The sequence below is a fragment of the Pseudomonas sp. LS_2 genome (genome assembly GCF_042709235.1).
Classification (GTDB): domain Bacteria; phylum Pseudomonadota; class Gammaproteobacteria; order Pseudomonadales; family Pseudomonadaceae; genus Aquipseudomonas.
In genome coordinates this window covers 1-46,969 of record NZ_JAVAYC010000033.1, presented here as the reverse complement: position 1 = coordinate 46,969, position 46,969 = coordinate 1, and the positions used below count along the sequence as shown (strand labels likewise).

The window sequence follows — 46,969 nt, the reverse complement described above, 5'->3', positions numbered from 1 at the left end:
CGCATCGGTCGTCAGGTGCAGCGATTCATTTCTGGAACCGGGGACCTATCTCCCACAATTCGAGTCGGAACACTAGAATAGAGCCCACATTACCCATTCAGACCTTCTGCCATGCCCAACCCCGCGGAACCCGAAGTGCTGGCTGACCTGCCGCTGGAGCAACTCGTGGCCTGCCATGAGTGCGACCTGCTGATGCGCAAGCCCACGCTTGAACAAGGCGAGAAAGCCATATGCCCACGCTGTGGCTACGAGCTTTATGCCCATCGTCACAATGTGGTCAATCGCAGCCTCGCTTTGGTGTTGACCGCGTTGCTGCTCTACATCCCTGCCAACTTTCTGCCGATCATGCAGTTGCATCTGTTGGGCCAAACTTCTGACGACACGGTCTGGAGTGGCGTCCTCGGTCTATACAACTCAGGCATGAGTGGCATCGCCGTGGTGGTGTTCCTGTGCAGCATGGCCATTCCTTTGCTCAAGCTGCTGTGCCAGCTTGCTGTGCTGTTGAGTATTCGCCTGGATGTAGGCCGCAGCTATGGCCTGTTGATCTATCGCATCTACCATCACTTGAAAGAGTGGGGAATGCTCGAGGTGTATTTCATGGGCGTGCTGGTCGCCATCGTCAAGCTCGTCGACTTGGCACAACTGACCCTTGGCATCGGCCTGGTCTGCTTCGTCAGCCTGTTGCTCGTGCAGGTTTGGCTGGAGATAGTGATGTCGCCGCACCAGGTCTGGGTGGCGCTTTCCGGGGAGGATACCCATGCGGGCGATTGATGCAGGCATCGTGGTCTGCAATGAATGCCACGAGCTCAACCGCCATGAGGCAGGCAGCGACTCGCAGGCCTGCACCCGCTGCGGCGCGACGGTGCACGCACGTCGCCCCAACAGCATCGCGCGCACCTGGGCGTTGCTGCTGGCTTCAATGGTGCTCTACATACCCGCGAACCTGCTGCCGATCATGACGGTGAGCTCCCTGGGCCAGGGCAGCCCCGACACCATCATGTCTGGCGTCATTACCTTGATAAAGCTTGGCATGTTGCCCATCGCTGCGGTGGTGTTCATCGCCAGTATCCTGGTGCCGACTTTCAAACTGGTAGGCATAGGCCTGTTGTTGTACTCGGTGCAGTGCCACCAGCCGCTGTCTGCGCGCCAGCGCATCCTGATGTATCGCTTCATCGAATTCATCGGCCGTTGGTCCATGCTCGATATCTTCGTCATTGCCATTCTTGTGGCCGTGGTGAATTTCGGTCGTATTGCCAGCGTCGAAGCCAATCTGGGCGCCGTCGCCTTCGCCTCCGTGGTGATTCTGACGATGCTCGCCGCCTTAACTTTCGATCCCCGACTGATCTGGGATAACACGGAGTCGGATGACGACCATGAGTGACCTGCCTACGGCTAGAACCCGTCCAGCTTCGAACTGGTCGGCGATATGGATCCTGCCGCTGATCGCCCTTGTGATCGGCGGTTGGCTGGGTTGGCAGGCCTACCGGGACTCCGGCGTGGAAATCGAGGTGCGCTTCACTACCGGTGAGGGCATCGTCGCCAACAAGACCGAGGTCATCTACAAGGGGATGTCGGTCGGCAAGGTGACCAAGCTGGTGCTCGACGCTGAGGGCAGCAAGACCGGGGTGATCGCCACCATCGAGATGAACAAGGCCGCCGAGCCGCACATGAACACCGGTACACGCTTCTGGCTGGTGAAGCCGAGTGTCAGCCTGGCCGGTATCTCTGGCCTGGAAACCCTGGTATCGGGCAACTACATTGCCGTGGACCCAGGCCAGGGCGAGTCGACGCGCCGCTTCACGGCGTTGTCCGAAGCGCCTCCGCTGTCCGACGACGAGCCGGGCCTGCATCTGACCCTCAAGGCCGAGCGCCTTGGCTCGCTCAATCGTGACAGCCCGGTGTTCTACAAGCAGATCCAGGTAGGCCGGGTGAAGAGCTACCGGCTTTCCGATGACCAGGGCACTGTAGAGGTCAAGGTGTTCATCGCGCCGGCCTACGCCAACCTGGTGCGCAAGCACACGCGTTTCTGGAATGCCAGCGGCATCAGCATCGACGCCGATTTGTCCGGTGTGAAGGTGCGCAGCGAGTCGCTTTCCAGCATTGTCGCCGGCGGCATCGCGTTCGCCACGCCCGAGCACCGCAAGGACAGCCCGCCCACCGACCCGAGCCTGCCGTTCCGTCTCTATGAGGACTTCGACGCCGCCCAGGCGGGCATTCGCATCAAGGTTCGCCTGAGCGACTACGAAGGCCTGCAGGCGGGGCGCACGCCCGTGATGTACAAGGGTATCCAGATCGGCTCGATGAAGACCTTGAAGATCGAGGATGACCTGAGCAATGCCACGGCCGAGCTCACCCTCGACCCGCTGGCCGAGGAGTACCTGGTCGAGGGTACGCAGTTCTGGGTGGTCAAGCCGTCCATCTCTCTGGCGGGTATCACTGGGCTCGAGGCGCTGGTGAAAGGCAACTACATCGCCATTCGCCCGGGTGAGAAGGGCGCCAGGCCTCAGCGTGAGTTCGAGGCGCGGCCCAAGGCACCGCCGCTCGACCTCAAGGCGCCGGGCCTGCACCTGGTGTTGTTCGCCGATACGCTGGGTTCCCTGGAGGTCGGCAGCCCGGTGATGTACCGCCAGGTGAAGGTCGGCAGCGTGCAGAGCTACCAGTTCGCACGCAACAGCAAGCGTATCTTGATAGGGGTGCACATCGAGAAGGAGTACGCCAATCTGGTCAACGGTTCCACGCGGTTCTGGAATGCCAGCGGCGTGACGCTCACAGGCGGCTTGTCAGGTATCAGGGTCAAGAGTGAGTCGCTGCAAACGCTGCTGGCGGGCGGTATCGCCTTCGATACGCCGCAGCCAAACGTTCCGCTCAAGCGCCGTATCCCGCGTTTCCGCCTGCTGGAGAACGAAGAGGCGGCCAATCGTGCAGGCACCCTGATCACCATTCGTGTCGATCGTGCCGATGGGCTCAAGGCGGGTACGCCAATCCGCTTCCGCGGACTGGACGTGGGCAGTGTCGAGAGCATCGGCCTCACCAATGACCTGCAGGCGGTGTTGCTGCGTGCACGCATTACCGATGCGGTCGATCGCATCGCGCGCGTGGGCACTCAGTTCTGGGTGGTCAAGCCGGCATTCGGCCTGGTGCGCACCGAGAACCTCGATACCTTGATTGGCGGCCAGTACCTGGAAGTGATGCCGGCGCTCAAGAGCAAGGGCCCGCAGCACGACTTCATCGCCCTGCCGGAAGCGCCTGAGGTCACGGGCAAGGAAATAGGCCTGCCACTGACCCTGAGTGCGCCGCGTCGCGGTTCGCTCAAGCCAGGCGTGCCGGTCACCTACCGTGAGGTGACGGTGGGCAAGGTTACAGGCTTCGAGCTGGGGCAGAATGCTGATCGGGTGCTGATCCACATCCTTATCGAGCCACGTTATGCGGCGCTGGTGCGCGGTGGCAGCCGGTTCTGGAACAGCAGTGGCTTCGGCTTCGACTGGGGCTTGCTCAAGGGGGCGACGGTGCGTACCGAGTCGCTTGAAACCCTGATCGAAGGCGGCATTGCCTTCGCTACGCCAGATGGCGAGAAGATGGGTAACCCGGCACGCCCGCAGCAGACCTTCGCCTTGTTCGACAAGGCCGAGGAGGAGTGGCTGCAGTGGGCGCCGAAGATCCAGGTAGGGCAGCCGACGACGGTAGAGTAATCCGTTGCGGGGCGTCCTTGCCGAGGGTTCGGCAAGGACGCTAGCGCAGGTAATGAAGCGTTTTGGCAAATTGCAGGCAATAAAAAACCGACCCTAGGGTCGGTTTTTCAACAAGCGCGTCACTTAGGCAGCTGCAGCTTCTTTCAGTGCCTTGATGTGGCCATTCAGACGGCCTTTGTGGCGAGCTGCCTTGTTCTTGTGGATGATGCCCTTGTCGGCCATGCGGTCGATTACAGGCACAGCCAGGGTGTAGGCGGCTTGCGCTTTTTCGGCGTCTTTAGCGTCGATGGCCTTAACTACGTTCTTGATGTAGGTACGGACCATGGAACGCAGGCTGGCGTTGTGGCTGCGACGCTTCTCAGCCTGTTTTGCACGTTTCTTGGCGGAAGGTGTGTTGGCCACCGTCGAGCTCCTCGAAAGACTTTTGGGTAAATAGCAAACAAATAAGGCCGCGAATCATGCCGATGAGTCGGGAGGATGTCAAGGCCAGTTGCAGGGTTCCGCCGAGTGGCATGCCAACGCGGAAGGAATGATTCCTTTCTGCGCGGCGACCTGTAAACTCGGGAGTTTTGGCTTGCCCTGCAAAGAAGCGGGATTATCGCACACTCGGGCGCCATCTGGCAGCGCTCTTCAGTCCAAGGCGTGAAAAACTTTCGATGAACCTGCTCAAATCCTTGGCTGCGGTCAGCTCCATCACCATGATTTCCCGCGTGCTGGGCTTCGTGCGCGACACTATCCTGGCGCGGGTATTCGGTGCCGGCGTTGCTACCGACGCCTTCTTCATTGCTTTCAAACTCCCCAACCTGCTACGTCGGATCTTTGCCGAGGGTGCCTTTTCACAGGCCTTCGTGCCGATTCTCGCCGAGTACAAGACCCAGCAAGGCGAAGAGGCCACCCGAACTTTCATCGCCTATATAAGTGGTTTGCTGACCCTGGTACTGGCCGTGGTCACGGCGCTGGGCATCCTCGCCGCGCCCTGGATCGTATGGGTGACCGCGCCCGGCTTTGCCGCCAATGCCGAGAAGTACGAACTGACCACAGCCCTGTTGCGGGTCACCTTCCCTTATATACTGCTGATCTCGCTGTCATCGCTGGTCGGTGCCATCCTCAATACCTGGAACCGCTTCTCGGTGCCGGCCTTCACGCCGACCCTGCTCAACGTCGCGATGATCGCCTTCGCGCTGCTGCTGACACCGTATTTCGACCCACCGATCATGGCCCTGGCCTGGGGCGTGCTGGCCGGCGGCCTGGCGCAGTTGCTCTACCAACTACCGGCATTGAAGAAAATCGGCATGCTCGTGCTGCCGCGCCTGAACCTGCGCGACACCGGCGTGTGGCGCGTGCTGAAGCAGATGCTGCCGGCGATTCTCGGGGTGTCGGTGAGCCAGATCTCGCTGATCATCAACACCATCTTCGCCTCGTTTCTGGTGGCCGGCTCGGTGTCGTGGATGTACTACGCCGACCGCCTGATGGAACTGCCCTCCGGCGTGCTGGGCGTGGCCCTGGGCACCATACTGCTGCCGACCCTGGCCAAGACCTACGCCAACAAGGACCGGGAAGAGTATTCGCGGATCCTCGACTGGGGCCTGCGCTTGTGCTTCCTGCTGGTGCTGCCATGCACCCTGGCCCTGGCGATTCTCGCAGAGCCCTTGACCGTGGCGCTGTTCCAGTACGGCAAGTTCAGTGCCTTCGACGCGGCCATGACCCAGCAGGCGCTGGTCGCCTATTCCGTAGGCCTGCTGGCGATCATCCTGGTCAAGGTGCTGGCTCCTGGGTTCTATGCCCAGCAGAACATTCGCACACCGGTGAAGATCGCCATCTTCACCCTGGTGTGCACCCAAGGTTTCAACCTGGCCCTGGTCGGCCCGCTCAAGCACGCCGGCCTGGCCCTGGCGATCAGCCTGGGCGCCTGCCTGAATGCCGGGTTGCTGTACTGGAAGCTGCGTAGCCAGAAGCTGTTCCAGCCTCAGCCAGGCTGGCCGAAGTTCCTCGCCAAGCTGGTGCTGGCGGTGCTGCTGATGTCGCTGGTACTGCTGGTGGGCATGCATTACCTGCCAGCCTGGGAACTGGGCAACATGCTCGAGCGCTTCCTGCGCCTGGGGGCGTTGATCCTGGCGGGCGTGCTGACCTATTTCGGTTGCCTGTACCTGTGCGGCTTCCGCCCGCGGGATTTTGCCCGCAAAGCCCTGCACTGAGCAGGGCAACCGGCCAGGCGTCGGTTTTTCACTTTCCACACCCGACAACGGCGCTGCTGCCTGTCGCCAGCGCCCGGGTGTGGTTATAATCGGCCACTTTATGAGCAAGAAGCGCGTTATGCAGCTGGTTCGAGGTCTTCACAACCTGCGCCCCGACCACCGGGGCTGTGTCGCCACCATTGGCAACTTCGACGGGGTTCACCGGGGCCACCAGGCGATCCTGGGGCGTCTGCGCGAGCGCGGCCAGGCCTTGGGCCTGCCCACCTGTGTGGTGGTCTTCGAACCACAGCCGCGCGAATACTTCGCCCCCGATACCGCGCCAGCCCGCCTGGCACGGCTGCGCGACAAGGTCGAACTGCTGGCCGACGAAGGCATCGACCGGGTGCTGTGCCTGGCCTTCAACCAGCGCCTGAGTACGCTCAGTGCCGAAGCCTTCGTCAAGGCGGTACTGGTCGACGGTCTGGGCGTTCGCCACCTCGAGGTAGGGGATGACTTTCGCTTCGGCTGCGACCGCGCCGGTGACTTCGATTTCCTGGTCGAAGCCGGCAAGCGCTATGGTTTTACCCTGGAGGCCGCCAATACCGTGATCCAGGATGGCCTGCGGGTCAGCAGCACCGAAGTGCGCAGCGCGCTGGCCAACGCGGATTTCGAGCTCGCCGAGCACCTGCTGGGCCGCCCCTACACCATTACCGGGCGGGTATTGCATGGCCAGAAGCTGGCTCGCCAGCTCGGCACGCCCACCGCCAACATCCAGCTCAAGCGTCGCCGCGTGCCGCTGTCCGGGGTCTACCTGACCAGCGCCGAGATCGACGGCCAGCGCTGGCCGGGCGTCGCCAATATCGGGGTACGTCCCACCGTTGCTGGTGACGGGCGTCCCCACCTGGAAATTCATCTCCTGGATTATGCCGGCGACCTCTATGGCCGGCGCCTGACGGTGGAGTTCCACCACAAGCTGCGCGAGGAGCAGCGTTTCGCCTCCCTGGAGGCGCTGAAGTCGGCGATCGACGCGGACATCGCCGCCGCACGTGCCCACTGGCACGCTCAACCGCTAACGAAGAGCCTGAAATGACCGACTACAAAGCCACGCTAAACCTTCCGGACACCGCCTTCCCGATGAAGGCCGGCCTGCCTCAGCGCGAACCGCAGATCCTGCAGCGCTGGGACAGCATTGGCCTGTACCAGAAGCTGCGCGAAATTGGCAAGGACCGTCCGAAGTTCGTCCTGCACGACGGCCCGCCCTATGCCAACGGCAAGATCCACATCGGTCATGCGCTGAACAAGATCCTCAAGGACATGATCGTCCGCTCCAAGACCCTGTCCGGTTTCGATGCCCCTTACGTGCCCGGCTGGGACTGCCACGGCCTGCCGATCGAGCACAAGGTCGAAGTCACCCACGGCAAGAACCTCACCGCCGACCGCACCCGTGAGCTGTGCCGCGAATACGCCGCCGAGCAGATCGAAGGGCAGAAGACCGAGTTCATCCGCCTGGGCGTGCTGGGTGACTGGAGCAACCCCTACAAGACCATGAACTTCGCCAACGAGGCCGGCGAGATCCGCGCCCTGGCCGAAATGGTCAAGCAAGGCTTCGTGTTCAAGGGCCTCAAGCCTGTGAACTGGTGCTTCGACTGTGGCTCGGCGCTGGCCGAGGCCGAAGTCGAGTACGCCGACAAGAAATCCCAGACCATCGACGTGGCCTTCCCGGTCGCCGATGCCGACAAACTGGCTGCCGCCTTCGGCCTGGCCTCGCTGGCCAAGCCCGCCGCCATCGTCATCTGGACCACCACTCCTTGGACGATCCCCGCCAACCAGGCGCTGAACATCCATCCGGAGTTCAAGTACGCCCTGGTCGATACCGGCGAGCGTTTGCTGGTGCTGGCTGAAGAGCTGGTCGAGGCGTGCCTGAAGCGTTATGCGCTGGAAGGCTCGATCATCGCCACCGCCCCCGGTTCGGCACTGGAGCTGGTCAACTTCCGTCACCCGTTCTACGACCGCCTGTCACCGATCTACCTGGCCGACTACGTCGAGCTGGGCGCCGGTACCGGTGTGGTGCACTCCGCGCCGGCCTATGGTGAGGACGACTTCGTCACCTGCAAACGCTATGGCATGGTCAACGACGACATCCTCACCCCGGTGCAGAGCAACGGCGTGTACGTGCCGTCCCTGGAATTCTTCGGCGGGCAGTTCATCTGGAAGGCCAACCCGGCCATCGTCGAGAAGCTGCAGGAAGTCGGTGCGCTGATGCACACCGAAACCATCAGCCACAGCTACATGCACTGCTGGCGCCACAAGACCCCGCTGATCTACCGCGCCACCGCCCAGTGGTTCGTCGGTATGGACAAGCAGCCGAACAGCGGTGAGCCACTGCGCGAGCGCGCCCTCAAGGCCATCGAAGACACCAAGTTCGTGCCGTCCTGGGGCCAGGCCCGCCTGCATTCGATGATCGCCAACCGCCCTGACTGGTGCATCTCGCGCCAGCGCAACTGGGGTGTGCCGATTCCCTTCTTCCTTGATAAACAGACCGGCGAGCTGCACCCACGCACCGTCGAATTGATGGAAGAAGTGGCCAAGCGCGTCGAGCAGGAGGGCATCGAGGCCTGGTTCAAGCTCGACGCCGCCGAGCTGCTGGGGGACGAGGCCGCCCAGTACGACAAGATCGCCGATACCCTGGACGTGTGGTTCGACTCCGGCACCACCCACTGGCACGTGCTGCGCGGCTCCCACGAGATCGGCCACGCCACCGGCCCGCGCGCCGACCTTTACCTGGAAGGTTCCGACCAGCACCGTGGCTGGTTCCATTCTTCCCTGCTGACCGGTTGCGCCATCGACGGCCACGCGCCGTACCGCGAGTTGCTGACCCACGGCTTCACCGTGGACGAGAGCGGCCGCAAGATGTCCAAGTCGCTGGGCAACACCATCGAGCCGCAGAAGGTCAACGACACCCTGGGTGCCGACATTCTGCGCCTGTGGGTCTCGGCCACCGACTACTCCGGCGAAATGGCGGTTTCCGAGCAGATCCTGCAACGCAGCGCCGACGCCTACCGGCGTATCCGCAACACCGCGCGCTTCCTGCTTTCCAACCTGTCGGGCTTCGACCCGGCCCGCGACCTGCTGCCAGCCGAAGACATGCTGGCGCTGGACCGCTGGGCGGTCGATCGCACCCTGTTGCTGCAGCGCGAGCTGGAAGAGCACTACGGCGAATACCGTTTCTGGAACGTCTACTCCAAAGTGCACAACTTCTGCGTCCAGGAGTTGGGCGGCTTCTACCTCGACATCATCAAGGACCGCCAGTACACCACCGGCGCCAACAGTGTCGCCCGCCGTTCCTGCCAGACTGCGCTGTACCACATCAGCGAGGCGCTGGTGCGCTGGATCGCGCCGATCCTGGCCTTCACCGCCGATGAAATCTGGCAATACCTGCCGGGCGAGCGCAACGAATCGGTCATGCTCAATACCTGGTACCAGGGCCTGTCCGAGCTGCCGGCCGATGCCGAGCTGGACCGCGCCTACTGGGACCGCGTGATGGCGGTCAAGGCAGCAGTCAACAAGGAACTGGAGAACCAGCGCGTGGCCAAGGCCATCGGTGGCAACCTGCAGGCCGAAGTGACCCTGTTCGCCGAAGAGGGCCTGAGTGCCGACCTGGCCAAGCTCGGCGACGAGCTGCGCTTCGTGCTGATCACTTCCGCTGCCAGCGTGGTGCCGTTCGTCCAGGCGCCAAGCGACGCGGTGACAACCGAAGTCGAAGGGCTCAAGCTGAAGGTCGTCAAGTCCGGCCACGCCAAGTGCGGCCGTTGCTGGCACTTCCGCGCCGATGTCGGCAGCCACCCGGAACATCCGGAAATCTGCGGCCGTTGCGTCGACAACATGAGCGGCAATGGTGAGGTGCGCCACTATGCCTAACCCTGTAGCGGGGCGTTTCGGGCGTCTTGCCTGGCTCTGGCTTAGCCTGGTGGTACTGGTCATCGACCAGGCCACCAAAGTGTATTTCGACAGCTCGCTGAGCATGTACCAGCAGATCGTGGTCATCCCTGACTACTTCAGCTGGACCCTGGCCTACAACACGGGTGCGGCGTTCAGCTTTCTGGCCGACAGCTCCGGCTGGCAGCGCTGGCTGTTCGCCGTGATCGCCGTGGTGGTCAGCGCCGTGCTGGTGATCTGGCTCAAGCGCCTGGGGCGCAACGAGACCTGGCTGGCGATCGCCCTGGCCCTGGTGCTGGGCGGCGCGCTGGGCAACCTGTACGACCGTGTCGTGCTGGGCCACGTGGTCGACTTCATCCTGGTGCACTGGCGCAACACCCATTACTTCCCGGCCTTCAACGTGGCCGACAGCGCCATCACCGTTGGTGCGGTGATGCTGGCGCTGGATATGTTCAAGAGCAAGAAATCCGAGGAGCCGGTCCATGACTGACACCCGTATCGGGCAGAACACCGAAGTGACCCTGCACTTCGCCCTGCACCTGGAAAATGGCGACACCGTCGACAGCACCTTCGACAAGTCCCCGGCCACCTTCAAGGTCGGCGACGGCAACCTGCTGCCGGGCTTCGAGAATGCCCTGTTCGGCTTCAAGGCCGGCGACAAGCGCACCGTGGTGGTGGCCCCGGAGAACGCCTTCGGCCAACCGAACCCACAGAACGTGCAGGTGATGCCGCGCGGTCAGTTCGACGGCATGGAGCTGTCCGAAGGCCTGCTGGTGATCTTCAACGACGCCGCCAACACCGAGTTGCCGGGCGTTGTTAAAGCCTTCGACGACAGCCAGGTGACCATCGACTTCAATCACCCATTGGCCGGCAAGACCCTGAACTTCGAGGTGGAGATCCTCGAAGTCAAGGGCCTGTGAGCCTGGAGCCGAGCATGCAAATCAAACTCGCCAACCCCCGCGGCTTCTGTGCAGGGGTGGACCGGGCGATCGAGATCGTCAACCGTGCCCTGGAAGTCTTCGGGCCGCCGATCTACGTGCGTCACGAAGTGGTGCACAACAAATTCGTGGTCGAAGACCTGCGCAACCGTGGCGCGATCTTCGTCGAGGAACTGGACCAAGTGCCGGACGACGTCATCGTCATCTTCAGTGCCCATGGGGTTTCCCAGGCCGTGCGCCAGGAAGCGGCCGGCCGTGGTCTGAAGGTGTTCGATGCGACCTGCCCACTGGTGACAAAGGTGCATATCGAAGTGGCCAAGTACAGCCGCGACGGACGTGAATGCATCCTCATCGGCCATGCCGGGCACCCAGAGGTCGAGGGCACCATGGGCCAGTACGACACCACTAACGGCGGCGCCATCTACCTCGTCGAAGACGAGGAGGATGTGGCCACCTTGCAGGTGCGCGACCCGGATCACCTGGCCTTCGTCACCCAGACCACCCTGTCGATGGACGACACCAGCCGGGTCATCGATGCCTTGCGTGCGCGCTTTCCTAACATCGGCGGCCCGCGCAAGGACGATATCTGCTACGCCACCCAGAACCGCCAGGATGCGGTCAAGCAGCTGGCCGACGAGTCGGACGTAGTGCTGGTGGTCGGCAGCCCGAACAGCTCCAACTCCAACCGCCTGCGCGAGCTGGCCGAGCGCATGGGCACGCCGGCCTACCTGATCGACGGCGCCGAAGACCTGCAACAAGGCTGGTTCGAAGGTGTCGGCCGCATCGGTATCACCGCCGGGGCGTCGGCGCCCGAAGTGCTGGTACGTGGCGTGATCGACCAGCTCAAGGCCTGGGGTGCCAGCGGCGCCGAAGAGCTCGATGGCCGTGAGGAGAACATTACCTTCTCCATGCCCAAGGAGCTGCGGGTTCGTTCGCTGATCTGATCAGCCGGCCCTGCAACCTGGCGGTGCCACCGCCTCCGTACGCAGGCTGACCCTGCCGCTGGGCGCCAGTGCCACCTGATGGTGGCTGGCGCCTTTGTTTTTCGGGCAAACCTGCCAGGCCCCGCCGAAGAACGCTCCATTCCCCCGCCGCGGTACGCCCAACCCGCTGAACGTCACCTGGGTCATGTTGGCAACGATATGCACTGGCCGTAGCTGGCGGCGCTCGCGCAATACGTGCCCGTCATGAGCCCGCTGCATACGCCAACCTCGTCCCCAGTCGTCCTCCAGTGGCCGTACCAGTACCTCATGGTTTTGCAGCATGGCGTGGCTGCGTGCGCTGCGTAGCGTCTGCGCCAGGTCACGGGCCGTGGCGGCCTGGTGTAGGTCGGCGGTGAAAGTGGCGTAGGCGGGAGCGCCCAGTTGAAGCAGGACTCCTATCAGCGCCAGCGTGGTCATGATTTGTAGCAGTGTTGCGCCCTGTTGCCGCATCGTGCATTCCTCCCTGGAAGTGCTTCTCTAATAGCTTCGTAGTCGATGGGCACGAGGTCCAGTCGACCAAACGAGTCGTACCCCCAGGAAAATTCGCAGGAGGCGAAACCATGAAAACCAGGGAGCGAGGCATGACCTTGTTGGAGGTGCTGCTGGCGATGGTGGTACTGGCGCTGGGCGTATTGGCCAGCGGCGCAGTGCAACTGCGCGCCTTGCAGGCGAGCGAGGCGTCCCGCCGCGATACCCAGGTCGTGCAGGCCGCGCAGGCCGTACTCGAGCGTATACGCGCCGAGGGCAGGGTGGATGAGCACGTCCTCGGCGAATGGCGACGGCGCCTAACCGCGCTGTTGGGCAATTCGGCCGAAGGGCGGGTCACGTCGCAAGGCGACGTCCTGGTTCTGGAAGCACGCTGGCGAGCGCATCACGACGCTGCCTGGCAGGCCATCGTCTTGCAGGGCAGGGGGGCGCTATGAGTCGTCGGCAGCAAGGGTTTGGGCTGTTGGAGGCGCTGCTGGCGTTGGCCATTGGGCTGATGCTGCTGGCGACGGCCGGGCAGGTGCTGGTGTCCAGCCAGCAGAGCTGGCACTTGCAGGGCGCCGCCGCGCGGATGCAGGAGGATGCCCGGCTCGCACTGCAACGCCTGGTTCAGGACATCCGTATGACCGGCATGTTCGGCTGCCTGGCGACACGCACCCTCGATTTCCCCAGCGAGGCCGCCGCCCAGGCCTTCGCCACGCCTTTGCAGATCACCCGCGACGCCGACGGCCAGTTGGCCAGCCTTCGGCTGCTGGCAGGCGAGTTGCCTGGCGCGACCGGCGCGCCCGACTGGACCGTGCTCAGCGATTGCCGCACCTGGGCCAAGGTGATAGTGGGTGGGCATCCAGCCAATGGCGACAGCCTGGCCTTCCCTTTGCGCCAGCAACACTACCGGGTGCACGACGGCAGCCTGATGCTACGCAGCGGTGGCCTGAATGCCAGGCTGATCGACGACGTGAAAGGCCTTTGGATAACCCAGGTGCAGGCAGGCGAGAGCGAGCGCCTTGACCTGCGTCTGCATCTGTTCGAGCCCACGCAGCAGCTTGAACAGCAGTACGAACTGAGCGTAGCGCTGCGTAACCGCTTGCCCGCGCCATGAAGCGCCAGCGTGGAATGGTGTTGCTGCTGGCGTTGGTGTTGAGCCTGCTGCTGGGGCTACTGGTCGCCTCCGGCATGCGCGAAGCGTTGCTGCTGTGGTGGACCAGTGGCGACCAGCTGCGCGCTGCGCAGGCGCTGGAAGACGCCGAGGCAAGTCTGCTGGAGGGCGCCGAGCGTTTGCGCCAGGCACCACCAGAGCCTTGCCAGGCATGCCTGCCACCCGATGCCCCGCACGATATTCATCGGCCTGGGCCTTCCTGGCAGCAGGCTACGCGCGGCTTCTTCCTGGTGCAGAACCTTGGGCAAAGCACCTTGGCGGCCCATGTGCCGGCAGGCCAGCGGGTGACGTTGTTCCGGGTTACCGCTGTCAGCCAGCAGGTGCGTGCGCGCCATGTGCTGGAAGCTGTCTACGTTTTGGATGAGGGCTCGCCGGAATCGCTTCAGCGCATTCTCTGGCGCCAGCGCCTGAGGGAATATTGACATGCAGCAAGGCCTTAGCCTTATCGAGTTGTTGATTGTCGTGGCGGTGACCGGCATTCTGGCGTGCATTGCCTACCCCAGTTACAGCGACCAGCTTCGGCGTGCCGCGCGCAGCGAAGTGGTCGGGCTGCTGCACGATGCGGCGCAACGCCTGGAGCGCCATCATGCGCGCGTCGGCCAATATGCCGACAGCGATCAGCTGGTAACGGCCCTGCCCAGTGGTAATCGCTACTACAACCTGCGAGCCCGGCGTGACGGCGACGGCTATCAGTTGCTGGCTACGCGCCTGCCGGGCGGCCTGATGGCGCATGACCGGTGCGGCGAGTACTCGCTCGATCAGGCTGGTGTACGTGGCAACCCCGGAGCGAGTGGCGATGCCGGTACTTGCTGGGGCGGTTGAATGCATGGGGCGACGAGGCCAAAGGTTTCTTCAAGGTGTTGGATCGACAGATGAGCAAGCAAGTAGTGGTGGTCGGCGGCGGGGTGATCGGCCTGCTGACGGCGTTCAACCTGGCGGCGAAGGTCGACCGGGTAGTTGTGTGCGACCAGGGCGAGCTGGGGCGAGAGTCGTCCTGGGCCGGGGGCGGCATCGTCTCGCCGCTGTACCCGTGGCGCTACAGCCCGGCGGTAACGGCGCTGGCGCACTGGTCCCAGGACTTCTACCCCCAGCTGGGCGAGCGCCTGTTCGCCACTACCGGCGTCGACCCCGAGGTCTACACCACAGGCCTTTACTGGCTGGACCTGGACGACGAAGCGGATGCGCTCGCCTGGGCACGGCGCGAGCGGCGCCCGCTCAGCGCCGTGGATATATCGGCAGCCTACGATGCGGTACCGGTGCTTGGCCCTGGCTACCAGCGCGCCATCTATATGGCGGGCGTGGCCAACGTGCGCAACCCGCGGTTGGTGAAGGCGTTGAAGGCCGCACTGCTGGCGCTGCCCAATGTCAGCTTGCGTGAGCATTGCCGCATTGATGGCTTCCAGCAGGTATCGGGCCGTGTCACTGGCGTGGTTACCCAGGAGGGCGTGCTCGAGGCTGAAGCTGTAGTGCTCTGCGCCGGTGCCTGGAGTGGTGACCTGCTGCATACCCTCGGCCTGGTACTGCCGGTCGAGCCGGTGAAGGGGCAGATGATCCTGTTCAAATGCAAGCAGGACTTCCTGCCGAGCATGGTGCTGGCCAAGGGGCGCTATGCCATTCCTCGGCGCGATGGGCACATCCTGGTGGGCAGCACGCTGGAACATGCAGGCTACGACAAGACGCCTACCGTCGATGCGCTGGAAAGCCTCAAGGCGTCGGCGATCGAGCTGTTGCCGGCGTTGGCCGAGGCAAGCCCGGTGGCACACTGGGCCGGGCTGCGGCCAGGTTCTCCCGAAGGCATTCCCTATATCGGCCCGGTGCCAGGCCATGAGGGACTGTGGCTGAACTGCGGTCATTACCGCAATGGGTTGGTGCTGGCGCCTGCGTCGTGCCAGTTGTTCGCCGACCTGCTCACTGGCGCTGAGCCGATCATCGACCCTGCGCCCTACGCGCCTGCCGGGCGCCTGGGCTGAACCACTGCAGCCCTGGCGCTAATGGTCATGTCCGGTTGCGCTTATTTGCGCTCCGGCCCCTGCTCCAGGTGCGCCTGGCTGCAATACCACTCGCTGCCCAACTGCAAAGCCCGGTCGTTGGGCAGGTGCACGCCACAATGGGCGCAGCGCACCATCTTCAGCGGGTCGTCCAGCTTGGGCTCGGGGCGGGATGCCTGGCTGATCTTGAATTTGCGCCACAGCCAGAATGCGGCGGCGATCAGGGCGATCCAGAAGAGTAGGCGAACCATGGTGTCCAGCTTGTCGAGAAAGGAAGGCCACAGTCTAGGACGCGGCCATGAAAAAAGGGAGGCCTGGCCTCCCTTTCTCTTGTAGCGCGCGTTATCAGTCGAACATGCCGAAGGTCAGGTAGCTGAACCAGGAGCGGTCCTGTTCCACGTCTTTCGGGCCTTCCGGTACGATCGGGTCGCCGTTTTCGTCCTTGGGCAGCAGGTCCGGCGACATTTCGTCACGTGCATCGCGGAACTGGCGGACCACGTCCTGGTTGGCACGGGTCTCACCCGGTGGCAGCGGGGTGTCGGTCTCGATCAGGCCCAGGGTGGCCTTGGACAGCCACGAACGCCCGTCGCTCTCGCTCTGCTTGGGCACGAACTGGCCATCGACCAGGCTCGGGTGGTCCGGGTAGTTGAGCTTGAGGGTTTCCAGGCTGGTGGCGGCCAGGTCGTCCAGGTGCATTTTCTGGTAGGCCTCGGTCATCACCGCCAGGCCGTCGCCGACCGAAGGGGTTTCCTGGAAGTTTTCCACCACGTAGCGGCCACGGTTGGCGGCGGCTACATAGGCTTCGCGGGTCATGTAGTAGTCGGCCACATGGATTTCGTAGGAGGCCAGCAGGTTGCGCAGGTAGATCATGCGCTGCTTGGCGTCCGGCGAGTAGCGGCTGTTGGGGAAGCGGCTGGTGAGCTGGGCGAACTCGTTGTAGGAGTCGCGCGCCGCACCCGGGTCACGCTTGGTCATGTCCAGCGGCAGGAAACGCGCCACCAGGCCGCGGTCCTGGTCGAACGAGGTCAGGCCCTTGAGGTAGTAGGCGTAGTCGACGTTCGGGTGCTGCGGGTGCAGGCGGATGAAGCGTTCGGCGGCCGACTTGGCGGCCTCCGGCTCGGAGTTCTTGTAGTTGGCGTAGATCAGCTCGAGCTGGGCCTGGTCGGCGTAGCGGCCGAACGGGTAGCGCGACTCCAGGGCCTTGAGCTTGTTCACGGCACTGGTGTAGCTGGAGTTGTCCAGGTCGGCCTGCGCCTGCTGGTACAACTCGGCCTCGCTGAGGTTCTCGTCGATGACTTCCTTGTTAGAGGAACAGGCAGCGGTGAGCCCGAGGATGGCGATCAGCAGCAGGTGTTTCACTTGCATGGCGGCTTGCGTCCCTTTGACGGCCGCTGTCTTGGGCGGTGCCGTCCTGTTATGATGAGCGCCCCCGGCCAACCCCGGGGCAAAAGAAGCCGTATTTAACCACAAGCGAGCAGCCGAAACCAAAGGCTGTACGCCCGTCGATTCGAGCATGTCCGAGATCATTCAACTTAGCGCAGAGGTCCCGTCCGAACTGGGCGGCCAACGCCTCGACCAAGTCGCCGCCCAATTGTTCGCCGAGTACTCGCGTTCGCGCCTGTCCTCGTGGATCAAAGATGGCCGACTGACGGTCGATGGCGCGGTGCTGCGACCGCGCGACACCGTCCACAGCGGCTCCATCCTGGCCCTCGAGGCCGAGCAGGAGGCCCAGGGCGAATGGGTGGCCCAGGACATCGAACTGGACATCGTCTACGAGGACGACCAGATCCTGGTGATCAACAAGCCCGCCGGGCTTGTGGTCCACCCGGCAGCTGGCCACCCCGATGGCACCTTGCTCAATGCCCTGCTGCACCATGTGCCGGACATCGTCAACGTGCCGCGCGCCGGTATCGTGCACCGCCTGGACAAGGACACCACCGGCCTGATGGTGGTGGCCAAGACCTTGCAGGCGCAAACCAACCTCGTCGACCAACTGCAAAAGCGTTCGGTCAGTCGTATCTACGAATGCATCGTGGTCGGCGTGGTGATTGCAGGTGGCAAGATCGACGCGCCCATCGGCCGTCACGGCGGTGAGCGCCAGCGCATGGCGGTGACCGAGGGCGGCAAGCCTGCGGTCAGCCACTACCGCGTGCTCAAGCGCTTCCGTTCGCACACCCATGTGCGGGTGAAGTTGGAAACCGGCCGTACCCACCAGATCCGCGTGCACATGGCCCACGTCGGCTTTCCGTTGGTCGGCGACCAGACCTACGGCGTGCGTTTCCGCATTCCGCCAGCGGCCAGCGTGGCCATGGTCGAGGCGGTGAAGAACTTCCCGCGCCAGGCCCTGCACGCGCGCTTCCTGGCGTTGGACCATCCGACCACCGGCGAGCGCATGGAATGGGCATCGCCGTTGCCGGACGACTTCGTCTGGCTGCTGTCGTTGCTCAACCAGGACCGTGAGAGCTTTATCGGATGAGCGGCCTGGCGCCGTCGCTGATCGTTCCCGACTGGCCCGCTCCAGCCGCGGTCCGCGCCTGCGTCACGACCCGCGAGGGCGGCGTCAGCCTGCCGCCCTATGCCACCCTCAACCTTGGCGACCATGTCGGTGACGACGCGGCCGCCGTTGCCGAGAATCGCCGTCGCCTGAGCGACATCTTCGGGATCCGCCCGGCCTGGCTGAAGCAGGTGCACGGGCTGGACGTGGCCGATGCCGACCCGTCGCAGGTCGCCGAGGCCGACGCTAGCTGGACCGACCAGCCAGGCATCGCCTGCACCGTGATGACCGCCGACTGCCTGCCCGTGCTGTTCTGCGACCGCGCCGGTACCCGCGTGGCGGCGGCCCATGCCGGCTGGCGTGGCCTGGCGGGCGGCGTGCTGGAAGCCACCCTCGAGCGCCTGGCGCTGGCGCCTGAGGACGTGCTGGTCTGGCTCGGCCCGGCCATCGGCCCGCAGGCCTTCGAAGTCGGTCTGGAGGTGCGCGAGGCGTTCACCGCCCAGCACCCCGAGGCCGCTGCGGCCTTCGTGCCCGGCGAGCGTCCGGGCAAGCTGATGGCCGACATCTATACGCTGGCGCGCATCCGCCTGGCCGCCCGTGGCATCACCGCAATCTATGGTGGTGGTTTCTGCACGGTCAGCGACCCACGCTTCTTCTCCTACCGTCGCACCCCGCAGGGTGGGCGCTTCGCTTCGCTGGTCTGGCTGGCTCCTTTGGCCTGACTCGATTTTTCGTGGTAGTGGCCTTGTGTCGCTCCCACAGTGATCGCACCCGCCAGGCGATAGCGCTTTCCAACATGACCCCCGTCAACCCCGCTACGCTTGAATCTTGCAGAATCAGCCATATCTATTGCTCATCTCTGGCAGGTTCTTCATTTCAGGTGCTGTCCATCGCCCCGCCTGCCTTTTAAAGGAAGGTATCCCATGCGAATAGACCGATTGACCAGCAAGCTGCAACTGGCGTTATCCGATTCTCAATCCTTGGCGGTGGGCATGGACCACCCGGCCATCGAGCCCCTGCACCTGTTGCAGGCGCTTATCGACCAGCAGGGCGGTTCGATCAAACCGCTGCTGATGCAGGTCGGTTTCGACGTCAACAGCCTGCGCAAGGCATTGACCAAGGAACTCGACCAACTGCCAAAAATCCAGAACCCCACCGGCGACGTGAACATGTCGCAGGACCTTGCGCGCCTGCTCAACCAGGCCGACCGACTGGCCCAGCAGAAGGGCGACCAGTTCATTTCCAGCGAGCTGGTGCTGCTCGCTGCCATGGACGAGAACAGCAAGGTCGGCAAGTTGCTGCTCGGCCAGGGCGTGAGCAAGAAGGCCCTGGAAAATGCCATCAACAACCTGCGTGGCGGCGCGGCGGTGAATGATGCCAACGCCGAAGAGTCGCGTCAGGCCCTGGACAAGTACACCGTCGACCTCACCAAGCGTGCCGAGGAAGGCAAGCTCGACCCGGTGATCGGCCGCGACGACGAGATTCGCCGCACCGTGCAGGTGCTGCAACGGCGTACCAAGAACAACCCGGTGCTGATCGGCGAGCCCGGCGTCGGCAAGACCGCCATCGCTGAGGGGCTGGCCCAGCGCATCATCAATGGCGAGGTGCCCGACGGCCTGAAAGGTAAGCGCCTGCTGGCGCTGGACATGGGCGCGCTGATTGCCGGTGCCAAGTACCGCGGCGAATTCGAAGAGCGCCTCAAGGGCTTGCTCAACGAGCTGTCCAAGCAGGAAGGCCAGGTCATCCTGTTCATCGATGAGCTGCACACCATGGTCGGCGCCGGCAAGGGCGAGGGGGCCATGGACGCTGGCAACATGCTCAAGCCGGCCCTGGCCCGTGGCGAGCTGCATTGTGTCGGCGCCACCACGCTCAACGAATATCGCCAGTTCATCGAGAAGGATGCCGCGCTCGAGCGCCGCTTCCAGAAGGTGCTGGTAGAGGAGCCGAGCGAAGAAGACACCATCGCCATCCTGCGCGGCCTGAAGGAGCGCTACGAAGTGCACCACAAGGTGGCCATCACCGACGGTGCGATCATCGCCGCGGCCAAGCTCAGCCACCGTTACATCACTGACCGCCAGCTGCCGGACAAGGCCATCGACCTGATCGACGAAGCGGCCAGCCGCATCCGCATGGAGATCGACTCCAAGCCGGAAGTGCTCGACCGTCTCGACCGCCGCCTGATCCAGCTCAAGGTCGAGTCCCAGGCGCTGAAGAAAGAAGAAGACGAGGCCGCCCGCAAGCGCCTGGAGAAACTGACCGAAGAAATCGAGCGCCTGGAGCGCGAATATTCCGACCTTGAGGAAATCTGGGCGTCGGAAAAAGCCGAGGTACAAGGTTCGGCGCAGATCCAGCAGAAAATCGAGCAGGCCCGTCAGGAGCTGGACGCCGCCCGCCGCAAGGGCGACCTCAACCGCATGGCCGAGTTGCAGTACGGGGTGATCCCGGACCTTGAGCGCAGCCTGCAGATGGTCGACCAGCATGGCAAGACCGACAACCAGCTGCTGCGCAACAAGGTGACCGAGGAAGAAATCGCCGAGGTGGTCTCGAAGTGGACCGGCATTCCGGTCTCGAAGATGCTCGAAGGCGAGCGCGAGAAGCTGCTGAAAATGGAAGGCCTGCTGCACCAGCGGGTGATCGGCCAGGACGAAGCGGTGACCGCCGTGGCCAACGCCGTGCGTCGTTCCCGTGCGGGCCTTTCCGACCCCAACCGCCCCAGCGGCTCGTTCCTGTTCCTGGGCCCGACCGGCGTGGGCAAGACCGAGCTGTGCAAGGCGCTGGCGGAGTTTCTCTTCGATACCGAAGAGGCCATGGTGCGCATCGACATGTCCGAATTCATGGAGAAACACTCGGTGGCGCGCCTGATCGGTGCCCCGCCAGGCTACGTGGGTTACGAGGAAGGTGGTTACCTGACCGAGGCGGTGCGTCGCAAGCCGTATTCGGTGGTGCTGCTCGACGAGGTGGAAAAAGCCCATCCGGATGTGTTCAACGTGTTGCTGCAGGTTTTGGAAGACGGCCGCCTGACCGATAGCCACGGACGTACGGTGGACTTTCGCAACACCGTGATCGTGATGACCTCCAACCTGGGGTCGGCGCAGATCCAGGAGCTGGTAGGCGACCGTGAGGCGCAGCGTGCGGCGGTGATGGACGCGGTGGGCTCGCATTTCCGCCCCGAGTTCATCAACCGGATCGACGAAGTGGTGGTGTTCGAACCGCTGGGCCGCGAGCAGATCGCCGGCATTACCGAGATCCAGCTGGGCCGCCTGCGCGGTCGCCTGGCCGAGCGCGAGCTGTCGCTGGCGCTGAGCCCGGAGGCGTTGGACAAGCTCATCGCCGTGGGTTACGACCCGGTGTATGGCGCGCGGCCACTGAAGCGGGCGATCCAGCGCTGGATCGAGAACCCTCTGGCGCAATTGATCCTAAGTGGACAGTTCGTGCCGGGTGCCTCGATCACGGCGAAGGTGGAGGGCGAGGAGATCGTCTTCGCCTGAGTGCGTGTTTGAACCTGAGCCCCGCACCTGCGGGGCTTTTTTTATTTCGCCTGATCCGGCCTCTTCGCGGGTAAACCTGCTCCCACAAGGTCTCTATCGTTCTAAAGGGCCAGTGGGGCGCCAGCAGAATTTCTATTTCTCTAAGGGGCGCAGAGGAACCTGTGGGAGCGGGTTTACCCGCGAAGAGGCCAGCACAGACGATAAAAACCCCCGTCCCGCCAAGCAATTACGGCACCTCCCGATAAGCTTTTGAGAATCTTGAGATTTTTCTTTGCATTTCACTTCGAGTGCGCTTAATATGCGCCCCGCTGTCAGGCACAACACAGATCACCGGCGGTAAAGGCGATCTGAAAACAATTTGCAAATCAGTAAGTTGAAAGCAAATTGGGGGTTGACAAGCAAAACGAAGGATGTAGAATAGCGCGCCTCAGAGGCAACAACGCGAAAGCGGATGCCGAAGAGTTCGAAGCTAAGAAGCCTTCGAAGTTGTAAACGAAGTTGCAGTTCCGCGATAGCTCAGTCGGTAGAGCAAATGACTGTTAATCATTGGGTCCCTGGTTCGAGTCCAGGTCGCGGAGCCAAATTCGGGGTGTAGCGCAGTCCGGTAGCGCGCCTGCTTTGGGAGCAGGATGTCAGGAGTTCGAATCCCCTCACCCCGACCATTTTCCGGGTCGTTAGCTCAGTTGGTAGAGCAGTTGGCTTTTAACCAATTGGTCGTAGGTTCGAATCCTACACGACCCACCATGTAAAAAGGGCATCTCGACTGAGATGCCCTTTTTCTTTTGCCCGGCGAAAACCTCGCCTCACAGTCCTGGCAAACGCTCAAGCCTGCATGCCCGCGTGCCCATCGAAATCGACTGCGTACGCCGCAGTAGGGCTGTTCCAAAACCGCGCATTCATACAATCCCCTTCGCTGGCGCTTTCCGACAATGGCCGTCGTTGCGAACCGTTGCTGTTCCTTGGCCCCACAGCGCATCTGTGGTTGCCGTGGGGCAGGGTGGTTCCGTACCCATCCCACACGTCAAGAGGAAAGCATCATGGCAGTTGCAAAAGCGGCACCCGGCAAGACTTTGCTGAACCCGACCGACCACACCCTGATCATGATCGACCACCAGTCGCAGATGGCTTTCGCAACCAAATCGATCGACACCACCTCGCTGCGCAACAACGTTGCCCTGGTTGCCAAGGCGGCCAAGGAGTTCGGTGTTTCCACCATTCTGACCACCGTTGCGGAAAAGAGCTTCTCCGGCCCGATCTTCGACGAGATCAAGTCGGTGTTCCCTGAAGCCAACGTCATCGACCGTACCAGCATGAACACCTGGGAAGACGAGCGCATCGCCGTCGAGGTGAACAAGATCGGCAAGCAGAAGATCGTCCTGGCCGGCCTGTGGACCTCGGTGTGCATCGTGGGCCCGGCGCTTTCTGCCCTGGACCAAGGCTTCGAGGTTTATGTGATCGCCGACGCCTGCGGCGACACCTCCGACGAGGCTCACCACATGTCCATGCAGCGCATGATCCAGCTCGGCGCACGCCCCATGACTTCCCTGCAATACCTGCTGGAGCTGCAACGTGACTGGGCCCGTGGCGAAACCTACGACCAGACCGTCAAGACCGCCGTGGCCAATGGCGGCGCCTATGGCCTGGGCCTGATCTACGCCAAGACCATGTTCAACGCCTCCGAAGGCCATTGAAACCAGTGGGGCCGCGCACCGAGTGTGCGCGGCCCTTCCGGTGTCGGGAGGCGTTATGGATCCGCTCGAAATAGTGACCCTGGTGGTACGCCATCGGGTGCGGGCAGGCCGGGAAATGGCCTACGAACAATGGTTACAACGTACTACCCGAGTCGCCTCGACCTACCCCGGCCACCTGGGCGTCGATGTCATGTGCGAGCAAGGGCAGTTCATCTGTGTACTACGCTTTACCGGTGCGCCTGAGTTGCAGGCCTGGCTGGGCTCCAGCGAACGGCAGCAATTGATCGAGGAAGTCTCGCCTTTGCTGGTCGAGGGCGACCAGACCCAGGTGCATATCGGCCATGAATTCTGGTTCAACCCCCACCAACCGCAGCAGCCCCCGCGCTGGAAGCAAGCGTGTGTCACGTTCCTGGTGATCCTGCCTTTGAGCCTGTTGGTTCCACTGCTGTGGCAGCCCCTGTTCGCCAAGCTGCCCGTGTTGTCGGGGTACGTTGCCAGCAACGTACTGATCACCCTGACCATCGTGTTGTTGGTCGTCTATCTGTTCATGCCCAAGGCCACGCAGTTGTTCGCGGCCTGGCTCGAACCGCGAGGACATGACTCATGAACGACGAAAGCCCGGACGCCGCACGCAGGAAGTTTCTCGCCAACAGTTCCGTACTCGGAGCGGCTGGCGCGCTGTGGTCGGCTCTGCCGTTTGCCGCCGCGGCCAGCCAGCCCCCCAAAAGCCCTCAAGGAGGCTCCATGACCGCCGACCTCATCCTGTTCAACGGCAAGCTACACACCGTCGACCGCGAAAAGCCCACCGCTACCGCCGTCGCCATCAAGGATGGCCGTTTCATCGCCGTGGGCAACGATGCCGAAGCCATGGCCTATAAAAGCGCCAGCACCCAGGTCATCGACCTCAAGCAGCGCACGGTGATACCGGGCCTGAACGACTCGCACCTGCACCTGATCCGCGGTGGCCTGAACTACAACCTGGAACTGCGCTGGGAAGGCGTGCCGTCGGTGGCCGACGCCCTGCGCATGCTCAAGGACCAGGCCGCGCGCACCCCGACCCCGCAGTGGGTGCGGGTGGTCGGTGGCTGGAACGAATTCCAGTTCGCCGAAAAGCGCATGCCAACGCTCGAAGAGATCAACCAGGCGGCCCCGGACACCCCGGTGTTCCTGCTGCACCTGTACGACCGCGCGCTGCTCAACCGCGCTGCCCTGCGCGCCGTGGGCTACAGCAAGGACACGCCCAACCCGCCGGGTGGCGAGATCCAGCGCGACAAGTTCGGCAACCCCACCGGCATGCTGATCGCCCGGCCTAACGCGACGATTCTCTACGCCACCCTGGCCAAGGGCCCGACGCTGCCGCTGGAATACCAGGTCAACTCCACCCGCCAGTTCATGCGCGAGCTCAACCGCCTGGGTTTGACCAGCGCCATCGACGCCGGCGGCGGCTACCAGAACTACCCCGACGACTACCAGGTGATCCAGGAGCTGGCCGCCAACGGCCAACTGACCGTGCGCATCGCCTACAACCTGTTCACCCAGAAGCCCAAGGAAGAGCTAGAGGACTTCAAGAGCTGGAGCAAGGTGGTCAAGCCAGGCGACGGCAGCGACTTTTTCCGCCATAACGGCGCCGGCGAAATGCTGGTGTTCTCGGCCGCGGACTTCGAGGACTTCCGCGAGCCGCGCCCGGACCTGCCGCAGACCATGGAGGAAGAGCTGGAACCAGTGGTACGCCACCTGGTGGAGCAGCGCTGGCCATTCCGCCTGCACGCCACCTACAACGAATCGATCAGCCGCATGCTCGATGTGTTCGAGAAGGTCAACCGCGACATCCCGTTCAACGGTCTGCCGTGGTTCTTCGACCATGCCGAAACCATCACCCCGCAAAACATCGAGCGCGTGCGCGCCCTGGGCGGTGGCATCGCGATCCAGGACCGCATGGCGTTCCAGGGCGAGTACTTTGTCGACCGCTACGGCGCCAAGGCCGCCGAGCAGACCCCGCCGGTCAAGCGCATGCTCGAGATGGGCGTGCCGGTAGGCGCGGGCACCGACGCTACTCGCGTGTCCAGCTACAACCCGTGGACCTCGTTGTACTGGCTGGTCAGTGGCAAGACCGTCGGCGGCCTGGCGCTGCACGCCGAAGGCCTGGACCGCGGCACCGCCTTGCAGCTGTTCACCCAGGGCAGCGCCTGGTTCTCCAGCGAGCAGGGTAAGAAAGGCCAGATCAAGGTCGGCCAGTTGGCGGACCTGGCGGCGCTGTCACTGGACTTCTTCAGCGTCGAGGAAGAAGCGATCAAGAGCATCGAGTCGGTGCTGACCGTCGTCGACGGCAAGGTGGTGTACGGCGCCGCCGAGTTCGACAAGCTCGGCCCGCCGCAGGTGCCGGTGCTGCCGGAATGGTCGCCGGTGGCCAAGGTGCCGGGGCACTGGCGCGCAGGCGCGCCTTCGCTGGCGGCGGTGGTGCATCAGTGCTCGGGGCCTTGCGGGGTACATGCGCATAGCCATGAGAAGGCGCGGCATTCCACGGTGCCGGTCAGTGATTACCAAGGGTTCTGGGGGGCGATGGGGTGTTCGTGCTTCGCGTTCTGACCTGAGATGGCAAGAAGGGGCCAGTAACATGGCCTTTTTTCTCGTTCCGTCTGCACCGGCCCTATCGTGGGACAAGTCGGACCGCCGCACCTATCCGGGCGAATAGTCGCTGACTACGCCTACAGATGGGTGCACACTCAACTGAGTTGTTTTTCAGCCTTTTCGCTGCAAATTCAGGATCCAATTAGTGGCAAGCGTGGTTTGCACTCACCCAAGCGGTCGTTCGGTCGTTGTTTGGCAAAAGCGTCGGCAGGCCTCTCTCTGCCTGCTGGCGGCCTGGCTGTTGTGGCTGTGCAATAGCGCAGTGGCTGCCCCGTCCGGGCTGGACAAGGTCGAGCACCATCGCTGGACCGTCACAGGCGACGGCCCCAGCCAGGTCGGCGCCTTGGCCCAGACCCGCGACGGCTACCTGTGGATGGGCACCAACGACTCGCTCTATCGCTTCGACGGCCTGCGCTTTATCCGCTACACGCCCCCGGATGGCCGCGCGCTAGGCATCATTTCCGTGCTCCAGGCAGAGGATGAAGGCTTGTGGGTCGGCCAGCGCATGGGCGGCATCGCCCTGGTGAACGATAACGGCATCACCCATTACCCAGTGGGTGAGGGGCTGCCGGCGGGCGTGGTCTACAGCATCGCCAAGGATCGCAGCGGCGCTGTCTGGGCTGCCGTCAGCGATGGCCTGGCACGTTTCGATGGCACGGCCTGGCAACGTGTCGGTGCCGAGCGAGGTTTCCCCGGCCAGCATGCCAGGGCCATGCTCGTGGCACGCGACGGCACGCTGTGGGCGGCCAATGAAGAGCGGCTGTTCTACCTGCCGGTCGGCAGTGACAGCTTCGTCGACGCCGGCGTGGCCGTTGGCTGGGTGAACCAGATGACCGAAGGCCCCGACGGGGCCATTTGGCTCACCGAGCGCTACGACGGTGACTTGCGCCGCATTCAGCTGCGCGATGGCAAAAGCCTGGTGCAAACCTCCGTAAACGACGGCGCCAACGCCCTGCTGTTCGACAGCCGAGGCGGGCTCTGGCTAGGCACCGCTGGCGAGGGCGTGCGCTACCTGGCTCCGGCCAAAAGCCATGAAGTGCACGGGTTGCCGGGGGCATTGGCCGGGCAGGCGAGATTTGGCGTGAAGGACGGCCTGAGCAGCAACTACGTCATCCGGTTTCTCGAAGATGCCGATGGCAATGTCTGGGTCGGCTCCAGCAGCGGGCTCGACCGCTTCCAGCCGCGTGTGGTGGTACCGGCAGGGTTGCCGCCAGGCGTGCGCAACCTGGCCCTGGCCGCTGACCACGAAGGCGCACTGTGGATCGGTTCGAGCAACCGGCAGGTGTTGCGCCAGGACCTCAGCAGCCTGACCAGCGTAGAGGTGCCAGCCCCGATCAGCAGCGTCTTCACCGATGCCCAGGGCGATGTGTGGATGGCGGGTAACAACGGCATCTGGCGCGGGCGCGCAGAGCAGGTCGAGCGGGTGGCGTCGCTGCCGACGCCAGGCCTGCCGGACTCGGCCGTGCGTGCCATGACCCGCGACCCGGCCGGCAACCTGTGGCTGTCGCTCAACCGCAAGGGCCTGTTCGTCCTGCGCGATGGGCGATGGTCCAGGCAGGCCCCGCCCAGCGATGACCCCACGCAAGTGATGCCGGTGACGGCCAGCACCGATCGCAACGGCCGCCTGTGGTTCGGCTACCGCAACAACCTGATCGTCACCCGTGATGAGCAGGGCGAGCGCCAGTGGGGAGAACACGATGGCCTGCAAGTCGGCCACGTGACCGCCATGCAGCACGCGCCGGACGTCACCTGGGTGGGCGGCCAGCGCGGCCTTGCGTTTTTCCGCGACAACCGTTTCCAGCGCGTGCAACTGCCGGACAACGGCCTGTTCGAGAACCTCTATGCAATCGTCGCCGCGCCCAGCCAGCAGCAGGCCGGTGGTTATGACCTGTGGCTGCAAAGCAAGGCCGGCATCTTCCAACTGCCCGCCCCGGAGTTGCAGCGTGCGCTTGGCAACCCGAACTACCCGATTCGCTACCACAGCTTCGAAACGGTCGGCGGCCTGGCCAACGACCCGCACCAGGTACTGGCGCTGCCGACCGGGGTTCGCTGCGCCGAGGGCCGCCTGTGGTTCAGTACCAGCAACGGCCTGGTGTGGATCGACCCCAAGGGGCATTTGCACAGCAAGCCCGTGCCTCAGGTGCGGATCGAGTCGTTCAATGTCGATGGCATCGAACTGACGCCCAAGCAAATGACGGGGCTCCCAGCGCAGACCCGGCGCATCGAGATCAACTATTCCGCGCCTAGCCTTTCTGGCCAGCAGGGCCTGCACTTTCGCTACCAACTTGAAGGGGTCGACGCGCAGTGGCAGGAGGTCGGCGCGAGCCGCTCGGCCATCTACACCGGGCTCGGGCCTGGCAGCTACCGGTTCCGGGTGGTCGCGGTGAACCAGGATGGAGTGCAGAGCGGCGCAGAGACCGTGCTGGCCTTCAGCATTCGCCCGCTGTTCTATCGCACGCCATGGTTCCTGGCGCTGTGCGCGCTGGCCTCGGCAGGCTTGTTGTGGGGTTTCCACCGGCTGCGCATGCAGCGCGCGGCGGCGCAGTTGCTGGCGCGGCTGGAAGGCCGGCACACCGAGCGCGAACGCATCGCCCGCGAGCTGCACGACACGCTGTTGCAAGGTGTGCAGGGCCTGCTGCTGAGCTTCCAGGCCTCTGCCGGGCAGCTTCCGCCCAGCGACCCGGCGCGCTCGCGCATGGAGCGTGCGCTGGACCGCGCCGAGCAGGTGCTGGTGGAGGCGCGGGACATGGTCAACGACCTGCGTGACCTGAGCGAACCCACGGTCAACCTGGGCGACGCGCTCGCTGCCGTCACTAGGGACCTTCACCTGCCGGGAGCCGCGCGCTTCAGCTTGACCCGCGAAGGTTTGCAGCGTGAGTTGCACCCGATCGTGTGCGAGGAAAGCTACCGTATCGGGCGCGAGGCGATCATGAATGCATTCCGTCACGCCAACGCCCAACACATCGAATTGCGGCTCGCCTATGGCCGCAAGCAGTTCCAGCTCAGCGTGGTCGACGATGGCGATGGCATCGACCCGCTGTACCTGCCACCCAACATACGCCCCAGACACTGGGGGCTGCACGGCATGCAGGAGCGGGCCGGCAAGATTGGTGCGAAGCTGTGCATTCAACGCAGTACCGACCGGGGTACCGAGGTGCACCTGTCGATACCCGCCCTGATGGCCTACAGACGCTTCCCGCGCCGGTTGGGCCTGTGGTTGCGTGCGTTGGGTAAATGGAGGAAGTAAACGTGAAGTCGGAAAAGAACGTGATCCGAGTGATGGTGGCCGACGACCACCCCTTGCTGCGCGAGGGTATCGCCGCGGTGCTCGACTCGCAACCGGACATCGAGCTGGTCGCCCAGGCCACCAATGGCTGCGAGGCGGTACAGCTGTTCCGCATGCTCAGGCCGGATGTCACCCTGATGGACCTGCAAATGCCGCTGCTGGATGGCATCCAGGCGATCCAGGCCATCCGCAACGACTTCCCCGAGGCGCGTATCGCCATCCTCACCACCTACCGCGGCGATGTCAGGGCCATGCAGGCGATCCAGGCGGGGGCGTTCGGCTACCTGCTCAAGAGCAGCTTGCGCAAGGAGTTGCTCGAGGCGATCCGCGCGATCGCGGCGGGCAAGCGGCATGTGCCCCTGGAAATCGCCAGCGAACTGCTGGGGCAACTGGGGCAGGAGTCGCTGACCCCCCGCGAGATCCAGGTGTTGCAATGCGTGGCCATGGGCAAGCCGAACAAGCAGGTTGCCCAGGAGCTGTCGATTTCCGAGGACACCATCAAGGGGCACCTGCGCAGCATCATGGACAAGCTGGGCGCCAACAACCGCACCCATGCGGTAACCCTGGCCATCCAGCGCGGCATCATCATCGTCTGACACCCCACTTTTGAGGGGGGTATCGACCCCCCCTTTGTTGCTTATGTCTGCTTGCCCTGGGCCCTAAGATTCACAGGTGCGCGTTGCCACAAGCGACGCCACGCAAAACACAAGAGCCCGAAGTGGAGCATAACCATGCGTGCCAACTTGCATGCCGACGCCTCGACCCCCGAGGAAAGCGGCCAAGTGCCTTGTAGTGCTGAAATTCCCGCTTTCGATAACGTCATGTCGCTGTTGCGCGAGGCCCAGCAGTCCCTGCATGCGGACCCGGCGCTGGCCTGCGAGTACGTTGGCCGAGCGCTGACGCTGCTGCAGCAGGACGAACACTCCACCAAGACCAGCCCAGGCTGCCTGCTCAGGTGGCAGGCCGACCGCGTCGCCGACTACATCAACACGCACCTCGACACCCCGATTCGCACCGCGCAACTCGCGGCACTGGTGGGCCTGAGCACCAGTCATTTCTCGCATTGCTTCAAGAACACCTTCGGCTCGACGCCGCTGCTCTACATCGCGCGCTGTCGCATCGCCTCGGCCCGGCGGATCATGCTCACTACCAACACTTCGCTCACCGACATCGCGCTGAGCCATGGTTTTTGCGACCAGTCGCATTTCATCCGCGCCTTTCGTCGGCAGTTGGGCGTGACGCCGCAGGCATGGCGACGGTTGCGTGAGGCGGAGCACTGAGCGTCGCCAATTCGCTGGCGGATACCGGGGCGTTCGCTTCGCCGGTGCCATGCACAACGCGCAGAAATGCGGCCCGTGGCGATATTTCAGAAAAACCGACGAACGGTAATTTCACCTCGATGTCTAGACAACCTTGCCAGTTGTCTATCCGCCAGCCCCCTGCCCAGACCCCATCCCCCGCACTTGTCCAGCTGCACCACTTCCCCCTGACATCGAACCGTCACCCCGCTGTCAGCCTTCGGTAACCCTCACTTCACCGAACTGCCACACATCGCGCCTAGGTTCATGTGCAAACGAACCCGGCCCATGGCTGGCCGGCCTGTTCACTCGACAAGACAGAGAACGCCCATGAACGCAGCCATCCAGATCGACCATCTGAACAAGTCCTTCGCCCACAAGCCCGCGTTGCAGGACGTGTCGTTGTCGATCCAGCCTGGCGAAATGGTCGCCCTGATCGGTGCGTCAGGCTCCGGCAAGTCAACCTTGCTGCGCCACCTGGCGGGCCTGGCCAGTTGCGACAAGCACAACGGTGGCAGCATCCAGGTGCTGGGCCGCGACGTGCAATGTGATGGCCGCATGAGCCGCAGCCTGCGCCGCCAGCGTGCCGACATCGGCTACATCTTCCAGCAGTTCAACCTGGTGGCGCGCCTGAGCGTGCTGCACAACGTACTGCTTGGCGGCCTGGGCCGCATGCCGCGCTGGCGCGGCACCCTGGGCCTGTTCAATGCCGAGGAGAAGCAGCGCGCCATGCAGGCCCTTGAGCGTGTCGGCCTGGCCGACCGTGCCCTGCAACGCGCCTCGACCCTGTCCGGCGGCCAGCAGCAGCGCGTAGCCATCGCCCGTGCCCTGACCCAGCGCGCCGAAGTGATCCTCGCCGACGAACCCATCGCCTCCCTCGACCCCGAGTCGGCGCGCAAGGTCATGGAGATTCTCGCCGACATCAACCGCCGCGACGGCAAGACCGTGGTGGTGACCCTGCATCAAGTGGACTACGCCGTGCGCTACTGCCCGCGCAGCGTTGCCCTCAAGGCCGGGCGTATTCATTTCGACGGCGCCGCCACGCACCTCTTGCCTGATTTCCTCAACGACCTGTATGGCGCCGACGAAGGCGCCAGCCTGATGTTTGGCGGCCATGCCGAGCAGCACCGCGGCGTGCCGCTGACCCTGGCGCGCGCCTGACCCAACGCTTACCCACGCCCCTCAACGCATTCAGGAGCTCATCATGTTCAACCGTTTCGGTCGCGCCTGCGCCACCGCCGCGTTGCTGGCCAGCAGCCTGCTGGGCAATGCCCAGGCGGACGACGCCACGCTCAACTTCGGCATCATGTCCACCGAGTCGTCGCAGAACCTCAAGAGCATCTGGCAACCCTTCCTCGATGACATGTCCAGGAAGACTGGCCTGAAGGTCAATGCCACCTTCGCCTCCGACTACGCAGGTCTCATCCAGGGCATGCGCTTCGACAAGGTCGACGTGGCCTGGCTCGGCAACAAGGCCGCCATGGAAGCGGTGGACCGTGCCGGTGGCGAGATCTTCGCCCAGACCGTAGCCGCCAACGGCGCGCCGGGCTACTGGAGCGTGCTGATCGCGCGCAAGGACAGCCCGGTGGATTCGGTCGATTACCTGCTCAAGCACGCCAAGGAGCTGACTTTCGGCAACGGCGACCCGAACTCCACCTCCGGCTACCTGGTGCCCGGCTACTACGTGTTCGCCCAGAACAACGTCGACCCCGGCAAGATCTTCAAGCGCACCCTCAATTCCAGCCACGAGGTCAACGCCCTGAGCGTTGCCAAGGGCCAGGTCGACGTCGCCACCTTCAACACCGAGAGCTGGGACCGTCTCGCAGTGACCCAGCCGGACAAGGCCGCGCAACTGAAGGTGATCTGGAAATCGCCGCTGATCCCGTCCGACCCGATGGTGTGGCGCAAGGGCATGAGCGACGCCACCAAGGCCAAGGTGCGTGAGTTCTTCGCCAGCTACGGCGACAGCGCTGACGAAAAGGCCGTGCTCGCGCACATGCAGATGGGCAAGTTCCGCGCTTCCAACGACGACCAACTGCTGACCATCCGCCAGCTCGACCTGTACAAGCAGCGCACCGAAGTGCTGGCCAGCACTGGCTTGTCTGCCGAGGAAAAAGCCAAGCGTCTCAAGGAACTCGACGACGGCCTGGCCAAGCTGCAGCAGCGCATCGGGGAACTGGACCAGAAAGCCACTGCCCGCGCCGGCTGACCCCACGGGGCGCGGCCTGTCGCCGCGCCCCCTCACAGAGGACGACCCGATGAACACATCCGCGATCGCCACCCCGACCGCCGAGCGGCGTGGCTGGTCCACCTACCTGGGCTGGGGCTTGTTCGCCGCCGTGATGGCCTGGGCCTGGAACGGCGCCGAAATGAACCCCCAGGCGCTACTGCGCGACAGCGGCAACATGGCCACCTTCGCCGCCGACTTCTTCCCACCCGATTTCACCGAGTGGCGCAGCTACCTCAAGGAAATGCTGGTGACCGTGCACATCGCCCTGTGGGGCACGTTGCTGGCCATCGTCTGCGCCATTCCCCTGGGCATCCTGTGCGCCGACAACATCACCCCCTGGTGGGTGCACCAGCCGCTGCGCCGCTGCATGGACGCCTGCCGCTCGATCAACGAAATGGTGTTCGCCATGCTGTTCGTGGTGGCCGTGGGCCTGGGGCCATTTGCCGGCGTGCTGGCGCTGTGGATAAGCACCACCGGGGTACTGGCCAAGCTGTTCGCCGAAGCGGTCGAAGCCATCGACCCGGGCCCGGTAGAGGGCGTGCGCGCCACCGGGGCCAGCGCCGTTCAGGAAGTGGTGTTCGGGGTGATTCCCCAGGTCTTGCCGCTGTGGATCTCCTACGCGCTGTACCGCTTCGAGTCGAACGTTCGCTCGGCCACCGTGGTCGGCATGGTCGGGGCAGGGGGTATCGGCGTGCTGCTGTGGGAAAACATCCGCGCCTTCCAGTTCACCCAGACCTGCTCGGTACTGCTGGTGATCATCCTGGTGGTCAGCTTGATCGACGTGGCCTCCCAGCGCCTGCGCAAGCAGTTCATCTGATACGAACGACAGGAGAGGGCATTGGCCCTTTTTTAAACGATGGAAATGTCTAGACAAGCCGAGCCGATCTACCTGGAGCTCGCCGCCACCCTGCGCCGGGAGCTGGCCGACTACCGCGCCGGCGACTTCCTGCCCGCCGAGGTGCAGTTGGCGGCACGCTTCAAGGTCAACCGCCACACCTTGCGCCGCGCGGTAGACGAGCTGGTGCAGGAAGGTTGCCTGCTGCGCCGCCAGGGCAAGGGCACCCAGGTGCTGTCGCGTCCACTGGTGTATCCGGTGGCGGCCGAAAGCGCCTACAGCCAGTCGCTGTCGGCCCAGGGGCTGGGCGTGCAGGCGCAACTGCTGCAACGCAGGCCTTGCCGCGCCAGCCTCGAAGAGGCCGGCCACCTGGGGCTGGCCGAGCAGGCGCCGCTGCTCGAACTGCACACCCTGCGCCACCTCGACGACCAGCCCGTCAGCCTGATCCGCCACCGCTATTGCGCCAGTCGCGCAGCGTTTCTCGCCGACTACCACGGCGGCTCGGTGCGCGCTTACTTCGCCGAACGCCAGCTGCCGCTGTCCCGCGCCTTCAGCGTGATCGGCGCACGCCTGCCGAGCCGCGACGAGGCTGCCGAACTGCTGATGCCCCGGCACATGCCGGTGCTCAGCGTGCTGACCCTTTCCCGCGATGCGAGCGGCCAACCGGTGGAGATCGCCTATTCCATCAGCCGCTCCGACCGCTTCCAGTACCAGGTCACGACCTGAGGGAGACACCCATGACCGCAACCCAACCCCAGCAGGCTGCCCGCCAGCACTGGATCGGCGTGCTTGGCCGCGCCCAGCCCGACGAGCTCGGTCGCCACGAAGCCGCCTTGCGCGACATCGAGTACCAACTGATCCGCGCCCCGGAAATCGGCATGGCCCTGGTGCGTGGCCGCATGGGCGCCAGCGGCGCGCCGTTCAACCTTGGCGAAATGACCATCACCCGCTGCGTGGTGCGCCTGGCCGATGGCCGCACCGGCTACAGCTACCTGGCCGGGCGCGACAAGCGCAGTGCCGAACTGGCCGCGCTGGCCGACGCCCACCTGCAAGGCCCCCGCCAGGCCCACTGGCAAGCGCTGTTGATCGACCCGCTGGCCCAGGCCCAAGCCGAACGCCGCGCGCAACGCGAAGCCGAAACCGCCGCCACCCGGGTGGAGTTCTTCACCCTGGTTCGAGGAGAAAACCCATGAACAGTGCCCTGTTGCAACCGGCCTTCGCCGACCCCGTGCTGGATGCCCAGCGCAGTTTCCGCGCAGCGCTCAAGGCGCTGGCCAACCCCGGCCAGGCCCAGGCCCTGGCCAGCGAATACCTGCCTGCGCCGCTGAACGGCCTGCACCCGGCGACCTACGCCCTGTGCCTGGCACTGCTGGATGGCGACACGCCGCTGTGGCTGGCGCCGGCCTTCGACACCCAGGCCATTCGCGCCAACCTGGGCTTTCACTGCGGTTGCCCGTTCGTCGCCGAGCGCAGCCAGGCACGCTTCGCCCTGCTCAACGCCAGCGGCCTGGACGATCTGAAGGGCTTCGACAGCGGCAGCGATCGTTATCCGGACCAGTCCTGCACCTTGCTGGTCCAGCTGCCCGCTCTGCAAGGCGGGGCCGTGACCCAATGGCAAGGCCCTGGTATCCGCGAACTTCAACCGGTAGCCCTGCCAGTAGCCACCGCGTTCTGGCGCGAGCGTGCAGCGCGCCAGGCTTTCCCTCGCGGCCTCGACCTGCTGTTCATCGCTGGCGAACAACTGCTCGGCCTGCCGCGCAGCACCCGCATCGACCCACAGGAGCGTGCCTGATGTACGTAGCCGTGAAAGGTGGCGAACAGGCCATCGACAATGCCCACCGCTTGCTGGCCAAGCAGCGCCGGGGCGACACCGCCGTCGCCGAGCTCGATGTGGAGCAAGTGCGCCAGCAGTTGCCCCTGGCCGTGGCCCGGGTGATGACCGAAGGCTCGCTGTACGACCCGCAACTGGCCGCCTTGGCGATCAAGCAGGCTGCTGGCGACCTGGTGGAGGCGATCTTCCTGCTGCGCGCCTACCGCACCACGCTGCCGCGCTTCGGCGCCAGCCTGCCGATCGACACTGCGCAGATGCACCTGGCCCGGCGTATTTCCGCGACCTTCAAGGACCTGCCCGGCGGCCAGCGCCTCGGCCCGACCTTCGACTACACCCACCGCCTTCTGGATTTCACCCTGCTGGCCGAAGGCGAATTCCCCGGCCCTGACACCCGGGAGGCGAAAGCCACCGAAGCCTGCCCGCACGTGCTCGACCTGCTGGCGCGCGAAGGCCTGATAAAGCAGGAAGCAGACCTCGGCGCCCCGGTGCCAGATATCACCCGCGAGCCGCTGGAGTACCCGGCCAACCGCGCCGAGCGCTTGCAGGCCCTGGCCCGTGGCGATGAAGGCTTCTTGTTGGCGCTGGGCTACTCCACCCAGCGTGGCTACGGGCGCAACCACCCATTCGCCGGCGAAATCCGTATCGGTGAAGTGCAGGTGTGGCTGGAGCCCGAAGAGCTCGGCTTCCCCATCGCCATCGGCGAAATCGAAGTGACCGAGTGCGAGATGGTCAACCAGTTCGTCGGCTCCGCCAGCGAGCCCGCCCAGTTCACCCGCGGCTATGGCCTGGCTTTCGGGCATGCCGAGCGCAAGGCCATGGCCATGGCCCTGGTGGACCGCTCGCTGCGCGCCGAGGAGTACGCCGAGGAAGTGGTGTCGCCCGCGCAGCAGGAGGAATTCGTGCTGGCCCACTGCGACAACGTCGAGGCCGCGGGCTTCGTTTCGCACCTGAAACTGCCGCACTACGTCGACTTCCAGGCCGAGCTCGAGTTGGTGCGCAAGCTGCGCGCGCCGCACACCGCCCAGGAGAACAGCTGATGAACGCCATGACCACGCCTGAACAGGCCTACAACTTCGCCTACCTCGACGAGCAGACCAAGCGCATGATCCGCCGCGCGTTGCTCAAGGCGGTGGCCATTCCTGGCTACCAGGCGCCTTTCGGCGGCCGTGAGATGCCGCTGCCCTATGGCTGGGGCACCGGCGGCATGCAGCTGACCGCCGCGATCCTCGGCGCCGACGACACCCTCAAGGTGATCGACCAGGGCGCCGACGACACCACCAACGCCGTGTCGATCCGCCGTTTCTTCGCCCGCACCGCAGGCGTCGCCACCACCGAGCGCACCCCTGAGGCGAGCATCATCCAGACCCGCCACCGCATTCCGGAAACGCCGCTGCATGAAGACCAGATCCTGGTGTTCCAGGTGCCTATTCCCGAACCGCTGCGCTTCATCGAACCGTCCGAAAGCGAGACCCGTACCATGCACGCCCTGGGCGACTATGGCGTGATGCACGTGAAGCTGTACGAGGACATCGCCACCTTTGGCCATATCGCCACCGCCTACGCCTATCCGGTGACCGTGGACGAACGCTACGTGATGGACCCATCGCCCATCCCGAAATTCGACAACCCCAAGTTGCACATGAGCCCGGCGCTGATGCTTTTCGGTGCGGGGCGCGAGAAGCGCCTGTACGCAGTGCCGCCCTACACCCAGGTGGTGAGCCTGGACTTCGAGGACCACCCGTTCGAGGCGCAGCGCTGGAGCCATGCCTGCGCCATCTGCGGCAGCCGCGAATCGTTCCTCGACGAGCTGATCGTCGACGACGCCGGCACCCAGCGCTTCGTTTGCTCCGACACCGACTACTGCGCCCAGCGCGCGAACCTGCAGGGGGAACGGCCATGACTGGCGCACAGGCGCTCGCCGCCATCGAAACCACCACTGCCAGCCACCTGCCGCTGCTGGAGGTGCAAGGCCTGGGCAAGCTCTACGGTCCGGACAAGGGCTGCCAGGACGTGAGCTTCAAGTTGTACCCCGGCGAAGTGCTGGGCATCGTCGGTGAGTCCGGCTCGGGCAAGTCCACCTTGCTGTCGCTGCTCAGCGGCCGCTGCCCGCCGGATGCCGGCAGCGTGCGCTACCGCGGCCGCGACGACCACTGGCTGGACCTGTACCAGGCCAGTGAAGCCGAGCGGCGCACCTTGCTGCGCACCGAATGGGGGTTCGTCGAGCAGAACCCGCGTGACGGCCTGCGCATGGCCGTGTCGGCCGGCGCCAACATCGGCGAACGGCTGATGGCCCAGGGCGCGCGGCACTACCAGCAATTGCGCCAGGCGGGCCTGGACTGGCTGCAACAAGTGGAGATCGACCCGGCACGTATCGACGACCTGCCGCGTACTTTCTCCGGCGGTATGCAGCAGCGTTTGCAGATTGCCCGCAACCTGGTGTCATCGCCGCGCCTGGTGTTCATGGATGAGCCTACCGGCGGGCTGGACGTGTCGGTGCAGGCGCGCCTGCTCGATCTGATGCGCGGCCTGGTGCGCGAGCTGGACCTGGCGGTGGTGATCGTCACCCACGACCTGGCCGTGGCGCGCCTGCTGGCCGACCGGCTGATGGTGATGCGCCGCTCGCGGGTGGTGGAGAGCGGGCTGACCGACCAGGTGCTGGACGACCCCCAGCACCCGTATTCGCAACTGCTGGTGTCTTCGGTATTGCAACCATGATTGGCGACGGAGCCGAGCGCATGAACACATCCATCGAGGTCGTCGGCCTGGCCAAGACCTTCACCCTGCACCAGCACCACGGCTTGGTGCTCAACGTGCTGAGCGCGCTTTCGTTCAGCGTCAACGCGGGCGAATGCCTGGTGTTGAACGGCCCATCGGGGGCGGGCAAGAGCACCCTGCTGCGCACCCTCTACGGCAATTACCTGGCCGCTGGCGGTAGCATCCGCGTGCGCCACGACGGCCACTGGCTCGAGCTGGTGGGCGCCGAGCCCCGCCAGGTGCTGGGCGTGCGCCAGCGTACCCTGGGCTATGTGAGCCAGTTCCTGCGGGTGATCCCCCGCGTGGCAACCCTCGACGTGGTCATGGAACCGGCCCTCGCCCGTGGTTGGAGCAAGGCCCAGGCCCAGGCCCGCGCAGAAGCTTTGCTGACCCGCCTGAACATCCCTGAGCGCCTCTGGCAACTGGCACCCGGCACGTTCTCCGGCGGTGAGCAGCAGCGCGTCAACATCGCCCGCGGCTTCATGGTCGAATGGCCCGTGCTGCTGCTCGACGAGCCCACCGCCTCGCTGGACGAGCGCAACCGCCAGGTGGTGCTGGCGCTGATCGACGAAGCCAAGGCCGCCGGCAGCGCGGTGATCGGCATTTTCCACGACCGCCAGGCCCGCGAGGCGGTGGCCGACCGTTGGCTGGACATGAGTGAACAGGAGCTTTCGGCATGAACGAGACCATTCTGAGCAACGCCCGGGTAGTGACCGCCGATGGCGAATTCCACGGCAGCGTGCTGCTGCGCGATGGCCTGGTCGCCGCGCTCGACCAGGGCAACAGCCAACTGCCCCAGGCCCAGGACCTGGAAGGCGACTACCTGCTGCCCGGCCTGGTCGAGCTGCACACCGACAACCTGGAAAAGTACCTTGGCCCGCGTCCCGGTGTGGACTGGCCGTCGGCGCCTGCGGTGCTGGCCCATGACGCGCAGATCATCGCCGCTGGCATCACCACGGTGTTCGACGCACTGTCGATCGGCGACGTGAACCCCAAGGGCAAGCGCATGCAGCAACTGCCCGCCATGGTCGCGGCCATCGCCGCTGCCAGCAGCGCCGGACAGACCCGCGCCGAGCACCGCCTGCACCTGCGCTGCGAGGTCTGCCACCCCGATACCCTGGCGGTGTTCCGCGACCTGGTCGGCCACCCGCTGGTGCAACTGGTGTCGACCATGGACCACTCGCCCGGCCAACGTCAGTTCGCCCTGGAAGCCAAGTACCGTGAGTACTACATGGGCAAGTACCACCTGAACGACGAGCAGATGGACGCCTTCGTGGTCGAGCAGGTGGCCAACTCGCGCACCTACAGCGACCGCTACCGCAAGGCCATCGTCGATGACTGCCTGGCCCGTGGCCTGTCAGTGGCCAGCCATGACGACGCCACCGTCGAGCATGTGGAGGAGTCGGCTGCATTCGGCATGAGCATCGCCGAGTTCCCCACTACCGTGGAGGCCGCACGCAGCTGCCAGCGCCTCGGCATGAAGGTGCTGATGGGCGCGCCGAACATCGTGCGCGGCGGCTCGCACTCGGGTAATGTGGCCGCCGCCGAGTTGGCGCGCCTGGGCTTGCTGGATATCCTTTCCAGTGACTACTACCCGGCCAGCCTGCTGCACGCGGCGTTCATTCTCGGCAACGACGAAACCCGCGGCGTCAGCCTGGCCCAGGCGGTGCAGATGGTCAGCGGCGCCCCGGCGCGGGCGGCGGGGCTAGAGGATCGCGGCGATATCCGCGTCGGCCTGCGCGCCGACCTGCTGCAGGTGCGCCACGATCCACAAACCCCATTGGTGCGCCAGGTCTGGCGCGAGGCACGGAGGGTGTTCTGATGACTGGCCGCCTGATCTACCTGGTCGGGCCCTCGGGCTCGGGCAAGGACAGCCTGCTCGATGCGGCCCGCGAAGCCCTGGCTGCGCGCGGCTGCCGCATCGCCCGGCGGGTCATCACCCGCTCCGCCGAGGCCGTTGGCGAAGCGGCGCTGGCGGTGAGCGCGGCGCAGTTCGAGCAGATGCGCGCCGACCGCGCCTTTGCCATGCACTGGCAGGCCAACGGGTTGTGCTACGGCATCCCCCAGGAGATCGACACCTGGCTGGCGCAAGGGCACGACGTGCTGGTGAACGGCTCGCGCGGCTACCTTGCCCAGGCCCGGCAGCGCTACCCCGACTTGCAGGTGGTGCTGCTGACGGTGGAAGAGGACGTACTGCGCCAGCGCCTGCTGGCCCGTGGCCGCGAGGTGCCGGTGGAGGTTGAGGCGCGTCTGGCGCGTAACGCCCGCTTCGCCAGGGAAGTGTTCGACTTCGATGCCTCGGTGCTGGTGCTGGACAACTCCGGCCCTCTGGCCGACACCGTCGCGCGCCTGCTCGCGCACCTGGAGCAGGCATGCGCCTGACCTTGCTCGGCACCGGCGATGCCCGCCAGGTACCGGTTTACGGCTGTACCTGCCGGGCCTGCGAGCGCGCCCGGCAGGTCGCGCAGCACCGGCGCCTGCCGTGCAGCGGCTTGATTGAATGCGCAGGGCAGCGCTGGTTGCTCGACAGCGGCTTGCCCGACCTGACCGAGCGTTTCCCGCCGCGCAGTTTCGACGGCATTCTGCAGACCCACTACCACGCCGACCACGCCCAGGGCTTGCTGCACTTGCGCTGGGGGCAGGGGTTGGTGGTGCCGGTGCATGGGCCGGCCGACCCGCAAGGACTGGCCGATTTGTACAAGCACCCGGGGATTCTGGATTTCAGCCAGCCGTTCGCCGCGTTCGAGCGGCGGCTGCTGGGCGAGTTGGCGGTGACGGCCTTGCCGTTGGTGCATTCGAAGCTGACGTTTGGGTATTTGCTGGAGGGCGAGGGCAGGCGTATTGCCTACCTCACGGACACGGTGGGGTTGCCGGAAGAGACCTACGATCATTTGGCGGGTGGTGCATTGGATGTGCTGGTGCTGGACTGCTCCATGCCGCCGCAGCCGGTAGCGCCGCGCAACCACAACGACCTGACGTTGGCGCTGGCCATCATCGAGCGGCTGGCGCCGAGGGATGCGGTGCTGACCCATGTGGGGCACACCCTGGATGCGTGGTTGATCGACCACGCGCACAGCCTGCCGGCTGGGGTGCGCATGGCGTTCGATGGGATGGTGGTGTAGCGCTGTCGGGTCATTAACTGCGGTGGCCTCTTCGCGGGTAAACCCGCTCCCACAGGTCCCGCGCTGCTCTCAAGCACGGCGCAAAACCTGTGGGAGCGGGTTTACCCGCGACACCGGCGTAGCCGGTGCCATTCACCGCTGAATCAGTGCAGCTTCAACCGCGGCTCGGTGCCCCGCCCGATCTTGCTGCCCAGCATCAGCATCAAGGTCCGGAAGGTGCCATACAGCGCCATCTGGTGCATGCGGTACAGCGACACATAGAACATCCGCGCCAACCACCCCTCCAGCATCACGCTACCGGTCAGGTTGCCCATCAGGTTGCCCACCGCCGAGAAGCGCGACAGCGACACCAGCGAGCCGTAGTCCTTGTACGCATAGGTCGACAGCGGCTTGTTCTCCAAGCGCGCCTTCAGGCTCTTGGCCAGCATCGAGGCCTGCTGGTGCGCCGCCTGGGCGCGAGGCGGCACGTTGCGGTCACTGCCTGGCTGCGGGCACGCCGCGCAGTCGCCAAAGGCGAAGATGTCGTCGTCCAGGGTGGTTTGCAGGGTAGGACGCACCAGCAGCTGATTGATGCGGTTGGTTTCCAGCCCGTCGATATCCTTCAGGAAGCCCGGCGCCCGAATGCCCGCTGCCCAAACCTTCAGGCTGGCCTGGATCACCTCGCCGCTGGCAGTCTTCAGGCCGTCCTCGGTCACTTCGCTGACCGCGGCGTTGGTCATCACCGTCACCCCGAGTTTCTCCAGGGTCTTGTGCACCGGCACGCTGATACGCTCCGGCAGCGCGGGCAGCACGCGCGGGCCGGCTTCGATCAGGGTGATGTGCATGTCCTTGGGCTGGATGCGGTCCAGGCCATAGGCGGCCAGCTCATGGGCCGCGTTGTGCAGCTCGGCGGCCAGTTCCACGCCGGTGGCGCCGGCACCGACGATGGCCACGCTGATCTTCTCGCTGGCCACATCGCCTGCGTGGGCACGCAGGTAGTGGTTGAGCAACTGCTGGTGGAAGCGTTCGGCCTGCTTGCGGCTGTCGAGGAACAGGCAGTGCTGCGCTGCGCCCAGGGTGCCGAAGTCGTTGGTGTTGCTGCCTACCGCGATCACCAGGGTGTCGTAGCCCAGGGTGCGCGCGGGCAGCAGCTCGCGGCCGTCTTCATCGAGGGTCGCGGCCAGCTGGATCTGCTTGCCTGCGCGGTCCAGGCCACTCATGCGGCCCAGCTGGAAGCCGAAGTGGTTCCACTTGGCCTGGGCCACGTAGTTCAGCTCGTCTTCAGAGGAGTTCAGGGAGCCGGCGGCCACTTCGTGCAGCAACGGCTTCCAGATGTGCGTCAGGTTGGCGTCGACCAGGGTAACCTCGGCCTGCTTGCGCTTGCCGAGGGTCTTACCCAGGCGGGTCGCCAGTTCCAGGCCGCCGGCGCCGCCGCCGACAATCACGATGCGATGAGTCATGGGGATATCTCACAAGTTTTACGGAATTCGCGAGCCGTGATTGGCGAGTGCAGAGGGCGAGCGCAAGGCAGCTCATAGCGCCAGTTCACTCAGCAGGCGGCTCAGAAGGCCCAGACCGATGGTCACGGCCACTACCAGGGCAAGGAGCAGCAACGGCCGGAAAGGCTTGCGCTCGACTTGGTGCTGGGGGGCTCGCAGATACTCATCGACGCGACGCTGATCTTCCGGATTCAGTCGGCTGGTCATGGTGGGCCTCGTGTATAGACGCATGGGATTGCGCGAACGCTACAACGTTCCCGCAAGCGGCTGGAACGAATGATAATACCTTTCATCTGCGCCGCCGAGTGTTCGCCATCGCAAACACACTCGGCACTGGATCAAAGACTGATACCTACATCGAAGACGATGCTGCGCCCCAGGTTGGCCCGCAGGAAATCCGGCGCGTCGGGGTGGGCGAACAGCACCCGGGCAAAGGTCGGCCCCACCAGCGACAACGAGCGCCAGCCCTGGCGCAGGTACTCGGTGGGCGGAGGGAAATGGCTGTTGAGGTCGAGCACTTCGCGCTTGAGGCTGGCGAAGGCGATGATGTCCAGCTCGCTCAGGTCCAGGCCGCGTTCGCGATAGTTGTGCGACTTCTTGCGCAGGGTAGGGGCCAGCCGTGCCAGCAGCTCCTGGGCGCTGATCCGCCGCGGCCGGGCTTCGCGGCGCACCAGCTGGCTCAGGGAGAAGGCGCTGCGTCGGCGTTGCAGCTCTTCGCGCCATTCGTCGTTGAGCCTGCGCCCCTCGTCGAGCACGAAGAACACCTCGAACGCCGCATCGCGAAACAGTACGTCCGGCGGCTCTTGCCCGGCGGGGGTGAAGTCTTCGCTGCGATAGGGAATGTTCAGCCCTTGCAGCAGGCGCTGGCAGACCCAACGCTCACGCTCCCACTTGCGGGCATTGGACAGGAACGCATTGGCTTGTTCGGCCTGGATCGTGAGCAGGCGCAGGTAGTCTGAGTCATCCATGGAAACAAGCTTAGCCTGCAATTGTGAACGGTAAGGTACTGTTTGCTCGTGGGAATCAGTTCTGTGGAATCGGGTGTAGACTCGCTATACCCCCACTGGTTCACGAGGTCGAGGTGATCAGCGCACAGGTCTTGTCTTCCCTCAGCCTGAGCATCGGCTGGCTTGCCTACGTTCCGCTGCTGCTCTGGGCGGCGGCGCGTACCGGCTGGGTCGAATTGTTCAGCGACCGTCGCCGCCAGCACCTGCTGTTCGGTACGGTGTTCGCGTTGTTTGCCCTGTGGCTGGTGCGGCGAGATTTCGATACAGGTGTGTCCTACCACTTCATCGGCATGACCGCCGTGACCCTGCTGCTGGACTGGCCGCTGGCCCTGCTCGGCGGCTTCATCGCCCAGCTCGGCTTGCTGGCGATGGGCCGCCAGGACCTGGCGGCCCTGGGCGTGAACGGCCTGCTGTTCATTGGCCTGCCAGTGCTGGTGACCGAGGTGTGTGCGCTATGGGTGGAACGGGCACAGCCGCGCAACCTGTTCGTCTATATCTTCTGTTCGGGTTTTTTCGCCGCCGCGCTGGCCACCTTGCTGTGCCTGCTGGCGGCGCTGGGGCTGCTGTGGCTGGATGGGCGCTTCGCCATGCCGGAATGGCTCGGCGATTTCGTCGGCTACCTGTGGCTGATGATGTTCCCGGAGGCGTTCATCAACGGCACGGTGGTGAGTGCGCTGGTGGTGTTTTGCCCCGAGTGGCTGGAGACCTTCAACCGCACCCGGTACCTGCAGGCGCCCTGGAAGGATGATGAGCGCTGAAAATCGCGAAGGGCCGCAAAAGCGGCCCTTTGTCTATCAGTGGCGAGGCTCCAGGTCCTCGGAGTACAACTCATCCTCCGACTCTGCCGACCCCGCGATCTTGTGTTCTTCGGACGCCCACGCGCCCAGGTCGATCAATTTGCAACGGTCCGAGCAAAACGGCCGGTTCGGGCTTTTCTCGCTCCATTCCACAGGGGCGCCACAGGTCGGGCAGTCAACGGTCATGGGCTGGCTCATGGCTGGCCTCCTCGTAAAGTCAGGTAGAAATGGTGCAGGCGGTCGACCTGCTCGTGCAGCCAGGGCAGGTCGCGGTCATTGACCAGCACATCGTCGGCATGGCGCAGGCGTTCCTCGCGGGCCAGCTGGGCCTTGAGAATCGCCTGCACCTGCGCCTCGCTGGTGTTGTCGCGTTGCAGCGTGCGCTGTACCTGCACCTCTTGCGGCACATCGATCACCAGGATGCGTTGGGTTTTGCGGTATTGCCCCGACTCGATCAACAGCGGCGACACATACACCGCATACGGCGATTCGGCCTTGGCCAGGTAGCTGAAGATCTCCTGGCCGATCAGCGGGTGCAGCAGTTGCTCCAGCCACTGGCGCTGGCTGGGGTCGGCGAAGATCAGCTGGCGCAGCGCCGCGCGGTCGAGCTGGCCATCCTCCAGCAACACGCCAGGGCCGAAACGCTCGACGATGCTTGCCAGTGCTGGCCGGCCAGGCTCCACGACCCAGCGCGCAGCCTGGTCGGCATCGACCAGGTGCACGCCAAGCTCGACGAAACGCTCGGCTGCCGCGCTCTTGCCGCTGCCGATGCCGCCGGTGAGGCCGAGAGTCCAGGGGGTGAATGCAGCAGTAGTCATCAGACGCCCAGCAGTTTCAGGTAGAAGGCGTATATTTCATCACCCCAGAGCCAAGCGATCCACCCCGCAATGGCCAGGTACGGTCCAAACGGCATGGCCGCGCCCATCGCACGCTTGCGCAGGGCCAGCAGGCTCAGGCCTACCACCGCCCCCACAACCGACGACAGCACCAGGGTCATCGGCAGCACCTGCCAGCCGCCCCAGGCGCCGATCATCGCCAGCAACTTGAAGTCGCCGTAGCCCATGCCGTCCTTGCCAGTCACCAGCTTGAATGCCCAGTACACCGACCACAGGCTCAGGTAACCCACCACCGCACCCCACAGTGCATCGGTCAACGGCACGAAGACCCCGCAGGCATTGAGCACCAGCCCCAGCCACAACGTAGGCAGCACCAGCATGTCGGGCAGCAACTGGTGTTCGGCATCGATCAGGCTCAGGGCCAGCAGGCACCAGGTCAGCAGCAAGGCCAGCAACGCCTCCAGGCTCGCCTCGAAGTGCCAGGCCGTGGCCAGCGAAAGCACTGCGCATGCCAGCTCCACCAAGGGGTAGCGCCTGCTGATGGCCGCCTTGCACGCCGGACAGCGCCCACGCAGCGCCAGGTAGCTGAGCACTGGGATGTTCTCCCAGGCGCGAATGCGGTGTTGGCAATGCGGGCAGTGCGAGGCAGGCAGACACAGGTCGAAGCGCTGGTACGCCACCAGCGGCAGCCCCAGCACTTCACGTGCCTCCTGCTGCCACTGGCGCTCGAGCATGATCGGCAGGCGGTGCACCAGCACGTTGAGGAAGCTGCCCACCAGCAGCCCCAGCAACGTCACCCCGGCGAGAAACAGCCCAGGCTGTTCGCTCAGGAAAATCCACAGGTTCATAGTCAAATCAGGCTTCCCAACTGGAAGATCGGCAAGTACATGGCCACTACCAGGCCACCTACCAGGACGCCAAGGACCAGCACGATGGCGGGCTCGAGCAGGCTGGTCAACTGTTCCAGCGCTTGCCCGACCTGTTCCTCGTAGTGACTGGCAGCCCTGTCCAACATGGCATCGAGCGTACCGCTGGCCTCGCCGATCGCCGTCATCTGCACCAACAGCGGCGCGAACAGCGGTTCCAGGGCCATCGCCTGGTGCAGCCCCATGCCATTGGCCATGCCCTGGCGCAGCTGCCCAATGGCCCGTTCATGCAAGGCACAACCACTGGCGGGCGCCACGGTGTCCAGCGCATCCAGCAGCGCCACCCCGGCGCCATAGGCCGTGGCCAGGCTGCGCGCAAACCGCGCCAGCGCCCCGTGCCCCAGCAAACGCCCAAGCAGCGGTATGCGTAGCGTCAGGCGAATCATCCACAAGCGCGCCGGCAAGTGCTGGCGGTACAGCCGCGCAAGCCCCAGCCCCGCCACACCCAGCACGCCAAGCCATACCAGCAGATTGCGCCCCAGCCCTGTGGACAAGTCGATCACCCACTGGGTGAACGGTGGCAGCGCCTTGTCCACCCCCGCGAACAGCCCCTCGAAGCGTGGCACCACCTCCAGTAACAGCAGTGTCGAAACGCCCAGCCCAGTCAGCAGCAGGAACAGCGGATACATCATCGCCTTGCGCAACTGCCGACGCAGCGCCTGGCGCCGTTCAAGCACATCGGCCAGCTGTTCCAGCTGCCGATCCAGGGTGCCCGACTGCTCTGCTACCCGCACCAGGTTGCAATACAGGGCATCGAACCAGCGCGGGTGTCGCCGCAGCGCCTGCGCCATCCCCAACCCACCGGCCACGTCCCGTTGCAATTGCTCCAGCAGCCCCCGCAACCCCGCATCGCCCCCACTGCGCGCCATTACCTCGAATGCCTGCAACAGCGGCACGCCGGCCTTGAGCAAGGTCGCC

At 64.7% G+C, this 46,969-nt stretch carries 48 protein-coding genes and 3 tRNA genes; 40 read left to right on the top strand and 11 right to left on the bottom strand.

From position 1 onward, the window contains the following. The first annotated feature begins 111 nt into the window (after positions 1-111). From RAC97_RS21980 to RAC97_RS21970, 3 genes are read left to right on the top strand one after another with little or no spacing between them, the layout of a single operon-like run. The gene (locus RAC97_RS21980) at positions 112-771 is read left to right on the top strand and encodes a paraquat-inducible protein A (protein ID WP_375101716.1); all 660 of its coding nucleotides are present in this window, start codon (positions 112-114) and stop codon (positions 769-771) included. Continuing rightward, complete coding sequence (locus RAC97_RS21975; protein ID WP_375101715.1) at positions 758-1,381, top strand: paraquat-inducible protein A; 624 nt, start codon at positions 758-760, stop codon at positions 1,379-1,381. Before RAC97_RS21980 ends, RAC97_RS21975 begins: the two co-directional genes overlap by 14 nt. Next, entirely contained in the window at positions 1,374-3,689 is a 2,316-nt protein-coding gene (locus RAC97_RS21970; protein ID WP_375101714.1) for an MlaD family protein, read from the top strand. Before RAC97_RS21975 ends, RAC97_RS21970 begins: the two co-directional genes overlap by 8 nt. Positions 3,690-3,812: 123 nt before the next feature. On the opposite strand, the gene rpsT is transcribed toward RAC97_RS21970, so the two are convergent. Then, positions 3,813-4,091: a 30S ribosomal protein S20 gene (gene rpsT, locus RAC97_RS21965; protein ID WP_029614579.1), complete on the bottom strand. Its 279-nt coding sequence runs from the start codon at positions 4,089-4,091 to the stop codon at positions 3,813-3,815. A gap of 254 nt (positions 4,092-4,345) precedes the next feature. On the opposite strand from rpsT, the gene murJ reads away from it, so the two are divergent. From murJ to ispH, 6 genes are all read left to right on the top strand, one after another. Then, a complete protein-coding gene (gene murJ / locus RAC97_RS21960) occupies positions 4,346-5,884 on the top strand; it encodes a murein biosynthesis integral membrane protein MurJ (protein WP_375101713.1) in 1,539 nt (512 codons plus the stop codon). Between the two features lie 118 nt (positions 5,885-6,002). Beyond that, positions 6,003-6,953, top strand: coding sequence for a bifunctional riboflavin kinase/FAD synthetase (gene ribF, locus RAC97_RS21955; RefSeq protein WP_375101712.1), 951 nt, complete (start codon positions 6,003-6,005; stop codon positions 6,951-6,953). Continuing rightward, positions 6,950-9,781 (top strand): isoleucine--tRNA ligase, encoded by a 2,832-nt coding sequence (gene ileS / locus RAC97_RS21950; RefSeq protein WP_375101711.1) that lies wholly within the window; start codon positions 6,950-6,952, stop codon positions 9,779-9,781. Before ribF ends, ileS begins: the two co-directional genes overlap by 4 nt. Then, the gene (lspA, locus tag RAC97_RS21945; RefSeq protein ID WP_375101710.1) at positions 9,774-10,289 is read left to right on the top strand and encodes a signal peptidase II; all 516 of its coding nucleotides are present in this window, start codon (positions 9,774-9,776) and stop codon (positions 10,287-10,289) included. The genes ileS and lspA overlap by 8 nt, the downstream gene beginning before the upstream one ends. Beyond that, a complete protein-coding gene (locus tag RAC97_RS21940; RefSeq protein WP_375101709.1) occupies positions 10,282-10,719 on the top strand; it encodes a peptidylprolyl isomerase in 438 nt (145 codons plus the stop codon). Before lspA ends, RAC97_RS21940 begins: the two co-directional genes overlap by 8 nt. A gap of 14 nt (positions 10,720-10,733) precedes the next feature. After that, entirely contained in the window at positions 10,734-11,681 is a 948-nt protein-coding gene (gene ispH, locus RAC97_RS21935; RefSeq protein WP_375101708.1) for a 4-hydroxy-3-methylbut-2-enyl diphosphate reductase, read from the top strand. Here ispH and RAC97_RS21930 read toward each other — a convergent pair whose 3' ends face one another. Next, on the bottom strand, positions 11,682-12,170 hold the full coding sequence (locus RAC97_RS21930) for a Tfp pilus assembly protein FimT/FimU (RefSeq protein WP_375101707.1): 489 nt from the start codon (positions 12,168-12,170) through the stop codon (positions 11,682-11,684). It lies immediately after the preceding gene. A gap of 110 nt (positions 12,171-12,280) precedes the next feature. Between RAC97_RS21930 and pilV the strand changes: the two genes are divergently transcribed. The 5 genes from pilV to thiO are packed head-to-tail and all read left to right on the top strand — an operon-like array spanning position 12,281 to position 15,332. After that, positions 12,281-12,643, top strand: coding sequence for a type IV pilus modification protein PilV (pilV, locus tag RAC97_RS21925; RefSeq protein ID WP_375101706.1), 363 nt, complete (start codon positions 12,281-12,283; stop codon positions 12,641-12,643). Next, on the top strand, positions 12,640-13,305 hold the full coding sequence (locus tag RAC97_RS21920; protein WP_375101705.1) for a PilW family protein: 666 nt from the start codon (positions 12,640-12,642) through the stop codon (positions 13,303-13,305). The genes pilV and RAC97_RS21920 overlap by 4 nt, the downstream gene beginning before the upstream one ends. Continuing rightward, positions 13,302-13,784 (top strand): hypothetical protein, encoded by a 483-nt coding sequence (locus RAC97_RS21915; protein WP_375101704.1) that lies wholly within the window; start codon positions 13,302-13,304, stop codon positions 13,782-13,784. The genes RAC97_RS21920 and RAC97_RS21915 overlap by 4 nt, the downstream gene beginning before the upstream one ends. Position 13,785: 1 nt before the next feature. Further along, a complete protein-coding gene (locus tag RAC97_RS21910; RefSeq protein ID WP_375101703.1) occupies positions 13,786-14,184 on the top strand; it encodes a type IV pilin protein in 399 nt (132 codons plus the stop codon). 50 nt (positions 14,185-14,234) lie between these two features. Further along, positions 14,235-15,332, top strand: a complete 1,098-nt coding sequence (gene thiO, locus RAC97_RS21905) for a glycine oxidase ThiO (protein ID WP_375101702.1) — start codon at positions 14,235-14,237, stop codon at positions 15,330-15,332. Between the two features lie 41 nt (positions 15,333-15,373). Here thiO and RAC97_RS21900 read toward each other — a convergent pair whose 3' ends face one another. After that, entirely contained in the window at positions 15,374-15,601 is a 228-nt protein-coding gene (locus RAC97_RS21900) for a PP0621 family protein (protein WP_375101701.1), read from the bottom strand. A 94-nt stretch (positions 15,602-15,695) separates the two neighbouring features. Continuing rightward, positions 15,696-16,715, bottom strand: coding sequence for an outer membrane protein assembly factor BamD (locus tag RAC97_RS21895; protein ID WP_375101700.1), 1,020 nt, complete (start codon positions 16,713-16,715; stop codon positions 15,696-15,698). 148 nt (positions 16,716-16,863) lie between these two features. On the opposite strand from RAC97_RS21895, the gene rluD reads away from it, so the two are divergent. The 25 genes from rluD (at position 16,864) to phnP (ending at position 41,007) form a co-directional block, all read left to right on the top strand. Further along, positions 16,864-17,826: a 23S rRNA pseudouridine(1911/1915/1917) synthase RluD gene (gene rluD / locus RAC97_RS21890; RefSeq protein WP_375101699.1), complete on the top strand. Its 963-nt coding sequence runs from the start codon at positions 16,864-16,866 to the stop codon at positions 17,824-17,826. Further along, positions 17,823-18,566 (top strand): peptidoglycan editing factor PgeF, encoded by a 744-nt coding sequence (pgeF, locus tag RAC97_RS21885; protein WP_375101698.1) that lies wholly within the window; start codon positions 17,823-17,825, stop codon positions 18,564-18,566. Before rluD ends, pgeF begins: the two co-directional genes overlap by 4 nt. Before the next feature lie 201 nt (positions 18,567-18,767). Further along, complete coding sequence (clpB, locus tag RAC97_RS21880) at positions 18,768-21,332, top strand: ATP-dependent chaperone ClpB (RefSeq protein WP_375101697.1); 2,565 nt, start codon at positions 18,768-18,770, stop codon at positions 21,330-21,332. Positions 21,333-21,837: 505 nt separating this feature from the next. Then, positions 21,838-21,913, top strand: a tRNA-Asn gene (locus RAC97_RS21875). A 4-nt stretch (positions 21,914-21,917) separates the two neighbouring features. Then, positions 21,918-21,994: transfer RNA gene (locus tag RAC97_RS21870), tRNA-Pro, on the top strand. A gap of 6 nt (positions 21,995-22,000) precedes the next feature. Beyond that, a tRNA-Lys gene (locus RAC97_RS21865) sits at positions 22,001-22,076 on the top strand. A 293-nt stretch (positions 22,077-22,369) separates the two neighbouring features. Further along, positions 22,370-23,023: a hydrolase gene (locus RAC97_RS21860; RefSeq protein ID WP_375101696.1), complete on the top strand. Its 654-nt coding sequence runs from the start codon at positions 22,370-22,372 to the stop codon at positions 23,021-23,023. A gap of 55 nt (positions 23,024-23,078) precedes the next feature. After that, entirely contained in the window at positions 23,079-23,630 is a 552-nt protein-coding gene (locus RAC97_RS21855) for an antibiotic biosynthesis monooxygenase (RefSeq protein ID WP_375101695.1), read from the top strand. A gap of 137 nt (positions 23,631-23,767) precedes the next feature. Then, the gene (locus RAC97_RS21850; protein WP_375101694.1) at positions 23,768-25,609 is read left to right on the top strand and encodes an amidohydrolase; all 1,842 of its coding nucleotides are present in this window, start codon (positions 23,768-23,770) and stop codon (positions 25,607-25,609) included. 304 nt (positions 25,610-25,913) lie between these two features. Continuing rightward, complete coding sequence (locus RAC97_RS21845) at positions 25,914-28,898, top strand: two-component regulator propeller domain-containing protein (protein WP_377748380.1); 2,985 nt, start codon at positions 25,914-25,916, stop codon at positions 28,896-28,898. A 32-nt stretch (positions 28,899-28,930) separates the two neighbouring features. Then, the gene (locus tag RAC97_RS21840; protein WP_375101717.1) at positions 28,931-29,533 is read left to right on the top strand and encodes a response regulator; all 603 of its coding nucleotides are present in this window, start codon (positions 28,931-28,933) and stop codon (positions 29,531-29,533) included. A 135-nt stretch (positions 29,534-29,668) separates the two neighbouring features. Further along, positions 29,669-30,217 carry a helix-turn-helix transcriptional regulator gene (locus RAC97_RS21835; RefSeq protein ID WP_375101692.1) on the top strand — a complete coding sequence of 183 codons (549 nt, stop codon included), beginning with the start codon at positions 29,669-29,671 and terminating at the stop codon, positions 30,215-30,217. A 348-nt stretch (positions 30,218-30,565) separates the two neighbouring features. Next, complete coding sequence (gene phnC / locus RAC97_RS21830; protein WP_375101691.1) at positions 30,566-31,396, top strand: phosphonate ABC transporter ATP-binding protein; 831 nt, start codon at positions 30,566-30,568, stop codon at positions 31,394-31,396. Between the two features lie 43 nt (positions 31,397-31,439). Further along, positions 31,440-32,444, top strand: coding sequence for a phosphonate ABC transporter substrate-binding protein (gene phnD, locus RAC97_RS21825; RefSeq protein ID WP_375101690.1), 1,005 nt, complete (start codon positions 31,440-31,442; stop codon positions 32,442-32,444). A gap of 49 nt (positions 32,445-32,493) precedes the next feature. Further along, a complete protein-coding gene (gene phnE / locus RAC97_RS21820; RefSeq protein ID WP_375101689.1) occupies positions 32,494-33,282 on the top strand; it encodes a phosphonate ABC transporter, permease protein PhnE in 789 nt (262 codons plus the stop codon). 39 nt (positions 33,283-33,321) lie between these two features. Beyond that, positions 33,322-34,026, top strand: coding sequence for a phosphonate metabolism transcriptional regulator PhnF (gene phnF / locus RAC97_RS21815; RefSeq protein WP_375101688.1), 705 nt, complete (start codon positions 33,322-33,324; stop codon positions 34,024-34,026). 11 nt (positions 34,027-34,037) lie between these two features. Then, complete coding sequence (phnG, locus tag RAC97_RS21810) at positions 34,038-34,493, top strand: phosphonate C-P lyase system protein PhnG (protein ID WP_375101687.1); 456 nt, start codon at positions 34,038-34,040, stop codon at positions 34,491-34,493. Next, complete coding sequence (gene phnH, locus RAC97_RS21805; protein WP_375101686.1) at positions 34,490-35,092, top strand: phosphonate C-P lyase system protein PhnH; 603 nt, start codon at positions 34,490-34,492, stop codon at positions 35,090-35,092. The genes phnG and phnH overlap by 4 nt, the downstream gene beginning before the upstream one ends. Next, on the top strand, positions 35,092-36,168 hold the full coding sequence (locus tag RAC97_RS21800) for a carbon-phosphorus lyase complex subunit PhnI (protein WP_375101685.1): 1,077 nt from the start codon (positions 35,092-35,094) through the stop codon (positions 36,166-36,168). The genes phnH and RAC97_RS21800 overlap by 1 nt, the downstream gene beginning before the upstream one ends. Further along, positions 36,168-37,031: an alpha-D-ribose 1-methylphosphonate 5-phosphate C-P-lyase PhnJ gene (locus RAC97_RS21795; RefSeq protein WP_375101684.1), complete on the top strand. Its 864-nt coding sequence runs from the start codon at positions 36,168-36,170 to the stop codon at positions 37,029-37,031. Before RAC97_RS21800 ends, RAC97_RS21795 begins: the two co-directional genes overlap by 1 nt. Then, complete coding sequence (gene phnK / locus RAC97_RS21790; protein WP_375101683.1) at positions 37,028-37,846, top strand: phosphonate C-P lyase system protein PhnK; 819 nt, start codon at positions 37,028-37,030, stop codon at positions 37,844-37,846. Before RAC97_RS21795 ends, phnK begins: the two co-directional genes overlap by 4 nt. Positions 37,847-37,866: 20 nt before the next feature. Continuing rightward, positions 37,867-38,565 (top strand): phosphonate C-P lyase system protein PhnL, encoded by a 699-nt coding sequence (gene phnL, locus RAC97_RS21785; protein WP_375101682.1) that lies wholly within the window; start codon positions 37,867-37,869, stop codon positions 38,563-38,565. Further along, positions 38,562-39,707, top strand: coding sequence for an alpha-D-ribose 1-methylphosphonate 5-triphosphate diphosphatase (locus tag RAC97_RS21780; protein ID WP_375101681.1), 1,146 nt, complete (start codon positions 38,562-38,564; stop codon positions 39,705-39,707). Before phnL ends, RAC97_RS21780 begins: the two co-directional genes overlap by 4 nt. Further along, a complete protein-coding gene (gene phnN, locus RAC97_RS21775) occupies positions 39,707-40,267 on the top strand; it encodes a phosphonate metabolism protein/1,5-bisphosphokinase (PRPP-forming) PhnN (RefSeq protein WP_375101680.1) in 561 nt (186 codons plus the stop codon). Before RAC97_RS21780 ends, phnN begins: the two co-directional genes overlap by 1 nt. Further along, complete coding sequence (gene phnP, locus RAC97_RS21770; protein ID WP_375101679.1) at positions 40,258-41,007, top strand: phosphonate metabolism protein PhnP; 750 nt, start codon at positions 40,258-40,260, stop codon at positions 41,005-41,007. Before phnN ends, phnP begins: the two co-directional genes overlap by 10 nt. Before the next feature lie 143 nt (positions 41,008-41,150). Here the strand turns inward: phnP and RAC97_RS21765 are convergent, their stop codons facing one another. From RAC97_RS21765 to RAC97_RS21755, 3 genes are all read right to left on the bottom strand, one after another. Continuing rightward, a complete protein-coding gene (locus RAC97_RS21765; protein WP_375101678.1) occupies positions 41,151-42,446 on the bottom strand; it encodes an NAD(P)/FAD-dependent oxidoreductase in 1,296 nt (431 codons plus the stop codon). Between the two features lie 72 nt (positions 42,447-42,518). Then, complete coding sequence (locus RAC97_RS21760) at positions 42,519-42,692, bottom strand: DUF3094 family protein (protein WP_375101677.1); 174 nt, start codon at positions 42,690-42,692, stop codon at positions 42,519-42,521. A gap of 131 nt (positions 42,693-42,823) precedes the next feature. Further along, on the bottom strand, positions 42,824-43,453 hold the full coding sequence (locus RAC97_RS21755; RefSeq protein WP_375101676.1) for a DUF1780 domain-containing protein: 630 nt from the start codon (positions 43,451-43,453) through the stop codon (positions 42,824-42,826). A 113-nt stretch (positions 43,454-43,566) separates the two neighbouring features. Between RAC97_RS21755 and RAC97_RS21750 the strand changes: the two genes are divergently transcribed. Then, complete coding sequence (locus RAC97_RS21750; protein ID WP_375101675.1) at positions 43,567-44,250, top strand: energy-coupling factor ABC transporter permease; 684 nt, start codon at positions 43,567-43,569, stop codon at positions 44,248-44,250. Positions 44,251-44,286: 36 nt separating this feature from the next. On the opposite strand, the gene yacG is transcribed toward RAC97_RS21750, so the two are convergent. The 4 genes from yacG to RAC97_RS21730 form a co-directional block, all read right to left on the bottom strand. Then, positions 44,287-44,487: a DNA gyrase inhibitor YacG gene (gene yacG, locus RAC97_RS21745; protein ID WP_375101674.1), complete on the bottom strand. Its 201-nt coding sequence runs from the start codon at positions 44,485-44,487 to the stop codon at positions 44,287-44,289. After that, entirely contained in the window at positions 44,484-45,107 is a 624-nt protein-coding gene (gene coaE, locus RAC97_RS21740) for a dephospho-CoA kinase (RefSeq protein WP_375101673.1), read from the bottom strand. The genes yacG and coaE overlap by 4 nt, the downstream gene beginning before the upstream one ends. Further along, positions 45,107-45,973: a prepilin peptidase gene (locus RAC97_RS21735; protein ID WP_375101672.1), complete on the bottom strand. Its 867-nt coding sequence runs from the start codon at positions 45,971-45,973 to the stop codon at positions 45,107-45,109. The genes coaE and RAC97_RS21735 overlap by 1 nt, the downstream gene beginning before the upstream one ends. 2 nt (positions 45,974-45,975) lie before the next feature. Beyond that, positions 45,976-46,969, bottom strand: a 994-nt coding sequence (locus tag RAC97_RS21730) for a type II secretion system F family protein (RefSeq protein WP_379671507.1), incomplete at its 5' end; no start/stop codon positions are given.

Bases quoted from the DNA above. Each gene is read 5' to 3' on its own strand.
- RAC97_RS21980 (WP_375101716.1), top strand. From the start codon at position 112: ATGCCCAACCCCGCGGAACCCGAAGTGCTGGCTGACCTGCCGCTGGAG.
- RAC97_RS21975 (WP_375101715.1), top strand. From the start codon at position 758: ATGCGGGCGATTGATGCAGGCATCGTGGTCTGCAATGAATGCCACGAG.
- RAC97_RS21970 (WP_375101714.1), top strand. From the start codon at position 1,374: ATGAGTGACCTGCCTACGGCTAGAACCCGTCCAGCTTCGAACTGGTCG.
- murJ (WP_375101713.1), top strand. From the start codon at position 4,346: ATGAACCTGCTCAAATCCTTGGCTGCGGTCAGCTCCATCACCATGATT.
- ribF (WP_375101712.1), top strand. From the start codon at position 6,003: ATGCAGCTGGTTCGAGGTCTTCACAACCTGCGCCCCGACCACCGGGGC.
- ileS (WP_375101711.1), top strand. From the start codon at position 6,950: ATGACCGACTACAAAGCCACGCTAAACCTTCCGGACACCGCCTTCCCG.
- lspA (WP_375101710.1), top strand. From the start codon at position 9,774: ATGCCTAACCCTGTAGCGGGGCGTTTCGGGCGTCTTGCCTGGCTCTGG.
- RAC97_RS21940 (WP_375101709.1), top strand. From the start codon at position 10,282: ATGACTGACACCCGTATCGGGCAGAACACCGAAGTGACCCTGCACTTC.
- ispH (WP_375101708.1), top strand. From the start codon at position 10,734: ATGCAAATCAAACTCGCCAACCCCCGCGGCTTCTGTGCAGGGGTGGAC.
- RAC97_RS21930 (WP_375101707.1), bottom strand. From the start codon at position 12,170: ATGCGGCAACAGGGCGCAACACTGCTACAAATCATGACCACGCTGGCG.
- pilV (WP_375101706.1), top strand. From the start codon at position 12,281: ATGAAAACCAGGGAGCGAGGCATGACCTTGTTGGAGGTGCTGCTGGCG.
- RAC97_RS21920 (WP_375101705.1), top strand. From the start codon at position 12,640: ATGAGTCGTCGGCAGCAAGGGTTTGGGCTGTTGGAGGCGCTGCTGGCG.
- RAC97_RS21915 (WP_375101704.1), top strand. From the start codon at position 13,302: ATGAAGCGCCAGCGTGGAATGGTGTTGCTGCTGGCGTTGGTGTTGAGC.
- RAC97_RS21910 (WP_375101703.1), top strand. From the start codon at position 13,786: ATGCAGCAAGGCCTTAGCCTTATCGAGTTGTTGATTGTCGTGGCGGTG.
- thiO (WP_375101702.1), top strand. From the start codon at position 14,235: ATGAGCAAGCAAGTAGTGGTGGTCGGCGGCGGGGTGATCGGCCTGCTG.
- RAC97_RS21900 (WP_375101701.1), bottom strand. From the start codon at position 15,601: ATGGTTCGCCTACTCTTCTGGATCGCCCTGATCGCCGCCGCATTCTGG.
- RAC97_RS21895 (WP_375101700.1), bottom strand. From the start codon at position 16,715: ATGCAAGTGAAACACCTGCTGCTGATCGCCATCCTCGGGCTCACCGCT.
- rluD (WP_375101699.1), top strand. From the start codon at position 16,864: ATGTCCGAGATCATTCAACTTAGCGCAGAGGTCCCGTCCGAACTGGGC.
- pgeF (WP_375101698.1), top strand. From the start codon at position 17,823: ATGAGCGGCCTGGCGCCGTCGCTGATCGTTCCCGACTGGCCCGCTCCA.
- clpB (WP_375101697.1), top strand. From the start codon at position 18,768: ATGCGAATAGACCGATTGACCAGCAAGCTGCAACTGGCGTTATCCGAT.
- RAC97_RS21860 (WP_375101696.1), top strand. From the start codon at position 22,370: ATGGCAGTTGCAAAAGCGGCACCCGGCAAGACTTTGCTGAACCCGACC.
- RAC97_RS21855 (WP_375101695.1), top strand. From the start codon at position 23,079: ATGGATCCGCTCGAAATAGTGACCCTGGTGGTACGCCATCGGGTGCGG.
- RAC97_RS21850 (WP_375101694.1), top strand. From the start codon at position 23,768: ATGACCGCCGACCTCATCCTGTTCAACGGCAAGCTACACACCGTCGAC.
- RAC97_RS21840 (WP_375101717.1), top strand. From the start codon at position 28,931: ATGGTGGCCGACGACCACCCCTTGCTGCGCGAGGGTATCGCCGCGGTG.
- RAC97_RS21835 (WP_375101692.1), top strand. From the start codon at position 29,669: ATGCGTGCCAACTTGCATGCCGACGCCTCGACCCCCGAGGAAAGCGGC.
- phnC (WP_375101691.1), top strand. From the start codon at position 30,566: ATGAACGCAGCCATCCAGATCGACCATCTGAACAAGTCCTTCGCCCAC.
- phnD (WP_375101690.1), top strand. From the start codon at position 31,440: ATGTTCAACCGTTTCGGTCGCGCCTGCGCCACCGCCGCGTTGCTGGCC.
- phnE (WP_375101689.1), top strand. From the start codon at position 32,494: ATGAACACATCCGCGATCGCCACCCCGACCGCCGAGCGGCGTGGCTGG.
- phnF (WP_375101688.1), top strand. From the start codon at position 33,322: ATGGAAATGTCTAGACAAGCCGAGCCGATCTACCTGGAGCTCGCCGCC.
- phnG (WP_375101687.1), top strand. From the start codon at position 34,038: ATGACCGCAACCCAACCCCAGCAGGCTGCCCGCCAGCACTGGATCGGC.
- phnH (WP_375101686.1), top strand. From the start codon at position 34,490: ATGAACAGTGCCCTGTTGCAACCGGCCTTCGCCGACCCCGTGCTGGAT.
- RAC97_RS21800 (WP_375101685.1), top strand. From the start codon at position 35,092: ATGTACGTAGCCGTGAAAGGTGGCGAACAGGCCATCGACAATGCCCAC.
- RAC97_RS21795 (WP_375101684.1), top strand. From the start codon at position 36,168: ATGAACGCCATGACCACGCCTGAACAGGCCTACAACTTCGCCTACCTC.
- phnK (WP_375101683.1), top strand. From the start codon at position 37,028: ATGACTGGCGCACAGGCGCTCGCCGCCATCGAAACCACCACTGCCAGC.
- phnL (WP_375101682.1), top strand. From the start codon at position 37,867: ATGAACACATCCATCGAGGTCGTCGGCCTGGCCAAGACCTTCACCCTG.
- RAC97_RS21780 (WP_375101681.1), top strand. From the start codon at position 38,562: ATGAACGAGACCATTCTGAGCAACGCCCGGGTAGTGACCGCCGATGGC.
- phnN (WP_375101680.1), top strand. From the start codon at position 39,707: ATGACTGGCCGCCTGATCTACCTGGTCGGGCCCTCGGGCTCGGGCAAG.
- phnP (WP_375101679.1), top strand. From the start codon at position 40,258: ATGCGCCTGACCTTGCTCGGCACCGGCGATGCCCGCCAGGTACCGGTT.
- RAC97_RS21765 (WP_375101678.1), bottom strand. From the start codon at position 42,446: ATGACTCATCGCATCGTGATTGTCGGCGGCGGCGCCGGCGGCCTGGAA.
- RAC97_RS21760 (WP_375101677.1), bottom strand. From the start codon at position 42,692: ATGACCAGCCGACTGAATCCGGAAGATCAGCGTCGCGTCGATGAGTAT.
- RAC97_RS21755 (WP_375101676.1), bottom strand. From the start codon at position 43,453: ATGGATGACTCAGACTACCTGCGCCTGCTCACGATCCAGGCCGAACAA.
- yacG (WP_375101674.1), bottom strand. From the start codon at position 44,487: ATGAGCCAGCCCATGACCGTTGACTGCCCGACCTGTGGCGCCCCTGTG.
- coaE (WP_375101673.1), bottom strand. From the start codon at position 45,107: ATGACTACTGCTGCATTCACCCCCTGGACTCTCGGCCTCACCGGCGGC.
- RAC97_RS21735 (WP_375101672.1), bottom strand. From the start codon at position 45,973: ATGAACCTGTGGATTTTCCTGAGCGAACAGCCTGGGCTGTTTCTCGCC.